Annotated in this window: 45 protein-coding genes and 1 tRNA gene (1 of these 46 running past the window's edge); 26 read left to right on the top strand and 20 right to left on the bottom strand. The window is 63.7% G+C overall.

Features of this window, described 5'->3' with window-relative positions:
- The 3 genes from IG122_RS18200 to IG122_RS18190 all read left to right on the top strand — a co-directional run.
- A protein-coding gene (locus IG122_RS18200; protein ID WP_193187048.1) for a sll1863 family stress response protein crosses the window boundary here: on the top strand, positions 1 to 54 show its 3' portion. Its footprint begins 234 nt before the window's first position; 54 of the gene's 288 nt are visible here — the last part of the coding sequence; its start codon lies beyond the left edge, outside the window; its stop codon occupies positions 52 to 54.
- Between the two features lie 39 nt (positions 55 to 93).
- Positions 94 to 552: a sll1863 family stress response protein gene (locus IG122_RS18195; protein ID WP_193187045.1), complete on the top strand. Its 459-nt coding sequence runs from the start codon at positions 94 to 96 to the stop codon at positions 550 to 552.
- Positions 553 to 767: 215 nt separating this feature from the next.
- Positions 768 to 1,367: a PAS domain-containing protein gene (locus IG122_RS18190; RefSeq protein ID WP_193187042.1), complete on the top strand. Its 600-nt coding sequence runs from the start codon at positions 768 to 770 to the stop codon at positions 1,365 to 1,367.
- A gap of 26 nt (positions 1,368 to 1,393) precedes the next feature.
- Here the strand turns inward: IG122_RS18190 and IG122_RS18185 are convergent, their stop codons facing one another.
- A complete protein-coding gene (locus IG122_RS18185; protein WP_193187038.1) occupies positions 1,394 to 2,344 on the bottom strand; it encodes a quinone oxidoreductase family protein in 951 nt (316 codons plus the stop codon).
- Positions 2,345 to 2,470: 126 nt separating this feature from the next.
- Between IG122_RS18185 and IG122_RS18180 the strand changes: the two genes are divergently transcribed.
- On the top strand, positions 2,471 to 3,397 hold the full coding sequence (locus tag IG122_RS18180; protein ID WP_193187035.1) for an AraC family transcriptional regulator: 927 nt from the start codon (positions 2,471 to 2,473) through the stop codon (positions 3,395 to 3,397).
- A gap of 11 nt (positions 3,398 to 3,408) precedes the next feature.
- Here IG122_RS18180 and IG122_RS18175 read toward each other — a convergent pair whose 3' ends face one another.
- Positions 3,409 to 3,897 carry a MarR family winged helix-turn-helix transcriptional regulator gene (locus IG122_RS18175; RefSeq protein WP_226893729.1) on the bottom strand — a complete coding sequence of 163 codons (489 nt, stop codon included), beginning with the start codon at positions 3,895 to 3,897 and terminating at the stop codon, positions 3,409 to 3,411.
- Positions 3,898 to 4,007: 110 nt separating this feature from the next.
- Between IG122_RS18175 and hmgA the strand changes: the two genes are divergently transcribed.
- From hmgA to IG122_RS18130, 9 genes are all read left to right on the top strand, one after another.
- Positions 4,008 to 5,366, top strand: a complete 1,359-nt coding sequence (gene hmgA / locus IG122_RS18170) for a homogentisate 1,2-dioxygenase (RefSeq protein ID WP_193187032.1) — start codon at positions 4,008 to 4,010, stop codon at positions 5,364 to 5,366.
- Between the two features lie 19 nt (positions 5,367 to 5,385).
- A complete protein-coding gene (gene fahA, locus IG122_RS18165; protein ID WP_193187029.1) occupies positions 5,386 to 6,633 on the top strand; it encodes a fumarylacetoacetase in 1,248 nt (415 codons plus the stop codon).
- Between the two features lie 33 nt (positions 6,634 to 6,666).
- Complete coding sequence (locus tag IG122_RS18160; RefSeq protein WP_193187026.1) at positions 6,667 to 7,617, top strand: MBL fold metallo-hydrolase; 951 nt, start codon at positions 6,667 to 6,669, stop codon at positions 7,615 to 7,617.
- A gap of 12 nt (positions 7,618 to 7,629) precedes the next feature.
- Complete coding sequence (locus tag IG122_RS18155) at positions 7,630 to 9,246, top strand: FAD-dependent oxidoreductase (protein WP_193187023.1); 1,617 nt, start codon at positions 7,630 to 7,632, stop codon at positions 9,244 to 9,246.
- Positions 9,243 to 9,455 carry a DUF2783 domain-containing protein gene (locus IG122_RS18150; RefSeq protein WP_193187020.1) on the top strand — a complete coding sequence of 71 codons (213 nt, stop codon included), beginning with the start codon at positions 9,243 to 9,245 and terminating at the stop codon, positions 9,453 to 9,455. The genes IG122_RS18155 and IG122_RS18150 overlap by 4 nt, the downstream gene beginning before the upstream one ends.
- Entirely contained in the window at positions 9,452 to 10,222 is a 771-nt protein-coding gene (locus tag IG122_RS18145) for an alpha/beta fold hydrolase (protein ID WP_193187018.1), read from the top strand. The genes IG122_RS18150 and IG122_RS18145 overlap by 4 nt, the downstream gene beginning before the upstream one ends.
- A 252-nt stretch (positions 10,223 to 10,474) precedes the next feature.
- Positions 10,475 to 11,188: a phage tail protein gene (locus IG122_RS24135; protein WP_226893728.1), complete on the top strand. Its 714-nt coding sequence runs from the start codon at positions 10,475 to 10,477 to the stop codon at positions 11,186 to 11,188.
- Between the two features lie 40 nt (positions 11,189 to 11,228).
- Positions 11,229 to 11,942: a phage tail protein gene (locus tag IG122_RS18135; RefSeq protein ID WP_193187015.1), complete on the top strand. Its 714-nt coding sequence runs from the start codon at positions 11,229 to 11,231 to the stop codon at positions 11,940 to 11,942.
- A 426-nt stretch (positions 11,943 to 12,368) separates the two neighbouring features.
- Positions 12,369 to 18,929, top strand: a complete 6,561-nt coding sequence (locus IG122_RS18130) for a DUF4347 domain-containing protein (protein WP_226893727.1) — start codon at positions 12,369 to 12,371, stop codon at positions 18,927 to 18,929.
- Between the two features lie 62 nt (positions 18,930 to 18,991).
- Here IG122_RS18130 and IG122_RS18125 read toward each other — a convergent pair whose 3' ends face one another.
- The 5 genes from IG122_RS18125 to IG122_RS18105 form a co-directional block, all read right to left on the bottom strand.
- The gene (locus IG122_RS18125) at positions 18,992 to 19,789 is read right to left on the bottom strand and encodes a phosphodiesterase (protein ID WP_193187009.1); all 798 of its coding nucleotides are present in this window, start codon (positions 19,787 to 19,789) and stop codon (positions 18,992 to 18,994) included.
- Positions 19,790 to 19,886: 97 nt separating this feature from the next.
- Entirely contained in the window at positions 19,887 to 21,125 is a 1,239-nt protein-coding gene (locus IG122_RS18120) for an ABC transporter substrate-binding protein (protein ID WP_193187006.1), read from the bottom strand.
- 133 nt (positions 21,126 to 21,258) lie between these two features.
- On the bottom strand, positions 21,259 to 22,155 hold the full coding sequence (locus tag IG122_RS18115) for a carbohydrate ABC transporter permease (protein WP_193187003.1): 897 nt from the start codon (positions 22,153 to 22,155) through the stop codon (positions 21,259 to 21,261).
- Positions 22,152 to 23,135, bottom strand: coding sequence for a carbohydrate ABC transporter permease (locus IG122_RS18110; protein WP_193187000.1), 984 nt, complete (start codon positions 23,133 to 23,135; stop codon positions 22,152 to 22,154). The genes IG122_RS18115 and IG122_RS18110 overlap by 4 nt, the downstream gene beginning before the upstream one ends.
- A gap of 1 nt (position 23,136) precedes the next feature.
- Entirely contained in the window at positions 23,137 to 24,273 is a 1,137-nt protein-coding gene (locus IG122_RS18105; protein WP_193186997.1) for an ABC transporter ATP-binding protein, read from the bottom strand.
- A gap of 295 nt (positions 24,274 to 24,568) precedes the next feature.
- On the opposite strand from IG122_RS18105, the gene IG122_RS18100 reads away from it, so the two are divergent.
- Positions 24,569 to 25,510, top strand: a complete 942-nt coding sequence (locus IG122_RS18100) for a LysR family transcriptional regulator (RefSeq protein WP_193186994.1) — start codon at positions 24,569 to 24,571, stop codon at positions 25,508 to 25,510.
- 101 nt (positions 25,511 to 25,611) lie between these two features.
- Here the strand turns inward: IG122_RS18100 and IG122_RS18095 are convergent, their stop codons facing one another.
- On the bottom strand, positions 25,612 to 27,039 hold the full coding sequence (locus IG122_RS18095) for a uracil-xanthine permease family protein (protein ID WP_193186991.1): 1,428 nt from the start codon (positions 27,037 to 27,039) through the stop codon (positions 25,612 to 25,614).
- Positions 27,040 to 27,487: 448 nt separating this feature from the next.
- Between IG122_RS18095 and IG122_RS18090 the strand changes: the two genes are divergently transcribed.
- From IG122_RS18090 to IG122_RS18080, 3 genes are all read left to right on the top strand, one after another.
- Positions 27,488 to 29,641, top strand: a complete 2,154-nt coding sequence (locus IG122_RS18090) for a methyl-accepting chemotaxis protein (protein ID WP_193186988.1) — start codon at positions 27,488 to 27,490, stop codon at positions 29,639 to 29,641.
- A 220-nt stretch (positions 29,642 to 29,861) separates the two neighbouring features.
- The gene (locus IG122_RS18085) at positions 29,862 to 30,023 is read left to right on the top strand and encodes a YqaE/Pmp3 family membrane protein (RefSeq protein ID WP_193186984.1); all 162 of its coding nucleotides are present in this window, start codon (positions 29,862 to 29,864) and stop codon (positions 30,021 to 30,023) included.
- Complete coding sequence (locus IG122_RS18080; protein ID WP_319024924.1) at positions 30,020 to 31,417, top strand: mechanosensitive ion channel family protein; 1,398 nt, start codon at positions 30,020 to 30,022, stop codon at positions 31,415 to 31,417. Before IG122_RS18085 ends, IG122_RS18080 begins: the two co-directional genes overlap by 4 nt.
- A 30-nt stretch (positions 31,418 to 31,447) precedes the next feature.
- Here the strand turns inward: IG122_RS18080 and IG122_RS18075 are convergent, their stop codons facing one another.
- Positions 31,448 to 34,483 (bottom strand): DUF4347 domain-containing protein, encoded by a 3,036-nt coding sequence (locus tag IG122_RS18075; protein ID WP_319024932.1) that lies wholly within the window; start codon positions 34,481 to 34,483, stop codon positions 31,448 to 31,450.
- A gap of 155 nt (positions 34,484 to 34,638) precedes the next feature.
- Complete coding sequence (locus IG122_RS18070) at positions 34,639 to 34,881, bottom strand: hypothetical protein (protein WP_193186978.1); 243 nt, start codon at positions 34,879 to 34,881, stop codon at positions 34,639 to 34,641.
- Positions 34,882 to 34,904: 23 nt separating this feature from the next.
- Here IG122_RS18070 and gss point away from each other — a divergent pair, with 23 nt between their 5' ends.
- Positions 34,905 to 36,794: a bifunctional glutathionylspermidine amidase/synthase gene (gss, locus tag IG122_RS18065; protein ID WP_193186975.1), complete on the top strand. Its 1,890-nt coding sequence runs from the start codon at positions 34,905 to 34,907 to the stop codon at positions 36,792 to 36,794.
- 17 nt (positions 36,795 to 36,811) lie between these two features.
- On the opposite strand, the gene IG122_RS18060 is transcribed toward gss, so the two are convergent.
- On the bottom strand, positions 36,812 to 37,204 hold the full coding sequence (locus tag IG122_RS18060) for a GFA family protein (protein WP_193186972.1): 393 nt from the start codon (positions 37,202 to 37,204) through the stop codon (positions 36,812 to 36,814).
- A 280-nt stretch (positions 37,205 to 37,484) separates the two neighbouring features.
- Here IG122_RS18060 and IG122_RS18055 point away from each other — a divergent pair, with 280 nt between their 5' ends.
- Positions 37,485 to 38,483, top strand: a complete 999-nt coding sequence (locus IG122_RS18055; protein ID WP_193186969.1) for a TAXI family TRAP transporter solute-binding subunit — start codon at positions 37,485 to 37,487, stop codon at positions 38,481 to 38,483.
- A gap of 74 nt (positions 38,484 to 38,557) precedes the next feature.
- Positions 38,558 to 40,744, top strand: a complete 2,187-nt coding sequence (locus IG122_RS18050; RefSeq protein ID WP_319024923.1) for a TRAP transporter permease — start codon at positions 38,558 to 38,560, stop codon at positions 40,742 to 40,744.
- A gap of 120 nt (positions 40,745 to 40,864) precedes the next feature.
- Here IG122_RS18050 and IG122_RS18045 read toward each other — a convergent pair whose 3' ends face one another.
- Complete coding sequence (locus IG122_RS18045) at positions 40,865 to 42,904, bottom strand: methyl-accepting chemotaxis protein (protein WP_193186966.1); 2,040 nt, start codon at positions 42,902 to 42,904, stop codon at positions 40,865 to 40,867.
- A gap of 312 nt (positions 42,905 to 43,216) precedes the next feature.
- Positions 43,217 to 43,291: transfer RNA gene (locus IG122_RS18040), tRNA-Val, on the bottom strand.
- Positions 43,292 to 43,509: 218 nt separating this feature from the next.
- Here IG122_RS18040 and IG122_RS18035 point away from each other — a divergent pair.
- From IG122_RS18035 to IG122_RS18010, 6 genes are all read left to right on the top strand, one after another.
- Positions 43,510 to 44,502 (top strand): N-formylglutamate amidohydrolase, encoded by a 993-nt coding sequence (locus tag IG122_RS18035; RefSeq protein ID WP_226893726.1) that lies wholly within the window; start codon positions 43,510 to 43,512, stop codon positions 44,500 to 44,502.
- Between the two features lie 63 nt (positions 44,503 to 44,565).
- Entirely contained in the window at positions 44,566 to 45,399 is an 834-nt protein-coding gene (locus tag IG122_RS18030) for a transglycosylase SLT domain-containing protein (RefSeq protein WP_193186963.1), read from the top strand.
- Between the two features lie 98 nt (positions 45,400 to 45,497).
- On the top strand, positions 45,498 to 46,220 hold the full coding sequence (locus tag IG122_RS18025; RefSeq protein ID WP_193186960.1) for an HAD family hydrolase: 723 nt from the start codon (positions 45,498 to 45,500) through the stop codon (positions 46,218 to 46,220).
- 254 nt (positions 46,221 to 46,474) lie between these two features.
- Positions 46,475 to 47,530, top strand: a complete 1,056-nt coding sequence (locus IG122_RS18020) for a TRAP transporter substrate-binding protein (protein ID WP_193186957.1) — start codon at positions 46,475 to 46,477, stop codon at positions 47,528 to 47,530.
- A 159-nt stretch (positions 47,531 to 47,689) separates the two neighbouring features.
- A complete protein-coding gene (locus IG122_RS18015; protein ID WP_193186954.1) occupies positions 47,690 to 48,304 on the top strand; it encodes a TRAP transporter small permease subunit in 615 nt (204 codons plus the stop codon).
- A 51-nt stretch (positions 48,305 to 48,355) separates the two neighbouring features.
- Positions 48,356 to 49,960, top strand: a complete 1,605-nt coding sequence (locus tag IG122_RS18010) for a TRAP transporter large permease (protein WP_193186951.1) — start codon at positions 48,356 to 48,358, stop codon at positions 49,958 to 49,960.
- Between the two features lie 78 nt (positions 49,961 to 50,038).
- Here IG122_RS18010 and IG122_RS18005 read toward each other — a convergent pair whose 3' ends face one another.
- The 7 genes from IG122_RS18005 to IG122_RS17975 all read right to left on the bottom strand — a co-directional run bounded on the left by IG122_RS18005 (position 50,039) and on the right by IG122_RS17975 (position 57,561).
- Positions 50,039 to 51,163 carry a CaiB/BaiF CoA transferase family protein gene (locus tag IG122_RS18005; RefSeq protein WP_193186948.1) on the bottom strand — a complete coding sequence of 375 codons (1,125 nt, stop codon included), beginning with the start codon at positions 51,161 to 51,163 and terminating at the stop codon, positions 50,039 to 50,041.
- 12 nt (positions 51,164 to 51,175) lie between these two features.
- The gene (locus IG122_RS18000) at positions 51,176 to 52,339 is read right to left on the bottom strand and encodes an acyl-CoA dehydrogenase family protein (RefSeq protein WP_193186945.1); all 1,164 of its coding nucleotides are present in this window, start codon (positions 52,337 to 52,339) and stop codon (positions 51,176 to 51,178) included.
- Positions 52,340 to 52,376: 37 nt separating this feature from the next.
- Complete coding sequence (locus tag IG122_RS17995) at positions 52,377 to 53,225, bottom strand: class I SAM-dependent methyltransferase (RefSeq protein ID WP_193186942.1); 849 nt, start codon at positions 53,223 to 53,225, stop codon at positions 52,377 to 52,379.
- 4 nt (positions 53,226 to 53,229) lie between these two features.
- On the bottom strand, positions 53,230 to 54,216 hold the full coding sequence (gene dgcA, locus IG122_RS17990; protein WP_193186939.1) for an N-acetyl-D-Glu racemase DgcA: 987 nt from the start codon (positions 54,214 to 54,216) through the stop codon (positions 53,230 to 53,232).
- 33 nt (positions 54,217 to 54,249) lie between these two features.
- Positions 54,250 to 55,251 (bottom strand): N-acetyltransferase DgcN, encoded by a 1,002-nt coding sequence (gene dgcN / locus IG122_RS17985; RefSeq protein ID WP_193186936.1) that lies wholly within the window; start codon positions 55,249 to 55,251, stop codon positions 54,250 to 54,252.
- Between the two features lie 125 nt (positions 55,252 to 55,376).
- Positions 55,377 to 57,065 (bottom strand): tripartite tricarboxylate transporter permease, encoded by a 1,689-nt coding sequence (locus tag IG122_RS17980; RefSeq protein ID WP_193186933.1) that lies wholly within the window; start codon positions 57,063 to 57,065, stop codon positions 55,377 to 55,379.
- Positions 57,066 to 57,075: 10 nt separating this feature from the next.
- Positions 57,076 to 57,561, bottom strand: coding sequence for a tripartite tricarboxylate transporter TctB family protein (locus IG122_RS17975; protein ID WP_193186930.1), 486 nt, complete (start codon positions 57,559 to 57,561; stop codon positions 57,076 to 57,078).
- Positions 57,562 to 57,671: the final 110 nt, after the last annotated feature.

The following is a 57,671-nucleotide window of genomic DNA, read 5'->3' as shown; positions in this document are numbered from 1 at the left end:
GCCTGGGACGACATCGCCTCAGCCTTCGACAGCGCCCGGACCCGGTACCAGTAACCCGTAATCAGTCCCCGTTAACAACCGAGGAGACCGAAGATGAATATCCGCAACACCCTTTGCATGACCGCCCTCGCCGCCGCGCTGACCGCCGGCGCGGCCCCGGCCATGGCGTCGGAGACGGCTCCCTTCGTCACCGCCAAGGAGGTCCGCACGGAGATCTCCGAGTCGATGGATGCGATCGCCAAATATACCGCGCAGGAGCGCAAGCAGGCGGTCGCCGAGGCCGAGGAAGCGATGAATAAGCTCGACGCCGAGATTGACCGCTACGGCAAGGCCATGCGCGAGAACTGGTCGGAGATGAGCGAGGACGCGCGCGCTTCGGCCGAGAAAGGCCTCGCAAAGCTGCAGGCGGCGCGAGCGGAACTCGGTGACCGCTACGAGGCGCTGAAGGACAGCACCGCCGATGCCTGGGATGAGTTGAAGGCCGATTTCGCGGCTGCCTGGGACTCCTTCTCGGAGACTTGGGATTCCGCCGACAAAAACATCACGCAGTAAATATTTCGGGAATGCGCCGCTCACTGTTCTGAGCGGCGCATTTTCCTGTCTTCGACATACAAGATCGAGACGAAAATATTTGCGCCTCGTCAAATTCACGCTTTTTTAGTAGATATATTTAGACCGTATCCGGTTGCCGAACCCTCTCCGATCTCTCCGGAAGATGGTTCGCGGCATCGGTTCGATGAAAAGGTATTGCCGCGGGAAGACCTTTATTGAGTTCCTGTTTCCAGATCGCCGCCGAGATGAAATCCGCCCTGCTCGAGGACCGCATCGCCGATCTGAGCATGGTTTTTCTTCGCAACGGTGCCTATCCGCCGGATCTCGCCTGGGACCCTGCACCTGGGCATTTCGAGGACGGACGGCTGGGGCAACTCTGCGACTACTGGCAGACCAAGGCCAACGGCGCTCCTGCCGCGTTCTGGAAAGCGATCGACCCGACCGAATTGCGCTTCATCCTCGGCTACGTGATGCTGCTCGACGTGCTCGACGGCGGCGCGGACTTTCGCTACCGGCTCTATGGCAGCCTGATCGCGGAACGCTTCGGGCGCGACGTCACCGGCAAGACAGTCCGCGATTTCGGCGACGCCGAGTATATCGTCAATTTCTTCCTCGCGACCTATCAAGCCGTGACCGAAGCACGCCGGCCGCTGCTCTCCACCCACTATCCCCGGCCCGAATCGCAGACCGCGAGCTGGAGCCGTCTGATCCTGCCGCTTGTCGACGAGACAGGAGCGATCTCGCGGCTTCTCGTCGGCCAGATCCCCGGCGAATGGCGCCCGCGCGCGCCCGGCACCAATCCGCCGGCGTTCTAGTTCGGATCCGCGGGCGCCGCCCCTCTTTACGAGTGATTTGGCCGGATGATGTACCGGACGCTTGGGTCGCCGTTCCAGGCGTCCGCGACCCGATCGATCGGCATGCCGGTGAAGGGCGGATTGAAGCCGGCAGCGGGCGATGCCGACAACAGCTCGCCCGCCCCCTCCAGAAGCTCCGCCACGGATACGCTGCCGATCCCGCTACCGATCAGTTCCAGCCCCGAGCTGCGCAGCCAGTCGCCGCGCAGCGGGATCTCCGCACCGGCTGCCGTTCCGAGCTGGACATAGCGCAATCGCGGTTCGCCTGCGGCCGAGCCGCGATTGCCCGCGGCGGCCGCCAGAACGCGGCTCGCGGGATCGCCCCAGACAAAATCGAGCACGATGTCGACACCGCGGTCGAAGACCGTGCGCAGGGCCTCGCCCGCATCCCCGTCGAGGGCAATCGTCTCGTCCGCATCGAGCCCGGCCAGCTTGCCGGAGGTACGCACAAGTCCGATGGTCCGTGCGGCACCCAGATGCCGTGCGACCTGCAAAGCCATGCGCCCGGCAGCGCCGTTCGCTCCCGTCACGAGAACGGTCTCGCCCGGACGCAATTTCGCGCGCCGCGTCAGCGCGATCCAGGACGCCAGCCCGGCGGTAGCGATGGCCGCCGCGCGATCGTCCGGGATCTCCTCGGGCACCGGCACCGTCATCCGGCTCGGGACGACCGTCCTTTCAGCCATCGAGCCGAAAGGCGCCTTCGGAAAGAGAAAATACACTCGCCGGCCGTCCGGATCCGTGCCGACCCCGTCGACCCCCGGCACAAAGCCCGCCGTCTGGCCGCCCGCATAATGTTTTCCTGCGGCCAGCGCTTTCACGATCGGGCTGAGCGGCGCGGCCCCGACCGTCACCATGATCTCGCCCTCGCCGGGTTCCGGGCTGCGAAAGTCGCCGCATTCCGGCGTCTCGCCGAACGACTTCACGATTACTGCTTTCATCTTCCTGCTCCGCATGTTGACCGGGTCCCGGTCCGGGACCGTCGCGGCACAAGACATAGCCATCGAACCTCGGATGATCTATGTGTAGAAATCCGTAATTTATTCGCAATAGTCCGGAATCGGATCATGGACCCTCTTTCGGAAGTGCTTTCGCTCCTGAAGCCGCGCAGCTACATCACCGCCGGTTTCGATGCCGGTGGAACCTGGGCCCTGGCGCTCGACGATCTCGCCGGGCGCATCAAGTGCTATGCGGTCGTAAAGGGAAGTTGCTGGCTGTCGCTGAAGGACAACGGCGTACCGATCCGATTGACCGCGGGCGACTGCTTTGTGCTGCCGAGCGGCCGCACGGTGGTTATCGGCAGCGGTCCGGATGTGCCTGCAATGCGGGCCAGCGACATCCTCGACCCGAACCGGAGCGGCGAGGTCGTCACCTGCAACGAGGGTGGCGACACCTATCTGGTCGGCAGCCGGTTCGAGGTGAACAGCCGTCATGCCGAAGTGCTGCTGCGCACCCTTCCGCCGCTCATCCGGGTCGAGACGTCGCACGATCAGGCGAAGCTCCGCTGGTCCATCGAACTGATGATGGAGGAGCTGCGCGATGCCCGGCCGGGATCCTCGCTGGTCGCCCAGCATCTGTCACACATGATGCTCGTGCAGGCGCTCCGCCTTTACCTGAAAGAAGGGGCAGAGAACGATATCGGCTGGTTCGCCGCCCTTGCCGATCCACAATTGAGCGCGGCGCTGGCCGCGATGCATGCGGAACCGGCCCATCCCTGGACCCTGCCGGGCCTTGCCCGGCACGCCGGCATGTCACGCTCCAGCTTCGCGGAGCGGTTCCGTGCAAGGGTCGGCGAAACCCCGATCGCCTATCTGACGCGTTGGCGCATGATGCTCGCCGGCGAACGGCTTTCCAACAGCCGTGACAGGATCGCGGATATTGCCACATCTCTCGGCTATATGTCGGAGCACGCCTTTAACACCGCCTTCAAGCGGACAATGGGCTGCTCCCCGCGGCGCTACGCCCGGGAGGCGGCAGGCATCGCGCCGCTTTGACCGCGAAGCTGTCAGCCTTCCGGCAAGCTCTCAGTGGCCACTCTTCGATCCAGTTGGCCATTGAGCTTGCCGAAGATCCGCTCCAGCGCCTCGTGGTCGGCATCGTCCAGCACACCCATTAGGTCGCGCTCGAAGCCGGTCGCGAGCGGGACGATCTGGCGGTAGACGGCCCAGCCCGCGTCGCTCAGCGATATCTCCAGCAGTCTCGCGTCTGCCGCATTGCTCGATTTCAGCAGCAGTCCCGCAGCCTCCAGCCGGCTGACCGCACGGCTGACCTTCACCTTGTCGAGATTGACCCTGGCATGAATGTCGCGGACAGAGATCCGCTCCGAGCGGGCGAGATGGGCGATCACCCGCCATTCCGGGATCGAGATCCCGAAGCGCTCGGCATAGAGCGTCGAGAGCGCCTTGCTGACACGGGCCGCGATCACCGCCAGCCGGTAGGGCAGAAAACGATCGAGATCGAGCATGTCGGTTTCGGCGTCAGTCTCTCGGGGCATCGGCAATTGACATTCGTTTCATTTGTAACGATCATGCCCATCCTACGGGACATGACGCCCGGAACCAATCAAAAATCCGGGCCTGAAACAGCGCCCTCCGGGAGGACGAAATGAACAAGGTTTCCGAATCCGCCGGGATGAGCAGCAACCCGCTGACCGGCACCTCGAACGGCTACATGCCGGGCTTCGGCAACGATTTCGAGACCGAGGCCCTGCCCGGCGCCCTGCCGCAGGGTCAGAACAGCCCGCAGAAATGCGCCTACGGGCTCTATGCCGAGCAGCTTTCCGGCAGCCCCTTCACCGCGCCGCGCGGCGAGAACGAACGCAGCTGGCTTTACCGCATCCGCCCCTCGGTGAAGCACACCGCGCGCTTCGCCCGCGTGTCCGTCGACGGCTGGAAGACCGCGCCGCACCAGCCGGACCACGGCCTGCCGCTCGGCCAGTACCGCTGGAACCCGGTGCCGGTGCCCGGCGCACCGACCGACTTCGTGCATGGCATCCGGACGATGACCACGGCCGGTGACGTCAATACCCAGGCCGGCATGGCGGTGCATGTCTATGCCTGCAACGCGGACATGAATGACGATTACATGATGAACGCGGATGCGGAGCTGATGGTCGTGCCGCAGCTCGGCCGCATCGAAATCTTCACCGAGCTCGGCCGCATGACCCTCGCGCCGCGCGAGATCGCCATCGTGCCGCGCGGCATGATCTTCAAGGTGACGCTGCTGGACAAGGAAGCGCGCGGCTATATCTGCGAGAATTACGGCGCCAAGTTCACCCTGCCCGGCCGCGGCCCGATCGGTGCCAACTGCCTCGCCAATCCGCGCGACTTCAAGACGCCGGTCGCGGCCTACGAGGAGAAGGAGACGCCCTGCCGCCTGATCGTGAAATGGTGCGGCAGCTTCAACGTCACCGAGATCCCGCACTCGCCGCTCGACGTGGTCGCCTGGCACGGCAATTACGCGCCCTTCAAGTACGACCTGACCACCTTCTCGCCGGTCGGCGCGATCCTCTTCGACCATCCGGACCCGTCGATCTTCACCGTGCTGACCGCGCCGTCCGAGACGCCGGGCACCGCGAACATCGATTTCGTGATCTTTCCGGAGCGCTGGATGGTCGCCGAGCACAGCTTCCGGCCGCCCTGGTACCACCGCAACATCATGTCGGAATTCATGGGCAACATTTACGGCGCCTACGACGCCAAGCCCGAGGGCTTCGTTCCGGGCGGGATGAGCCTGCACAATTGCATGCTGCCGCACGGGCCGGACACCCAGGCCTTCGAGGGCGCCTCGAATGCGGAACTGAAGCCGCACAAGCTGGCCGACACCATGGCCTTCATGTTCGAGACCCGCTTTCCGCAGCACCTGACGGAATATGCCGCCAAGGAGGCCCCGATCCAGGACGATTACATCGGCTGCTGGACCGGCCTCGAGAAGAAGTTCGACGGAACACCGGGCATCAAGTAGCGACTGGCATCAAGTGATCATGCGAAGCTGGCTTCCGTCCGCCAACGCGGCCGACACCGACTTTCCGGTCCAGAACCTGCCGTACGGCGTCTTCTCCCACGGTTCCGACGCGCCGCGCTGCGGCGTGGCGATCGGCGACCGGGTGCTCGACCTCGCGGCGCTCGAAGCCGACGGACTGCTGCCGACGGGCGCTGATCCGGTCTTCGCGGCGTCCGAACTGAACCCCTTCATGGAACGCGGTCCGGGGGTCTGGGCCGAGGTCCGCGCGCGCCTGACCGATCTCCTCCGCGAGGGCGGCGACGGCGCGGTCCGGCAGAAGGAGGGGCGCTACCTGCGTCCGCTCTCGGCCGTGACCCTTTACCTCCCCTTCCGGGTCAGCGAGTACACCGATTTCTATGCCGGCAAGCAGCATGCCTTCAATGTCGGCACCATGTTCCGGGGCCCGGAGAACGCGCTGCCGCCGAACTGGCTGCATATCCCGATCGGCTATAACGGCCGCGCCTCCTCCGTTGTCGTCAGCGGTACGGACTTCCACCGTCCCGAGGGCCAGCTGAAGCGGTCGGATCAGGGTGAGCCGGAGTTCGGCCCGAGCAGGCGGCTCGATATCGAGCTTGAGATGGGCGCCGTCGTCGGCACCGGCAGCCGCTTCGGACAGCCGGTCAGCGTGGCGGAAGCCGACGAGATGATCTTCGGCTACGTGCTGCTGAACGACTGGTCGGCGCGCGACATCCAGGCCTGGGAGTACCAGCCGCTCGGCCCCTTCCAGGGCAAGGCCTTCTGCACCACGATCTCGCCCTGGGTGGTGACGAAAGCGGCTCTCGAACCGTTCCGCACCCCGACGCCGGAGCGCGAGCGCAAGCTCCTGCCCTATCTCGAGGAACCGGGGCCGCTGCTTTACAAGATCGAGCTTGAGGTTGCGCTGACGCCGGCGGGCTCCGACGAGGAAACGGTGATCAGCCGGACGAACTACGACACGATGTACTATTCCGCCGCCCAGCAACTGGCGCATCACAGCAGCAGCGGCTGCCCGATGCGGACCGGCGACCTGCTCGGCTCCGGCACGATCTCGGGCGAGACGCCGGACAGCTATGGCTCGCTGCTGGAAATGAGCTGGGGCGGCAAGACGCCGATCGATCTGCCGGGAGGTGTCACGCGCAGCTTCCTCGAGGATGGCGATCGCGTCACTCTCAGGGGACATGCCGAAGGCAAGGGCTACAGGATCGGTTTCGGAGACTGCACGGGCAAGGTATTGCCCGCGCGCACCTAAGAACAAGAAGAGAGCAAACGGGAGGACGGCCAGATGGCCAAGCAATTCGCGTCCATGGGCGACATGGCGGAAAAGAAGATCACCTTCAGCGAGATCGGCCGGGACATCTGGGCCTTCACCGCGGAGGGCGATCCGAATACCGGCGTCATCATCGGCGACGACAGCGTGATGATCGTCGACGCGCAGGCGACGCCGCGCCTCGCGCACAAGGTGGTGGAGAAGATCCGCTCCGTCACCGACAAGCCGATCAAGTATGTCGTGCTCTCGCACTATCACGCCGTCCGCGTGCTCGGCGCCTCGGCCTACGGCGCGGAGCAGATCCTCGCCTCCGAGAAATGCCGCGCTATGGTCGCCGAGCGCGGCCAGGAGGACTGGGACAGCGAGTTCGGCCGTTTCCCGCGCCTCTTCCAGGGCCATGAATCGATCCCCGGCCTGACCTGGCCGACCATGACCTTCAAAGAGAAGATGACGGTCTATCTCGGCAACCGCCGGGTCGACCTGATGCATCTCGGCCGCGCGCATACCGCCGGCGACATCGTCGCCTGGGTGCCGGACGCGCGGGTGATGCTGACCGGCGACATCGTCGAGTACAAGGCCGCCTGCTATTGCGGCGACGGCCATTTCAGCGACTGGGGCCAGACCCTCGACAATATCAAGAGCTACGACCCGCTCGCCATCGCACCGGGCCGAGGCGCCGCGCTGGTCGGTGTCGAGCAGGTCGATGCCGCGCTCGACTTCACCCGCGACTTCCTCCTGAACACCTACCGCCCGGCAGCCGCCGTCGCGGCGCGCGGCGGCTCGCTGAAGGAGGCCTGGGACGCGGTGCGCGCCGCCTGCGATCCGAAATTCAGCGACGTGCCGATCTACGAGCATTGCCTGCCCTTCAACGTGACCCGCGCCTATGACGAGGCGCTCGGCATGGACACGCCCCGGATCTGGACCGCCGAGCGCGACCGGCAGATGTGGGAACAGCTCCAGGGCTAGGAGGGCCGTGCCATGAGCCGGATCTTCGAGCAGCCGCTCTATCCCTACGAACGCGCGCCGGACCAGGATGCGAAAAGCCCGGTCCGGCACCCGGTCGTCGTGGTCGGCGCCGGGCCGGTCGGCCTCGCGCTCGCCGTCGACCTCGCGCTGAAGGACGTGCCGGTTCTCGTCCTCGACGACAACGACAAGGTCAGCCACGGCTCACGCGCGATCTGCTTCTCCAAGAGGACGCTGGAGATCCTCGACCGGCTCGGCTGCGGCCAGCCGCTGGTCGAGAAGGGCGTCACCTGGAACAAGGGCAAGGTGTTCTTCGACGAGCGGCAGGTCTACGAGTTCAACCTGTTGCCGGAGGCCGGCCACCGCCGTCCCGCCTTCATCAATCTCCAGCAGTACCATTTCGAGGTCGGATTGCTTGCGCGCCTGCGCGAGCTGGAGGATGCGGGCAAGCCGGTCGAGATCCGCGGCCGCAACCGGGTCACCCATGTCGAGAAGGACGCGAGTGGCGTCCGCCTGACGGTCGAGACGCCCGAAGGTCCCTACGATCTCGAGGCCGACTGGCTAATCGCCTGCGACGGCGCCAAATCCCCGGTCCGCTCCATGCTCGGGCTCGATTTCCACGGCCGCGTCTTCGAGGACAATTTCCTCATCGCCGACGTGATCATGGAAGCAGAGTTTCCGACCGAGCGCTGGTTCTGGTTCGACCCGCCCTTCAATCGCGGCCAGTCGGCTCTGCTCCACAAACAGCCGGACGGCGTCTGGCGCATCGACCTGCAGCTCGGCTGGGACATCGACCGCGAGAAGGAGATGCGCGAGGAGAACGTGATCCCGCGCCTGAAGGCCATGCTCGGCGAGGAGGCGAAATTCAGCCTCGAATGGGTCTCGATCTATACTTTCCAGTGCCGCCGCATGGAGCGCTTCGCCCATGGCCGCGTGCTCTTCGCCGGCGACAGCGCGCACCAGGTCTCGCCCTTCGGCGCGCGCGGCGCCAACAGCGGCATCCAGGACACGGACAATCTCGCCTGGAAGCTGAAGCTGGTGCTCGACGGCAAAGCGCCGGAGAGCCTGATCGAGAGCTACAATCGCGAACGGGTGCAGGCGGCAGACGAGAACATCCTGAACTCCACCCGCTCGACGGACTTCATCACCCCAAAATCCGAGATGTCCCGGATCTTCCGCGATGCCGTGCTCGATCTCGCCGAGAGCCACGCCTTCGCCCGGCCGCTGGTGAACTCCGGCCGGCTCAGCGTTCCCGCCATACATCACGCCTCGACCCTCAATACGGCCGATGCCCTGCCCGGCGGTCCCGCCCGCACGCGGCCGGGCGCGCCCGCGGCGGATGCGCCGGCAGGCAATGGCTGGCTGCTGGAGAAGGTCGGCGGCGGCTTCACATTGCTCGGCGTCGATGCGGTCGTTCCGGAGACCAGTGACATCAAGGGCGTGCCGCTGCGCGGGATCGCGCTCTCCGCGGACGACGATGCGTCCGGCGCTCTCAGGGAGCGCTATCTCGGCACGGCGACGCAGGCGGTCTATCTCCTCCGTCCGGACCAGCATGTCGCCGGGCGCTGGCCTTCCTACGATCCCCGCGCCGTCGCGGCGGCGGTCGGCACGGCGACCGGAGGCCGAGCATGAGCGAGTTGAAAACCGCACCCAATCTGCAGGACCCCGACGGATTCTATGCCGAACTGCTGGCCGCCCATGAAGGGCTGACCAAGGCCGAGAGCGACGCCCTCAACGCCCGCCTTATCCTGCTGCTGGCGAACCAGATCGGCGAGCGGGATAAACTGAGCGAGGCCCTCGCAGCGGCCCGCGACCTCGACCGGCGGCAGGCCGCGTCGTGAACGGCTCCGGGAGCGACAGCCTCCCCTGGCTGGTCATGGTGCACGGCATGTCGCAGGACCGGCGCATCTTCGACCGGCAGGCGGAAGCCTTTTCGAACACCCACCGGATCCTCGCGCTCGACCTGCTCGGCCATGGCGCCGCATCGGACGCGTCCGGCCCCTTCGGACATGTCGAGTTCTCGAACCATATCCTCGGGCAAATGCGCGCGCACGGCGTCGCGCATGCCCGGTTCTGGGGCACGCACACGGGTGCCGCCGTCGGCCTCTACCTTGCGGCGACGGAACCGCCCGGACTGATCGACGCGCTCGTGCTGGAAGCTCCGGTCATTCCGGGCCGCAATCCCGACGTGGCGAACGAGACGATCGCCCGGGTGCGGCGCATCGCGGCGGAGGCCGGCATGGAGGAGGCGCGCCGCGTCTGGTGGGAGGAGAGCTGCTGGTTCGAGACCATGCATGCCGATCCGGAACGCCGTCGCGCCGTAGAACAGCGTCGGATCGTCGAGGAGTTCAAGGGCCGCCCCTGGACGGACACGACAACTCCGATCGCGCTCGGGGATTTCGGCCCCGCGCTCGCCCGGATCGCAATTCCGGTTCTGATCTATAACGGCAGCCTCGACCACGAGGATTTCCTGAGCATGAGTGCCGAGATCGCCGGACTGGTCCCGGCCTGCGAGACCGCACGGATCGAGGGCGCGGGCGGATTTCCCGCCTGGGAAGATTCCGAAACGGTCAACCAGACAGTAACCGCGTTCCTGAAAAGCCTCTGACTGGGGAGCCTGCGTACGGCCGCGCGCCTTGCACGGCACATTACTAGTTCGGCCGGACCTTCAGCAGCCAGATGGGCGGCGCTCTTCCTGACGTCCGGGTGCCCGTGACTCTTGGGCCGCACAGGTTCTGTAACCGAACGCCCGCCAGGCACCGACGGTCTTTCGAAAAATCTCACCTTTTGGCCGAAATAGTTTCAAATTTTTCTGCTATGAGTCGCTACCCACCAAAACCAACCACAATGGGAGCGAATCATGTCCATTACTAAACTGACGCGCATTCTGTCCCGCGCGACGGTCGCCGCTGCGGCCGTCACCTTTGTCCTGGCTACACCGGACGCCGAGGCAGGCTGCGGGCCGGGGGACTCGGTCTATATCGGGTCGGTCTGCACCACAGCCGCCAATTTCTGCCCGCGCGGCTACTTCGAGGCGTCCGGCCAGCTCCTGCCGATCGAGCAACACCAGGCCCTCTTCTCCTTGCTGGGGTGCGAATGGGGCGGAGATTGCCGGACCACTTTCAAGCTCCCGGACATGCGCGGCCGCGCGGCAATCGGCACCGGTGCGGGGCCGGGCCTGACGCCGATAGAACTCGGCCAATGGCGCGGCGCGGAAACGCACACCATGACCTTGTCGCAACTCCCGACGCACAACCACGCTGCAGCCTTCACGCCCTCGGGCGGCACGCCGCCAACCGGCAAACTGGAAGCCTACAGCGCGCGGGCGGGTTCGGACACGCCAACAGTCGGGGATTTCCTCTCCGGCGGCGGAGGAACACCAATCTTCGGCACCGGAGGCCTCGGCGCCCAGCTCGTCGAGCTGGACGGCCTCACGATCTTCGGCGGGACCCCCGGCGGCGGTACCGTGGCGATCGGCAATGCCGGCCAGTCCCGGCCTTTCAATATTCAGGGACCGGTCATGGCGCTCACCTACTGCATCGCGTGGAGCGGCATCTATCCGCCGCGCGACTGACTTTCCCCCGTGAGCCACACAAGCAAAAGAGGAGCAACCCATGCCCGTCACATTCTTCCGGCGCGCCTCAGCGCGTCTGTTCATGGCGCTCGCCGCGGCCGCCTCCCTGCTGCCAGTCACCGGCGCCAAGGCCGATTGCGGGCCGCCGGATTCGGTCTATATCGGATCCGTCTGCACCACAGCCGCGAAATTCTGCCCGCGCGGTTATTTGCCGCTTTCCGGCCAGATGCTGGCAATTGCACAGAATGACGTCCTTTTCTCCCTGATCGGCTGCGCCTGGGGCGGCGACTGCCGCACCACCTTTAAGCTTCCCGACATGCGCGGCCGCTCGGTGGTCGGCGTGGGCGCCGGGCCGGGCCTGACGCCGATCGAGCGTGGCCAGTGGCGCGGCGCGGAGATCCACACCCTGACCCGTGCCGAGATGCCGACCCATAATCATGCCGCGATTTTCGAGGCGTCGGGCGGAACGCCGATTGCTGGCATTCTCGAAGCCTATAGCGCCCGCGCCGGCTCGGACACGCCGGAAGTCGGAGACTTTGTCTCGGGTGGCGGCGGGGCGCCACTGTTCGGAGCCGGCGGCCTCGGTGCCGAGCTTGTCGAGCTCAACGGCCTCACGATCACCGGCGGCACCCCGGGCGGCGGGGAGGTCACGGTCGGCAATGCCGGCCAGTCCCGCCCCTTTGCCATCGAAGGCCCGGTGATGGCGCTGACCTACTGCATGGTCAACGAGGGCATCTACCCCCCGCGGGAATGACGTCCGCGTATCCGGCACATGAACCGCGCGGGGCCGCCGCGTCCATCGACCGTTGGACCGCCGCCCCGCGCACACGACAAGGCACCCCGACCCATCCATAAACTTTTACGCGCATTTCGCACAACGTTCGCGTAGCTCTGAAATCTACTTAGAATTGTGTCGAGTTGTGACAGTAACTTTCCGAAGATCGCTTGTTAATTAGCCATAAGTTTCATGTTGGTAACTGTTTCTCCATAAACTCTTTCAAATGGAAAGGCCTTGGCACCACATCGAAAACGGCATGGCAGTTTTTGAAATTAAAAAAATTTGCCTATTTATCAATTTGCTGGCCAACTTTTAGATTGAGCAGTACATTGAGCAATACAAGTTCGCCTGAGAGTCATCCTCGCGGCAGCGAACAGACCGTCATCCGGGTTTAGTAAGACGATGCCATCACTGAATACAGTTGTATTCACTGACCATGACGTGTTTAACTCAGACATCTTGCTGTCAGGGTTGACCGGAACAACCCTTGCGCACACCCTCTCGAATTCCGGCACCCCACTCCTAGAAATTGCATCCCGCCTCCAGGGCCTGCGAGATATCGAACGGCTCGTCCTGCTCGCCCACGGCGAACCGGGTTCGATCATTCTGAGCGGCAAGCGGGTCGACACTGAAGCGCTGCTCCAGCACACCCGTACCCTGGACAAAATCAAGGCGGCGTTAGCGCCGGACGCAGAGATCGTTCTGGCGTCCTGTTCCACCGGCGCAGGCAGCGCGGGAGATGCGTTCGTCGAAACCCTTGAACGAGCACTTGGCGCATCCGTATCGGCGGCTGAAACCGACGTCGGCGGCGACGCAGGATGGGCCTCCCTTCCGATGCTTTCGGCACTGTTGGGGGACCGAGCGCTCCGAAGCTATCCGCATCGGCTTTCGAAATTCGATTTCGAGAGCAATATTTCCGGTAACAACTCGACCGCTCTGAAACAAACGGTGGACGGGGTCACGCTTACGATCACCAGGTCCGACGGCGGAACCTTCAAAACCAGTAGCACTGGCGGCGTATCCGGAGTTTTCGCCGACAGCGGAAGCGTGGTCAGTGGCACCGTAACCGTCTCGTTCACCTTCGAAGGCACCAATACGGCAGCGCCTCTGAACGTCACCGCTCTCTCCTATTGGGAAGCGGCAGCCCCTACGGCAACCGGCGGCAATTACGTCATCGACCCGAACACGGCGGCCACGAACGAAGTCATCGCCGAGACCTCTATTTCCGACTTCCATTCCGATCGCACGCCGTCGGGCTGGGATGCGATTTCGTCGTTCCAGATATCCTACTCCAATGGCGGTAACTACTTCGTCGGCCTGGACGAAATCACATTCACCCTGGTCAACTCCGCGACCACCACTGCCGCCGATTTCAGCACGGCGGGGGGGACCACCAATCTCACCCCATCGAGTGTCGTGTTCGGGGCCGGCAACCAGACCCTGACGATCGCCGAGGCAGCTCATGTCAACACTTCGACCGGGGCGACGGCGGATGGCGGCGCCGATACGGACACCCTGGTTCTGGCGCAAACCGGAACCAACTTGGCCACGTCAGGTTTCACACTCTCGAATTTCGAGATCCTGACGCTGAACGACGGCGTCAGCGCCACCATGACCGGGGCGCAGCACGATGCGTTCAGCTCCGGTATCAATGGCACCGGCACGAACACGATCACCCTCGCGTCGGCCGGCGGCGACAGCAACATCACCGGCGATACGGACATCGAGTCCTATGTCCTGAACGATGCCTTCACCTTCACGATCGGCACGGTCGCGCAGAATGTCACGGGTAACGATGGCGCCAGCCAGACGGTGCAGTCGACGAGTTCTGTCGACAATCTGACCGGGACACTGAACGGCGGCGCCGGGCAGACCGACGTGCTGATCCTCGACGACGGCGACAATATCGCCGGCGCCACGATCTCCAATTTCGAGACGCTCGAAGTCGGCGCCGGCTCGGTGACGATGAAGGAAAGCCAGCACGACGGCTTCACCACCATCAACGGCACCGGGACGAACACGATCACGCTCTCGGCTGCTGACAGCGGCGGCGTTGTCACCGGCGACGCGGATATCGAGACTTACAATCTGAACGGCGCCTTCACCTTCACCCTGAGCGCGGTCGGACAAAATGTCACCGGAAGCGCCGGCGACAACCAGAGCGTCGGCTCAAGCGGCTCGATCGACATCCTGACCGGCACGCTCAACGGCGGAACCGGCGGTTCCGATACGCTGGTCGCAGACACCGGCGACGATTTCACCGGCGCCGCACTCAGCAATTTCGAGGTCCTGTCGATCGCGGACGGCGCCACGATCAAAATGACCGCCACCCAACACGCCGGTTTCACCAGCGCGTCGGCCACCGGCACTCAGACGATAAACATCTCCGGCAACGGCGCCGTCACGACCAAGGCTAACATCGAGAACTATTCGATCGGCGACGACACGAACCTCGATGACCGCGGTGTCAACATCAACCATGCCGCCGTCAACATCACCACCACCAGCGCCAACGACATCAACCGATATACGCTCAACAACAATCTCAACTACACCGGCACGATCACCGACGGCGGCCTCGGCGGCCAGCTGACGATGAACGAGTATTCGAGCATCACCCAGGCGACGCTCAACAACATCGTCAAGGTGACGGTCGGCAGCGGCCCCGAAGTCCTGATGACCGCGGCGCAGCACAATGCCTTCGGCACCATCGACGGCGTTGCGGGCTCGAACATCAAGCTGGACTCGGGAAACATCGCGGTCACCGGCGACGCCGACATTACCGGCTACCTCGTCGGCACGAGCTACACCGGAACCTTCACCCTCGGCGCCGCCACGCAGAACTATACCGGCGGCACCGGCAACGACACGCTCAATGCCGGCTCGCTGACCGCGACGGGAACGCTGAACGGCGGAGACGGTACCGGCGACGTCCTGCAGCTCAGCAGCGGCGCGAACATATCCGGCGCCACGGTCTCCGGTTTCGAGAACCTGACGCTCTCCGGCGGCGCATCGGTGACCATGAAGGAGACGCAGCACGACGCGTTCTCCTCGGTCACCGCGCCGGGCGCCGACATCATCACGATTTCGGACGCCACAAACGGCTTCCAGACGGCGGCAGCGGTCGAGAAATACATTCTCGGGGTGGCCAACGCGACCACGATCACCGGCGGCGCGCAGGAAATCACCGGCTCGACCGGAAACGACACCTTCACCTTCCAGGGCCTGACCTATACCGGGACGCTCTCGGGTGGCGCCGGCACCGACGTGATCCAGATGACGACCGGGAGCAACATCTCCGGCGCCAACATCTCCGGGGTCGAGAACCTGACCCTGGCGGGCAACGCCTCGGTCACGATGACCGTGTCGCAGCTGAACACCTTCGCCGGCGGCACGATCAATGCGGGCGGGACCGAGACCGTCACGCTCTCCGGCGACGGCAATGTCTCCACCGTCAGCGCGATCGAGAACTATGTCGTCGGCGACAGCACGGGCAGTTCCCGGACCGTTACCATTACAAATGCCGGGCACAGCGTCAGCGCGACCTCCGACAGCGATGCCGTCACATTCGACGCCGGGGGACTGACCCTCACGGGCACGCTGACCGGCGAAGGCACCGTCAACGACATCCTGTCGATCAGCAACGGCGCGAACATCTCCGGCGCCACGATCTCAGCGATCGAGGATCTGACGCTGGCGAATAACGGCTCCGCGACGATGACAGTAGCGCAGCTGAACGGCTTCACCGGCACGATCACCGCCGCCGGCACCAACACGATCACGCTGACCACCACCGGGACGATCTCGAACAGCAATCTCGCGAATATCGAGGCCATTGCGACGGCCAGCGGTGGCTCCGAGACCATCACGCTTGCAGCCTCGACCGCCTCCGGCAAGACTCTGACTGCGACCGATACCGGCAACGACAAGTTCGTGGTGACCGGTTCCGCCGGCGCGCAAACCGTCACCGGCAGCGCCGGGGCCGATACCATCGACGGCGGCGCCGGGGCGGACACGCTCGGTGGCGGCGCGGGGGTCGACAGCCTCACCGGCGGGGCGGACACCGACCAGTTCACCGGCAGTGCCTCCGATCTGAACGGCGACACAATTACCGACCTCGCCGCTGGCGAGACCATCTTGCTGACCGGCGTGACCGGACTTAGCACCGCGAACGTCCGTTTCAACGGATCGACGCTTGAGATCGATACCGACGCGACGACCTTTGCCGCGCCGGAGGTCACGATCAATACCAGCACGGATCTGAGCAGCACGCTGATCGCCTCCACTGTCGGCGATTCCGGCGGGAACACTCTGATCACCCTTGGCAGCAGCTCCGTTTCCGTCACCAGCACGGCGGCTGGCTTCAACACGACGACCGGAACCAACACCACGCCGGCCTCAGCCCTCGGGTCGACCAGCGACACGCTGACAATCGCGTCCGCGACCCATACGACCGGCTCCACGGCGGACGGCGGGACCGGCACCGATACGCTGGTCCTGTCAGCCGACGGAACCGATCTCACCCAGCTGACGACGCTGACAGGCTTCGAGACCCTGACGCTCGGCAACAATGTCGGCGCGACAATGTCGGAGAGCCAGCATGACGCCTTCACGACGATAAACGGCGGCACAGGCACCGAGACGATCACGCTGAGTTCCGCCAACGGCGACGGCAACGTTACCGGCGATGCGGACATCGAGACCTACAACCTCAACGGTGCCTTCACCTTCACGCTCGGCGCGGCCGGCCAGAACGTTACCGGCGACGCCGCCTCCAGCCAGACGGTGAAATCCTCGGCCTCGATCGACACGCTGACCGGAACGCTGAACGGCGGCACGGGTCAATCGGACACGCTGGTTCTCGATACGGGCGACAATATTTCCGGTGCGACGGTCAGCGGATTCGAGAACCTGACCCTCGATTCGGGCGCTTCGGTCACGATGACGGCGGCGCAGCTGAACGGCTTCACCGGCACCGTGACCGCGGCAGGAACGGAGACCGTCACCCTGACGAGCGGCGGGTCCGTCACCGGCGCGAACCTCTCCGCCATCGAGACACTGGCGACGGCAAGCGGCGGGTCCGAGACCATCACGATGACCGCCGCGCAAGCTGCAGGCACCACGCTGACCGCCACCGATGCGGCCAGCGACCATTTCGTGGTGACCGGCTCGGCGGGCGCGCAGAACATTACAGGCAGCGCCGGCGCCGATACCATCGATGGCGGCGACGGCGCCGACACGATATCCGGCGGCCTCGGCTCCGATCTGATCTCCGGCGGCGCCGGCGGGGACAGCCTGCTCGGGCAGGACGGCGTCGACAGCCTCTTCGGGTTTTCCGGGGACGACTATATCGACGGCGGCGCCGGTTCCGACCATCTTGCCGGTGGCGACGGCGGCGACACGCTCAGCGGCGGAGACGGCGCCGATACGATCAGCGGCGACGCGGGCAACGACAGCATCGTCGGCGGCGCGGGGCAGGACGTGCTGATCGGCGGAACCGGCGACGACACCTTCAGCGGCAGCGCGAGCGAGTTCAACGCCGATACCATCAGCGGGATCGCGGCCGGCGACCAGATCGTCATCTCCAACGCGGATCTGAGCACGCTCAGCGGCACGACGCTTGGCACAAGCATCGAACTCGGCGGCGGCAGCATCCTCAATATCGCGGACTCGCCGTCGAACCTCACCATCACGGCGACCGTCACCGGCGGGAACTCAACCCTTACTTTCGCCGCCCCGGCATCGAATAACGGCGGCGGCGGCGGCAACGGGTCCTCCGGTCCTGTGGTTGTAACCGACAATCCCTCGGACACCTCGACGGGCGGAGCGCGCACGATCACGAACAACGGCTCGACCTCCGGCTCGGCCGCGATCGTGCAGAACACCGGCAATAACGGCAACGTGGTGACCGCCACGCTGCCTCCCTCGGTCTCTATTTCCTCCTCCGGGCCTTCGACTGCCCAGACGGCGGAGAGCGCCCAGACCACTCTGGTCAGCGCGATCCAGGCGCGGAACTCGACATCGGAGGCCCCGCTGACTGGCGGCGCACGAACCTTCCTGAACAATCTAGGTGCAACGACCACGCTCGACGTCAGGACCGTCATCCCGACCACGACGAGCAGCACAACGAGCGATCCCATTGTCATCACCGGCACCAGCAATGCCGGCCAATCGGAAGCCTTCGTCATCGATATGCGCTCAATGCCCTCCGGCTCGACCCTTCAACTCGACAATATCGAGTTCGCATCGGTGATGGGGCAAAGCACGATCACCGGCGGCGCGGGCCAGAACTATGTGACCGCCGACGACGCCAGCCAATTCATCTCGCTCGGTGCGGAAGACGACACGCTGGCAGGCGGCGGCGGCGCGGACACCGTCGGTTCCGGGTTCGGCGAGGACATCGTCTATGGCAACCAGGGCGCGGACTCGGTGTTCGGCGGCGGCGGCATGGACACGGTCTATGGCGGCCAGGACGGCGACACGGTGCTCGGCGACAACGACAATGACTGGGTCTACGGCAACAAGGGCGACGACACGCTCCTCGGCGGCAACGGCGACGACCGGCTGTTCGGCGGGCAGGACAACGACATCGTCTACGGCAATACCGGAAACGACAGCATCTCCGGCAATCTCGGTAACGACACGCTCTATGGCGGCCAGGGCAACGACCTGGTCTCCGGCGGAGCGGGAGCGGACATCATTGTCGGCAACAAGGGCGACGATACGCTTTCCGGCGGCGAGGGTGCCGATACCTTCATATTCGAGTTCGGCGGCGGGAACGACCAGGTCGCCGACTTCCAGGCGGGCACCGACACGCTCGCGCTGCAGAACGGGCTCGGTATCACGGGCGGGGTCGAGACGAACGGCAGTACCACCGTCACTTTCTCCGACGGCGGCACAGTGACGGTCATCGGCGTCAGCAAGACCGATCTCGCCGCGGCGACCGGCTGGGATCTCGGATAGCGACATCCCCGCGCACAACAGGCGTCACCCCGGCACAGGCCGGGGCGACGTTGGACGATGGTTCAGTCTTCCATGTGCGGATAGGGCTCTCCCTCGCCGCCGACGGAACGGGTGAAGATCTGGATGCCGTCTTCGCTCGTCCGGACGATGCCGATATCCGGGTTCTCGTCGACGAAGTCCACCTCTTCCCGGGCTTCGAAGCTCAGATAGACCTGATGGTTGAAGGCCCGCTGCAGGTAGAACGGGATGCCGCGCCAATGCCCCGCGATCGGGCGGTGCACATGGCCGAACAGCATCTGGTCCGGCCGGCGCTTCTGCAGGACCTCGAACAGCGCTTCTCCGTCACGCAGCTTGATCCGGTCCATCGGCGGAATGCCGAGATCGAACGGCGGGTGATGCACGGCGACAATCACCTGCTTGTCCGAAGGCACGGCGCCGAGCTCGCGGTCGAGCCAGGAGAGCCTGACGTCACAGAGTCGACCCTCGTGATCCCCCGGTTCGTCATTCAGGCTGTCGAGGCAGATCACCCGCGCGCCCTCTACGTCAAAGGAGAACTGGATGAATCCGCCCTCGATTTCGGGCGCGTCGGGGAACACCTTGCGGAAAGGCGCCCGGCTGTCGTGATTGCCCATCATCAGCAGGACCGGCATCTCCAGCGGAGCCAACGCCTCCTTGAGCGTCTCGTAGGCCGCCTCCTCGCCGTGATGGGCGAGGTCGCCGGTCAGGAGCACGGCTTCCGCGTCGGTGTGAAAGCGGCGGATCAGCTCGATTCCGGCGCCGAGCCGCTTCTTCGGGCTGGTCCCGTAGAGCAGGCGGTCGCCCGGGACGAAATGTGTGTCGGTGATCTGGATGAAACTCATGGGACGCTCGGTCCTCCCCTGACCCAATGGCACTCAAAGCATGTCGCGAAAACGGGGCCGGGCCAACGGACGAATGCCGCTGGCCCGACCGGGAAAGTTACTCCGGCAGCATGTCGCCGACTTCGGCGACCAGATCGCTCTGCAGCGCCGCCATATCGTCGTTCTCGCCGGTGACGATCGACTCGATGCCGTCATAGATCACCTGGGTGACCGCAAGGCCCTTGTCGCCCGGATAGGCGAGCCAGTCGCGCAGCAGCGGGAGCTGGCGCACGGCGGTCTCCTTGTTCGGGTTCCGCTTGTAGAAGTCCGCGAGGATGATCTCGTTCGCGGCCTTGTTCGGCGGCATGTAGCCCGTGGTCTCGGCCACCGCGGCGGCGCCGAGGCCCGAGGTGATATATTTCAGGAAGGTCCAGGCCGCCTGCAGGCGCTCCGGGTCCTCCGATTGGGAGACCAGAAGGGCGGCGTTGCCACCGGCCGGGAGACCCTGCGGCTTGCCGTTGATGCCCGGGAACTCGTTGGTCTTCAGCTCGAAGTCGCCTTTCGCGCGCTCGACGGCGCCGAGGGCGGAAGTGGACCAGAACATCATGCCGATCTCACCCGCGGAGAAGGAGGCCAGCGCATCTTTCCAGGACAGGTTCTGCATCTCGCAGCCCCGGAAAATCTTCTTCATGGTCTCGAGCGCGGTCAGGCCGGCCTCGCCGTCGAAATTGACCTTGTTGCCTTTGACGATCGGCTCGCCCTGATCCCACATCAGCGCCTGCACGAACCAGTTGCCGGTGATGTTCCAACCCCAGAAGACCGGGTTCTTCACGCCGTTGGCGCGCATGGTCTGGCAAAGCTCGACGACCTCGTCCCAGGTCTGCGGCAGCTTGTCGGAGCCGGACTTGCGGACGAGATCCATGTTGTAATAGCCGACCGGCAGCGAGACCGAGAACGGCAGGCCATAGACCTGGTTATCGAAGGTCGAGAGGCTCAGCATCGCCTTGTGATAGCCGTCCTTCTCGAAGTCGGCTTCCTTGGCGATGAACGGCTCGAGCGATTTCGCGATGCCCTTCTCGACCAGGACGGCCTGGCGGTTCAGTCCCTGCATGGTGACGTCCGGAAGATCGCCGGAGACGGCCTCGCGCAGGATCGTGTTGGTGCCGTCCTCGTAGCTCTCGTAAGTGGCGCGGAACTTCACCTGGATCTCTGGGTGCTCCTTCTTGAAGCTCTCCATGATCTTCTCGTAGGTGACGTCGAACAGGTGGCTGTAGGGATAGCCCACCTCGATCTCGACGGCGCCGGCCGGCGCCGCGTAGAATGCCGCGGCGGCGGCCATTGCAAACAGACGTTTCATGCCGTAACTCCTCAATGTTGATGCGCGCGGCCAAGTGCTTCCAGATGCCTTCGTCCGCTTCGCACGGCGTCCCCGTTGCAGGGACGAATGGGCGGCTCCCATTGCCGTGGGAGCCGCCGACCTCACCCTCCCGTCACTTCATTCCCGTGAGCGTGATTCCCTCGATGAAGCGTTTCTGAGCCATCAGGAACGCAACGATGAGCGGTGTGACGATGATGGTCGCGGTCGCCATCATCGGTCCCCAGTAGGAGCCGTCGCCGTCCCCCTTGAACTCGCGCAGGCCGAGCGGCGGCGTGTAGAGGTCGCGGTTGCCGGTGATCACCACCCGCGGCCAGAAATAATCGTTCCAGTGCGCAACGACGGAGAAGATCGCGAAGGCCAGGAGCGCCGGGATCGCGGTCGGCAGCATCACCTTCCAGACGATGGAGAACTCGTTCATGCCGTCCATGCGCGCGGCATCGATCAGGTCGTCCGGTACCGTCTTGAAGAACTGCCGCATCAGGAAGATGCCGAAGACCGAGATCGTCCAGGGAACCACGAGCGCCGCGTAGGTGTTCGTCATCCCCGCCTTCGCCAGCATGATGTAGAGCGGCAGGGCGATGGCATGGACCGGGATCAGCAGGCAGAACAGCACCATGCCGAAGACGACGTCGCGGCCCCAGAACTTGAGCTTAGAGAGCGCGTAGGCGCAGGGCAGTGCGACCAGCACCTGGATGAAGAAGATCGACGCGGTGACGATCACGCCGTTCAGCAGGTAGCGGAGCAGCGGCGCCTTCTTGAAGGCCTGCGTGTAGTTGTAGATAACCGGCGTTTCGACACAGTCCTCCCGCGCGTTACCGAGCTTGACGCAGTACTCGTCGACCATCTGCTCCTGGGCGCCGAAGAAGCCCCCGGTATTGGTCTCGATCTCGCGCGGCGATTTCAGCGAATAGCTGACCATCACGTAGAAGGGCAGGATGACGATCAGGGCGCCGAGGATGAGCACGGCGTGCTTCAGCGCCTCCGAAAAGGGCGAGGATTGGCCGATCATGAGTAATGCACCCTTCTCTCGACCAGCCAGCGCTGTGCCAGGGTCAGCAGGAGAACGAAGACAAGGAAGACGACGGTGATCGCGGCGCCGATGCCGATCAGGTTGTGCTTGATCGCCTTTTCGTAGATCGCGAACATCATCACGTAGGTGGTCTTGGACGGACCGCCCTGGGTGATGGCCTCGACGGTGTCGAACACCTGGAAGGACCGGATGGTGGCGATGGTCACCACGAAGACCGTGGTCGGCCCGAGCATCGGCCAGGTGACGAGACGGAACCGGTCCCAGGCGCTGTCGGCCCCGTCCATGGCCGCCGCGTGATAGAGCTCGCGGGGAACAGAGGTCAGGCCGGCAAGGTAGAGCACCATATTGAAGCCGAAACCCTGCCAGATGCCGATGAAGCAGACGGTCCAGATGGCATAGTCGCGGTCGCCGAACCAGAGCGGGAAGTTGCGGGCGCAGCCCGCCGCATACCAGTCCGAAATCTCCTCCAGGAAACCGCCGCAGCCGGACGCGAGGACCTTGTTGACGATCCCGATGGTCGGGTGGAGGGAGAATTCCCAGACGATCGCCATGGCGAGCAGTGCGGCCATGACCGGCAGGAAGTAGATCGTCTTGTAGATATCGCCGAAGCGTTTCAGCGAGTTGATCAGCAACGCCGCGCCGAGGCCGAGGCCGATGGAGACCGGGACGACGACGAGCACGTAGATCGCCGAGGCGGTCAGCATCTTCGTGTAGGTCGAGCGCGAGAACATCTTCTCGTAATTCTCGGTACCCACCCATTCGAAGCCCGGATTGCCGAGGCTGTAATCGGTGAAAGACAGCGTTGCCGCGATCAGGACGGGGGCGATGAGGATCACCAGCATCAAGACGATCGCCGGCGCCACGAAGAGGTAACCGGCGAGGCTTTCTGCGGTCAGCAGTTTGCGGCGGACCGGGGCTGGCCGCTCCATGGCGGGGGCGGTTGCGACATCGACCGCCATCTCAGGTCTCCCGGAAACGCAAGCGCAGGTGATCCGCGCCGAAGGCCATGGCGGTGCCGGATTTCGGGCGGACGTGAATATCCGCACCGATGGAGAGCGCGGCGGCCAGTTCCGGCGCCGCACGGGCGATCACCCGCTGTCCCCCGCCATTGACATGGCCATGCAGGAAATAGTCGGAGCCGAGATTTTCCTTGTGACTGACACGGAACGGCCAAGCGTCCACCGCGCCACCCCCGACAAGCACATCCAGATGCTCCGGCCGGACGCCTATGGAGAGTTCTTTGTGCGCCCCACCGAGACGGCGTTTGAGAGGGATCCCGTGCGCCACCACGCGGCCGTCCGCGTCGGCCTCACCGTCGAGCATGTTGATCCTCGGGCTGCCGATGAACTCCGCCACCCGGCGGTCGGCGGGGTCGCGATAGATCTCGTCCGGCGCGCCGAGCTGGAGGATATCCCCGTCCATCATCACCGCCATCCGGTCGGACATGGTCAGGGCCTCTGCCTGATCGTGGGTGACATAGATGAAGGTGGTCTTCAGCGCGTGATGGAGCTCCGCCAGTTCCGAACGCATATGGACGCGGAGCGCGGCATCGAGGTTGGACAAGGGCTCGTCCATCAGGAAGGCGACCGGCTTACGGACCATGGCGCGGCCGAGCGCGACGCGCTGGCGCTGCCCGCCGGAGAGTTGCCCCGGCTTGCGGTGCAGCAGGTGTTCGATCTTCAGGGTCTCTGCCGTCTCGCGCACGAGGCCGCGCAGAGCTCTTAGCTTCTCTCCGCGCCCCGGCAGCGCGGCCCCCAAGAGCGGCATGCGCTCCCAATGGGTCATGTCCCGGAGGCGCAGCGGCGTCTCCATGTTCTGCTGCACCGTCAGATGCGGATAGAGCGCATAGGACTGGAACACCATGGCGAGGTCGCGCCGGCTCGGGCGGACGTGATTGACGACGCGTCCGCCGATACTCACGTCGCCGGATGTCTGGCTTTCCAGCCCCGCGATGATGCGGAGCAGGGTGGATTTTCCGCAGCCGGAGGGTCCGACAAGGGTGAGGAACTCGCCATCCGCGATGTCGATGTCGAGCCCGTTCAGGACCCGCGTCGTGCCGTAATTCTTCTCGATGCCCGAAAGCGTGATGCGCGCCATGTGGCCTGCCCCGGTTAATGCGATCCGGAGCCAGCACTAGCAAACATCGTTTACGCGGAAATGACGTCATATTAGCGCTGCTAATATCTCGAACAGAATAGCGGCCGCCTGGAGAGCCCGGCCCGCGGGACCCGCAGTCGCTGAGACCGGCTATCGCCCTGCCCGGAAAAGGAAATGTGCGAATACCCGGGCGTCCAGACCGTCACACAAAGTTCAAGCCGGGCGCGTGGACTCCACAAGCCTGACCGCCCCCGGCAGCGCAGCTTCAAATTTCCGTAATGGGATTTCTGGTCAAATGGCCTCCACCGCGCGCCGCCTGAAACGGATCGCGGACCAGTTTCAGGGCGATTACCCTATGCATCGAGATCTCAAGCCGAGCCCATACCAGATTGCCGCCTTTACCCAGGCCGCACGGGATCGCAGTTTTTCCAAGGCGGCGAAGAACACCGGCGTCACCCAGTCCTCGATCACGCAGCATGTCGCCAAACTGGAACGGGCGATGGGCGTGCAACTGTTCCAGCGCAAGCGCGAGGGCCTGGAGCTGACCCGGGCGGGGCGCGAACTGTTCGAGATCTCGGACCGTCTGCGCTCGCTGGAACAGCAGGTGGAAGAGAAGCTGCAGGATTATGGCGGGCTCGCCACCGGCCATCTCCGGATCATCGCCAACGCCCCGAGGCCGGTCATGCCGGTTATCGCGCGCTACGGCGCCCAATATCCGAAGGTCGAGATCGAGTTCAGCCTCTGCAGCCGGACCGAAGCGCTTCGCCTGCTGAACGAACGCGAGGTCGATATCGCCGTGATCGTCACCGAACCGGAGGAGGACGGGCTCAGCGTCGAGAAGATCGGCACCACGCGGTACAAGGCCTTCGTGCGCCGGGATCACCCGCTCGCCGGCCGCGGCACGGTCTCGCTTCGGGAACTGGCGGGCGAGACCATCATCCTTCCGGAAGAAGGCTCGCTCACGAAGAGTTTGGTGATGGAGCGCGCTTCGCTACACGGGATCGAACTGACCTCGACCGTCCGCACTCATTCCTTTCCGATGGTGAAGGAAGCGGTGCTTCACGGGATCGGCGTCGGGTTCCTGCTGGAAGAAGCCCAGTATCCCTCCGCCAACCTGACCTCTCTCGAGGTCGCGGAAATTCCGGACATTTTCAGCGTCTGCCTGATAACGCCGGCGGAAAAGCGCAATCTCCGCCTGATCTCGAGCTTCTGCGATACGTTGCTCGATGCGGTCTGATCGCGTTGGCGCGGCAGGACCGGGCGGTCAACGCGGGAGAGAACGCAGCCGGACATCGCCGGCTGCGTGTTTGCGGGAGGCTTTTGGCGTGATCCGCGGCCTCACTCGCCCGGCATCGATCCGTTGCCGTGCCCGGACATGCCTCCCGAGACTTCCTCGGTCGACTCCTCGGCCAGCTCCTCCGGCAGCACCAGGTTCAGCACGATGGCGATGAAGGCCGCCGGCAGCAGCCCGGAGGTCATCAGGATGCGGAGCGTGTCCGGGAGATACTGCACCGCCTTCGGCTCGAGCTGCAGGCCGAGGCCGACGGAAAGCGCAATGGCGAAGATCACCATGTTGCGCCGGTTCCAGTGCACGTCGCTCAGCATCGAGATGCCGGCCGCGACCACCATGCCGAACATGACGATCACGCCGCCGCCCAGCACCTCGATCGGGATGGTGCGGATGATCGCGCCCACTTTCGGCACCAGCCCGCAGACGATCAGGAAAATCGCGCCGTAGGTCACCACGTGCCGGCTCATCACGCCGGTCATCGCCACGAGGCCCACATTCTGGCTGAAGGAGGTGTTCGGCAGGGCGCCGAAGAAGCCGGCCACCGCGGTTCCGATACCGTCGGCATAGGTCGCGCCCTGGATCTCCTTGTCCGTCGCTTCGCGTCCGGCGCCGCCCTTGGTGATGCCGGACACGTCACCGACCGTCTCCACCGCGGAGACGAAGGCCATCAGGCAGAAGCCGATGATCGCGGCGGCGGAGAACTCGACGCCGTATTTGAACGGCTGCGGCAGGGCGAAGAAGGCCGCACGCTCCCAGGATCCGCCGATCGCCGACAACGGCAGCATGCCGATGGCGATGGCATAGACATAGCCAACCAGGAGACCGATCAGGACAGCGGAGATCGAGAGCATCCCACGGGCGAAGAACTTGAGGCCGAGGGTCACCAGGATGACGATGACCGCGGCGGACCAGTTCATGAGCGAGCCGTATTCCGGCTTGTCCATCGCGGGGACCCCGCCGGCGGCGTACTGGATGCCGACCTTGACCAGGGCGAGGCCGATCAGCGTGACGACGAGGCCGGTCACCAGCGGCGGCAAAGCAAAGCGGATGCGCCCGATCACCGTGCCGAGCAGGGCATGGAAGATGCCGCCGACGATGACGCCGGTGAAGAGCGCGGCGAGCCCGTCGACGCCCTTGCCCGCGACCAGCGGGATCATGATCGGCAGGAAGGCGAAAGAGGTGCCCTGCACCACCGGAAGCTTCGCGCCCACCGGTCCGAGCGAGATGGTCTGCAGCAGGGTCGCGATGCCGGCGAAGACCATCGACATCTGGATCATGTAGAGCAGTTCCGGGAAGTCCGGCGAATTGGAGCCGAAGCCGAAGCCGGCGGCGCCGGCGACGATGATCGCGGGCGTCACGTTCGAGACGAACATTGCCAACACATGCTGGATCCCGAGTGGGACGGCCTTGGCGGGCGGCGGTGTATAGTCCGGATCACGAAGCTGATCGGGCGTGCCGATCGAAGAACTGGTCATAGGCAGGTCCCCCGTTCATTAGAGTGAACTTCCCCCCGGCCGCGTCTCTTACCGCCCAACTCACCTTCTCCGAGCATGGGCGGCCCGCGCGATCACCTAAAAATTTCCGTAACACAGTTTCCGGGGAAAGAGAATTCACCGCGTGAGGTGTTACCTGCCGATTAACGGGGCAGTGAAGACCTGCCCGAACTTGGCCGCAAAACGCCCGCGATCACTTTGACCGTCATTCGGCCGCACTCCAGGAATTCGCCTATGTCGCGTAGGGGCCCTTGCGGGCATTTCTCAAGCTCGCTTGGCCGTTTCGGTCCGAAGCGGTTCAGATCCGTCATAAAGAAGCATGCCGCCCGGATCGCCTTCTGATAGAATATTATAGTGTGCTATTTGCTTTTCTTTAACTCAAATGCCCGACATTCCGCGTCGCATCTTCATTGGAATTGTGGACCGTAGAATGAGTCTTGCACGTCAGATCCTGCTCCTTGCCCTGATTCCTGCATTGTTTGCCCTCGTGATTGTTGGTGGCCTGTCCGTCTACGAGTCGAGCAACACATTGCGGCACGAGGCGGAGGAACGCTTGGGCGCTATCGATGAAATCCGCCGACAGCAGCTCTCCGATTATCTGCAGAACATTCGCGATGACCTGCAACTCTATGCAGGCAGTCCCCTCACCGCCCAGGCGGCAAAGGATTTTGCCGCCGCCTGGCAGGATCTCGGCGGTGATCAGCGCGCGACACTTCAGAAGCTGTACATCACGGATAATCCCAATCCGACCGGGCAGAAGGAGAAGCTGGACGATGCCGGCGACGGCTCCGTCTATTCGTCCCTGCACCGCACGTATCATCCGGTCTTCCGCGAGCTTCTGCAGAAGCGCGGATATTATGACGTCTTCATTTTCGATATGTCCGGGGATCTGGTTTACAGCGTCTACAAGGAGCTCGACTACGCCACGAACATGAACACCGGCCAGTGGAAGGAGACCGATCTCGCCAATGCTTTCCGAGCAGGAGCGAAAAAAATCGACACGGCCGATCACAGTTTCTTCGATTTCCGTCCGTATGCACCGAGTTACGACGCGCCGGCGAGCTTCATTTCGGCCCCCATCGTGGAGAACGGAAAGACGATCGGGGTCCTGTCCTTCCAGATGCCGGTCGACCGGCTGAACGAGCTGCTTTCGAATCAGGAAGGGCTCGGCGAAACCGGAGAAATCATGGTTATCGGCCAGGATTTTCTCGTCCGCAACGACACCACGCTCAACAAAGACGCGATCCTCAAACGCAAGGTCGAGAACGACGCCATCCGCGCCGCTTTTGCCGGAGAATCAGGAATTCATGAAATCGAGACCGGGAACGGCAAGTATATGGCTCATTCCGCCCCGCTTGACTTCCTGGGTACGAGATACGCGTTTCTGGCGATCGAATCGAAGGACGAGATCTTCGCCCCGATCCAGGAAATGCTGCTCACTATTCTGATCGAGATGGCAGTGATCGGCGCCGGCATCTCGGTCGCCGGCTTCTATTTTGGCAACCGTCTTGCCCGACCGATCTCGGAACTCACGCAGGTCCAGGTCGATCTCGCCGGAGGCAATCTCGATGCCTGGGTTCCGGACTACAAATCCCCCAAGGAAGTGGCCGAACTCAGCCAGGCGCTCTACAAACTGAAGCAGGAAAGCCGTGCAGCCGAGAAATATCGCGAGGAGCAGGAGCACTTCCGCATCGAAACGCGTCAGAAGCAGCGCGCCACTATCATGGGGCTCGCCGACAATTTCGAGAGCGCGGTCGGCAGCGTCATTGATGCCCTCTCCTCCTCGGCGACCGAGCTATCGGCCACATCCACCGAGGTCAGCAACACGGCGAACCGGACCGCGTCGCGCTCTGCCTCTGTCCGCGATTCCGCCAATGAGGCCGGGCACGACATCGAATCCGTGACCAACTCCGTCGACGAGGTCAATCAGGCGGTGAACGAAGTCGCGACCAAGGTCGCCGAAACCTCTGCCCTGACGAGCCGGGCCGCCGAACAGGCCGCCGATGCCGCGGAAAAGGTGAACGCCCTGAACGCGGCCAGCGCGAAGATCAACGACATCGTATCGCTGATCGCCGATATCGCCGAGCAGACCAACCTTCTGGCGCTGAACGCGACGATCGAGGCGGCCCGCGCCGGCGATGCGGGCAAGGGCTTCGCGGTGGTTGCTTCCGAAGTGAAGAACCTCGCCTCGCAAACCCAGAACGCGACCGAAGAGATTCGCCAGCAGGTGTCCGGCATGCTCTCCGAGATCGAATCCTCGACCAAAGCCGTCTCCGTCATTACCGAGGCGGCGACGGAGACCAACATGACGATGTCGGCAATTTCAGCAGCGGTCGAGCAGCAGGCCGCGACCACCAGTTCCGTCGCGCATTCGGCCCGCAACGCGCTCGACAAGATCCGCTCCGTGGTCGAGGAGATCAACGCCGTAGCCGACGATGCCATGGGGACCGGCGCGGCGACGGAAGAGCTCCAGGCCTCGGCGGACGAGCTCTCCCGCAATTGCAACCTGCTGACGGGCGAGACCAACAAGTTCATCTCGCATATCCGCGAAGACAGGGAAGAGGAACCCGCCGAAGCCGCCTGACGGACGGCATTGTCGGTCAGGACCGGTTCGCGCCGTCGCCCGACTAACGAAGGATGGGCCCCGCAGTAACGGGGCCTTTTCTTTGAATGGGGGATGAACGCGTTCAGACGGTACCGGACAAAAGGCGCGACCGCAGCAGAGAATTGGCACCCCATAGGGAACCAAAAGGCGCATCAGGTGTTATAATTGGATCATCCCGTCACCCTGAAGGGACCGCGCCATGACCATTCTCCGATTGATCCTGACCATTCTGCTCCCGCCGCTCGGGGTCTTCCTGACGGTCGGGATCGGCGGACATTTCTGGCTGAACATCCTGCTCACGCTCCTCGGCTACATACCCGGTATCGTCCACGGAGTGTGGGTGATCGCGAAACGCTCGTGAACGCCGCCCGGAATCTCTCGGCGGTCTTTCTCACCCTCGGCCTGCTCGCATTCTGTCTTTCCGGAACGGCCGCGGCACAGGAGAAGCCCACCGCCGACGGCGAGATTTCCCCCTCGCCCCAATCGGTCGCGGTCTCTCCCGTGGCCCGCGACGACCAGATCGCCGGCAGGATCGAGAATATTCTCGACGCTACGGGCTGGTACCGCGGTATAGGGGTCAGCGCATCCGACGGCGTGGTCTTTCTCGACGGCGACACGAGCACGGACGAGCGCCGGGCCTGGGCACGCGAGCTAGCATCTAAGACCGAGGATGTGGTCGCGGTGGTCAACCGGATTACCGTCACCCCGGACGTCGACTGGAGCTTCCAGCCCGCTCTCAGGGAGATCGAGTCCCTTTTGCGAAGGGGCTTTGCGAGCCTGCCGCTGATCGCGCTCGCGATCGTCATCCTGCCTCTCGCCTTCTATGCGGCAAAGCTTGTCGCCACCTTGGTCGAGCGCCTGCTGGGCCGGCAGGTCGAATCCCTGTTCCTGCGCGGGATCGTCGCGCGTGTCGCTGCGATCCCGGTCTTCCTGATCGGGCTTTATATCGTTCTCCAGGTCGCGGGCCTGACCCAACTCGCGCTCTCGATCCTCGGCGGCGCCGGGGTCGCCGGCATCATCATCGGCTTCGCCTTCCGGGACATCGCGGAAAACTTCCTCGCCAGCCTGCTGCTCAGCATTCGCCAGCCCTTCCGTCGCGGCGACTATATCTCCGTCGGCGACCAGCAAGGTACGGTGCAGAGCATGAACACCCGCAGCACCCTCCTGCTCTCGATGGAAGGCAATCACATCCAGATCCCGAACGCGGTAATCTTCAAAAGCACGATCGTCAATTACAGCGCGGCCGCGGCCCGCCAGGAATATCTCCAGGTCGGTATCGGCTACGACGTCTCGGTCGCGCATGCCCAGGAGATCATCCGTAAGGTCCTCGTGGAGCATGAAGCCGTGCTCTCGGAGCCCGAGGAGCCGCTCGTGCTGGTCGACTCGCTTGGCGCCGCGACGGTCAATCTCCGCGCCTATTTCTGGTTCGACGGCCACGCCTACTCGGTGTTCAAGGTCCGCTCGGCCCTGCTGCGCCTCGTGAAGAAGGCCCTGATCGAGGCGGATATCTCGATGCCGGACGAGGCCCGCGAAGTGGTGTTCCCGCAAGGCGTCCCGGTGATCGGAATGAGCAGCGCCCCGTCGGGAGCGCCTGCGCCCGTTCAGGTGGTCCCGGCAGAGGAGTCCGGTGCAGCGGTCACGGAGTCCGAGGGCGAGTTGGAAAACGAGACCGAAACCCTCGAGCGCCACGCCGCCACCGCCGACATCCCGGAAGCCGGCGAGGATCTGTTGTCGGAAGAGAAGCGCACGCCATAGCGGCGCGCGTTCCGGCTGGAATCCGGCTTGTCAGACGATGAGGAAACTCTCGGTCCCGAGCTGGGAGGGCGCGACCCCGATCAGCGTGACGGAGTTGCCGGCGCCGAGATCGACGACAGCATTGCCCGCGCCGTCAGAGGTGATGCGGGTCAGCAAGTCGGCCGCGCCGGAGACGCCGGACCCGTTGATCCCCGTCCTCACGCCGAAGATGTCCGCGCCGACGACAAAGTCGACGATCACGTCGATACCATCCCCGTCGCCGAAGCGGAACAGGTCATTACCGTCTCCACCCACAAGCGTGTCGGCCCCGGAGCCGCCGGAGAGCGTGTCCGCCCCGAGATTGCCGCAAAGGGAATCGTCGCCGGCTCCGCCATCGAGCACATCGCGGCCCTGCCCGCCCCAGAGCGTGTCGGCGCCGTCATTGGCCAAGAGGGAATCCGCGCCGAGATTGCCGTAGAGGAGGTCGTTGCCGGCGCCGCCATAGAGCCGGTCGTCGCCGAGATTTCCGCAGAGCGTGTCCGCGTCCATGTTGCCATAGACCAGGTCCGCATCCTGGCCGGAATAGATCCAGTCCGCGTCCTGCCCGCCATAGATCGTATCCTGGCCGGTATTGCCGTAGATGACGTCCAGGCCCTGATTGCCGTAGATCAGGTCGGCACCCTCCTGTCCTCGCAGAAGATCGTTGCCCGCACCACCGGAGATCGTGTCGTCTCCCGCATGACCGGAAACCGTGTCGTTGCCGCCGAACACCTTGATCGTGTCCGCAGTCGACCCTCCATGGATGAGATCGTTCCCCGCCGAGCCGGAAAGTATCCCATCGCCGCCCGACGCCGGAGTGGCAGGCAGCGTCAGAACCACGTCGTTACCGGTCCCGCCGGCATAGCTGATCGTGTAGGTGGCGCCGCCGGCAGTGAGCGATGCGCCTTCCGCCAGGCCGGAGAACGTGCCGGTGACCGCGTCGGCATCGTCATTGTCGATCAGCACGTAGGTCGCGCCGGCGGCCGGGATGTCCGCGACGGTCAGGGTCAGGGTGGCGCCCGAGATGTTGACCGTCCCGGTGACCGCGATCTGGTCGTAAAGCGTGCCCGCCGTCGTGCCGTTGATCTCCATGCTGGCGGTCGAGCCCGCGGCGAGGGTCAGGTTACCGGTCGAGATCCTGCCCGGACTGTCGCCCGGCGCGATCGTGCCGCCGTTCTGAACCGTGACCGCGGTCGAGAAGGTGCTGGTTCCGCCGAGGGTGGCGCCGGAGGCGACCGTATAGGTCCCGCCTCCGGCGATCGTGCCGGTGCCGCTGATCGTGCCGGAGAAGTTGGTCGATGCGGAGTCCGTGAGGGTGAGCGTCCCGCTGCCGATATTGAGCGTGCCGCTGCCGGTCAGGCTGCCGATGGTCTCGCTCGTCCCATTCAGATCGAGTGTCGCGCCGGACGACACGGTGACGGCGCCCGCATCCGCCAGCGCGTTGCCGCCGGAGACCTGCAGGGTGCCGCCGTTGACCGTGGTCCCGCCCGAATAGGTGTTCGTCCCGCTCAGGACGACAGTGCCGGTCCCGCTCTTCGTCAGGCTCCCGGTGCCGGTGATCGCGTTGTCGATGGTGGTCGCGCCGGTCACCGTCAGGCCGCCGCCATTCAGAGCCACGTTGCCTGTACCGAGATTGCCGTCGGCCGAGACGGAGAGCGTGCCGCCGCTGACCGTCGTGGTGCCCGAATAGGTGTTCGTCCCGCTCAGGGTCAGCGTGCTGGCGCCCGTCTTGGTCAGGTTCCCGGCGCCGGACACCACGCCGCTCATGGTGACGTCGGCGCCGACATTGATAGTCCCGTTCGACGCCCCGAGCGCGATCGCATTGTTGATCGTCGTCGCGCCGGTCACCGCGAGCGTCCCACCGTTGAGCGTCACCGTGCCGGCGCTCAGATTACCGTCCGCCGCAACCGACAGCGTGCCCTGGCTGACGGTCATGGAGCCCGAAGCGGTGTTGTTTCCGGAAAGCGTCAGAGTGCCGGTGCCGGTCTTGGCCAGCACGTTCGTCCCGTCGTCCGTCACAGTCCCGCTGACGGTGACGTTGTTGGCCCCGGTATCGATCGTGGCCGTATTCTCAATCTCTATGTTCGAGGTGTAGGAAGCGCTGGTCGTGAACTTGAGGGTCGAGTTGCCCTCAATATCGATCAGGGGCGCCGAGGTCGTCGTCCCGATCTCGGTGGTCGTGCCGCCGAGGATCCATACCCTGCTCGTCCCGCTGATCGAGCCGTTCAGAGTGGCGGTTCCGCCGCCTGCCGTCTGAAGGATGAATGAGCCGCTGGAGAAAGAAACCCCGGAATTGAGCGTCAGCGTCTGTCCGGCGCTAATATCGAAGTAGAGGTGCGAGTCCGAGACCAGATCCGAGCCGCCGATCGTCAGCGAACTTGTCGTTCCGGTAAAACTGAAGCTCGTGGCGGCGCCGTTCGTGAAGGTCGGCGAGGCCGCGAGGGTGATCGTGCCGCCCGCCCCGAGATTGCTGAAACGCACGATTTGATCGACAGCCGCCGCCGCCGCCCGGAGCGTTCCTGCACTCGCGTCACCAAGCGTACTCGTGACGTTCACGATGAGCAGGCCTGGCCAGCGCTCGGCCCGTTCCGGGTCGAGGATAGGCGGCAGATCGCCCGGCGACATGCCCGCCGACACGTCCAGCGTCCAGTTACCGCCGCGTGCGGCGGCGCCAGTCGGCGTGCTCGACGCAACCACCGGCGCGTCCAGCGCAAGGGATAGCGCAGCGACGAACCGCTGACCGATGTCGCCCTGTCCGACGGAACAGCCGTAGAGAACCAGTGGGCGACCGGCGAGCGCCCGCTTCAGGCCGTCGGTCCCCCGTCTGTCGCGCGCCAGCGTCTCCAGGCCGAGCTTTCCCGCGGCGAGCTCCAGCATGCCAGGCTGGCCATGGCAGAACAGATGAACAGAAGAGACCCGCTCCCCGAAGCTGCGAACTGACCGCTCTAGCGCCCGGAGCGCGCCGCCCTCCCGGTCAAGCCGCACGACCGCCGGCCTTCCGGTCAGAGCGTCGGTCAGAAGCGCGGGCGCAGGGAGCCCGGCATCGATAAGGACCAGAGCCGTGTCACGGCAATCGGAATCACCCCCGCAGCGATCCGGGCGCCGAACGTAACTTGAGGGTGCCGAACCGCAAACTTCTTTGTGATCTGAAATGAAAATCCTAAATGCGCCTTAAAATAGGGCCAGTTTGTTCGCGCCAGACATTAATCGAATAATCTCAAAAACGCTGTTGGAATGATTGGAAATTCCAAAAAGGACAATTTGGAAATTGGAAGCCCGAAAATCGCCGGGCGAGGCTCTTTAACCGCCGCCCTGCAGTGCCAAAATTTCGATGTGGGAAGCATCCAATTATTCTTCTTCGCCGTACCGATTTCGCCGAAGATGGCAAGATTGGCAGGCTCCGCCAATCCGCCCGTCAGTCCGCTGCGGGACAGGCCGAAAGACATCGAATCTTTGAAAAGACGAAAGAATGCACAACAAGCATCTGCCCGAGTCCGAACCTTTCGGTGCCGTGATCGGGATCGCGCCCGGCGGAGTGGACGCCTATTCCTCGGATTACGAGACGGTGGACAATGCGGAGCTGCCGACACGGCAGCACTACAGAAGCGTGATGGACGGCACCTATCTCGGCCACAAATGGCAGTGCGTCGAGTTCGCCCGACGCTGGCTGTACCATAACAAGGGCTATGTCTTCGAGGACATCGCCATGGCTTACGACATCTTCCAGTTGCGGGAGGTCAAGGTCATTGCCGACGGCAGCAGGATGCCGCTCCGCTCCTTCCGGAACGGGTCGGTGCGCGCGCCGGAAGTCGGTGGCCTTATGATCTGGAAGGAAGGCGGCTTCTTCGACGTGACCGGCCATGTCGCCGTCATCACCGAGGTCCTGGCCGACCGGGTCCGGATCGCAGAGCAGAATGTCGATCACAAGGCCTGGCCGGCCGGGCAGGACTGGGCGCGGGAACTGCCGATGCGCGTCGATGCGGAGGGCGGCCACTGGGTCGACTGCACTTACGATGACGGCGAGGTGCTGGGCTGGGTTCTACAGACGGAAGACGCGACCGGCGCAGAGGCCTACCGGGAGGTTCCGCCGGAGGTTTTCCGCCCGGTCATGCGGGAACTCCGACAATCGGGCGCAGGAGAGGACGGCTGGCTCGACACCTCCGACCCGGCAGAGGCCGCCTATATCGAAATGATGGGCGGCTGCAAACTTGCGACCGACGAGGCCGACGGGCGGAAATATATCTGCATCAGCGAGACGGCGCATAACGAGATCCGCCGCGCGACGAACGAACTGCACCGCATGTTCCTGCACGCGACCAATCTGGTGCTGAACGACGAGAAGCTGCTGCGGAAATTCAACCTGCCGCCGGCGATCTGGCCGAGAATCCAGAAATCCTGGAGCAACCGGCGCAACGAGATGATCACCGGCCGCTTCGACTTCTCGCTCTCCGAGCGCGGCCTGAAGGTCTACGAATACAACGCGGATTCAGCCTCCTGCCACATGGAGACCGGTCTGGTTCAGGGCCGCTGGGCCGAGCATTTCGGCTGCACCGACGGCTGGTGCCCGGGCGAGGACCTGCTCGAGAACCTGAAGCAAGCCTGGGAAGAGGCCGAGGTCGGCGACATCCTCCACATCATGCAGGACCGCGATCTCGAGGAGACCTACCACGCGCTCTTCATACAGAAATCGATGGATGCGGCGGGCATCCGCAGCAAGATCATAAAGGGCACGTCCGGCATGACATGGGACGACGAGGGCTGGGTCTGCGACGCGGACGGCGTGCGCATCAAATGGGTCTGGAAATCCTGGGCCTGGGAGACCGCGCTCGACCAGATCCGCCACGATCTCGAGGACGATGCCGAGGATCTCGAGCTGCACCGGACGATCGACCGCAAGACCCAGAAACCACGTCTGGTCGACGTGCTTCTGCGCGAGGAGGTCATGGTGTTCGAGCCACTCTGGACCCTGATCCCGAGCAACAAGGCAATCCTGCCGGTCCTCTCCTCAATGTACCCGGAGAACCGCTACCTGCTCGACTCCAGCTTCGAACTCACCGACAGCATCGCCCGGAAAGGCTACGTGTTGAAGCCGATCGTCGGGCGCTGCGGCCACAACATCGCGATCTATGACCGCGACGAGAATCTGGTCTCCGCGACCGAGGGCAATTTCGAGGAGCAGGACCAGATCTACCAGGAACTCTTCCCGCTGCCGAAACTGGACGGGAAATATGTCCAGATCGGCACCTTCTCGGTCGGCGGGAGCTATGGCGGCGCCTGCGTGCGCGTCGATCCGTCGCCGATCCTGACGACGAACAGCGATATCCTGCCGCTGCGCGTGCTACCCGACGACGAGCTTTGACGGAGGCTGCGCGGGGCTCAGGGCTCCGTGCGCCCGCCTGACTCACGATCGCGCTCGTAATGCCGCGCCAGCGGGAACGGCGGCAGCCAGGCCTCGCGCCGGATGGTCCAGAGTTCGTAGGTCGGTGTGAATTGATCCGGCGCATCCAGGCTTCCGAGATTCACTTCGATCTCGTCGCCGCTCCGCCCGAAGACGGTCGAGCCGCAGTCCGGACAAAAATGCCGCCCCCGAAAGTCGCGTGTCTCGCCCTCCACCGACACCGCATCCGCGGGAAAGATCGCGGAGGCGTGAAACAGCGCTCCGTGATGTTTGCGGCAATCGAGGCAATGGCACATGCCGACCCTGTAGGGCTGTCCGGATGCTGCAATCCGGACCTTGCCGCAGAGGCACCCGCCGGTAACGCGATCCATGCTGTTCCTCCCTTGAACGCGAGTGGTCAGACTGGGTGAACCCGACAGCTTCGGGACACCGACAGACAGCGTAAGCCGGGATGCCGAGACGGCCGGTTCCACGTCGTGAAAATGAACCCTGCTCTTTAAACCTTGTCTTCGGCCCGGATCCCCAGATCCAGGCAAAAGAGAGAAAGGTCTCATTTGAGAAGAATTACGAATACCAGTTCACAAAGCTTCCGGATTCACTATCTACATCCTCTCTGATTGACCCAACAGGTTATCAACTGGGAGGCAACGAATGAAAATCCTCAAAACGCTCGCCCTGGGCGTCGCATTCACCATGGCTGCTGGCTTTGCTCATGCCGCCGAGAAGGACTACGTCCTCAATACCGCGTCGACCGGCGGCACCTATCACCCGGTCGGAACTGCGATTTCCACGCTCACCAAAGTCAAGCTGCTGCCGAAGGAAAAGTTCTCGCTGACCGCGGTCAATTCCGCCGGCTCCGGCGCGAATGTGCAGGCGCTCGGCGCCGGCACCGCCGATTTCGCGATCCTGCAGGGCCTGTTCGGCGCCTACGCGAAGACCGGCACCGGCCCGATCTCCGAGCCGCAGAAGAACATCCGTTCGATCAGCATGCTGTGGCAGAACATCGAGCACTTCGTCGTGCCGACCGATCTCGCGAAGACCGGCACGATGGACGACATCGTCGCCCTCAAGGGGCAGCCGGCCGGCATGGGCGGTCAGAGCTCCGGCACGATCGGCTCCAATCGGGTCCTGCTCGCCGGGCTCGGTCTCGACATGGATAAGGACTTCAACCTGATGTATGCGGGCTACGGCCCGACCGGCGCGGCCCTGGCCAACGGTCAGATCTCGGCCGCCGGCATCCCCGGCGGCACGCCCGTCGGTGCCATCACCCAGCTGATGGCCGCCAACGAAGGCAAGTTCACGATCCTCGACGTCACGCCGGAGCAGGCCGTCAAGATGGACGGCGACCGCAAGCTCTGGGTCCCGTACACCATCCCGGCCGGAACCTATCCGGGTCAGACCAAAGATATTCAGACCGTCGCGCAGCCGAACTTCCTCGCGGTCAACGACACGGTCGACGAGAACCATGTCTACATGCTGACCAAAACGATGTTCGAGAACCTGCCCTTCCTGCAGGCGATCCATCCGGCCACCAAGGCCATGGCGCTGGATAAGGCGCTTGCCGGTCTGCCGGTGCCCCTGCATCCGGGCGCCCAGCGCTTCTACGAAGAGGCCGGTCTGACCATTCCGGACCATCTCAAGGCCCAGTAAGCCGACAAGATCTTCGCAGCAGGAGCGCGTCCCCGGACGCGCTCCTGTTCTCTGATTCTCGGGAGGGGACCGTCGTGAGCGATAGCGAAACCGCCGGTGCGTCCATGCGCGCCGACCTACTTGACCCGTCCGCACCAGACAAGACGATGGCCTCACGACTGGCGATTCTCTTCGCGGCGGCTTTCGGCATCTGGCACATCGCGACGAACGTCTATCTGAACGAACCGGGGCTGTGGCAGAACGCGATCCATTTCGGCGGCTTCGCGTTCCTCGCGGCGATCACGTTTTCTCCTTTCGGACGCCGCGCAAATACCCCCTTTGCCTGGACCATCGATCTCGCCTACGCCACGGCCATCGCCGCTTCGGCGATGTGGGTCGCCGGTGCCGAGAACTACATCTACGAGCGCTCCCTCGCGGTCACGGGCCAGGGCTGGCAACTCAACTGGGTGGACTGGACCGCCGGCTTCATCCTGATCTTTGCCTGCATCGACCTTTCCCGGCGGGTCTCCGGATGGGTGATCCCGATCCTGGTGATTCTGTCGGCCTCCTACATCCTTTTCCTCGGCAGCTACATGCCGGGCGTGTTCCGCGCCGCGAGCCTGCCGCTGGACGACGTGCTGTTCCGCAGCCTGTTCAACGACGAGGGCATGTTCGGGGTCCTGGCGGGCATTTCGTCCACGAACATCGCGCTCTTCATGATTTTCGGCGGCTTTCTCGTGGTCTCCGGGGCCAGCCATTTCGTGATCGAGATCTCCAAATCCGTTGCCGGCCGGGTGAAGGGCGGCGCCGCCTTCGTCGCCGTGATTTCCTCGGCTTTGACCGGGACGATTTCCGGCTCCGCGGTCGCGAATACCGCGTCGACCGGCGTCATCACGATCCCGCTGATGAAGGCGAACGGCTTCCGCCCCAAATTCGCCGCGGGCGTCGAGGCCGCGGCCTCCACCGGAGGCCAGATCATGCCGCCGATCATGGGTGCCGGCGCCTTCGTCATGGCGAGCTATACCGGCATTCCCTACAGTACGATCGTCGCCGTCTCGATCGTTCCGGCGATCCTCTATTTCCTCTCGATCGCCTGTATCGTCCGGATCGAGGCGGTGAAGCGCAACGCCGGCGCCGAAATCGACATGACGATCGATCGCGGCAAGCTCGTCTCGGGTGGACTGGTCTTCGTCATCCCGCTCGGCACGATGGTCTGGCTGCTGCTGACCGGCGTCACGCCCGCCTATGCCGCCTGCTGGGCCATCGCGGCATTGATCGGAACCTCCTGGTTCACCAGCCTGATCGCCCGGTTCGTTCCGGGGGACAGTTTCGAACCCGTTGTCATGGGACCGAAAAAGATCATCGAGGCGCTGGTCACCGGCGTGAACGCCTCGGTCCTGACCGCGATCCTGCTGGTCACCATCGGCATCATGAACAACGCAATCGTCACAAGCGGCGTCGGCAACGGCTTCTCGCTCATGATCGTCCAGTGGTCCCAGGGCTCCCTGGTCATCGCCTTGGCACTGATCGCGGTCGCCTCTCTCGTTCTCGGGATGGGACTCCCGGTGACGGCCGCCTACATCATCATCGCGATCCTGACCGCTCCCGCGCTCGCCGGCATCATGGCCGACGGGATCGTCGTGGAACAGCTGATGCAGGGCATTGCCGACCCGGCGAAATCGGCACTGTTTTTCCTCGTCGATCATCCGAACGTCGCGAAAGTCGCCGGGGGAATGAGCAACGCGGAAGCCTGGGATCTGGTCAGGTCGATCCCGTTCGAGATCGCCGTGACCATCCGGCCGGTCCTGGTCGACCCGACCACGAGCCTCACCTTCCTGCTCATCGCGCACCTGATCATCTACTGGCTGAGCCAGGACTCCAACGTGACACCGCCTGTCTGCCTCGCCGCCTTCACCGCCGCGGGAATTGCCGGGTCGCGCCCGATGGAGACCGGCTTCGAGAGCTGGAAGATCGCGAAGGGCCTCTACATCGTCCCCCTGCTCTTCGCCTATACGCCGCTGATATCGGGCGATGTCATGGAAGTGATGCAGATCGGCGTCTTTTCGCTCTTCGGCATCTACGCGACGAACGCGCTCATCCAGATGTACAGCGAGGGGCCGATCGGGATCCTGGAAATCTGCCTCCTGATCGTCGGCGCGGCCCTGGCCTACTGGCCTTTGATGCTGCTCGCGAACATCGCCGGAGCGGCTCTCGTCGTTCTGGTGATGGTTTGGACGCGAATGAAAGCGGGACGGCAGGCGGGAAGGGCAGAAGCCGCCTGACCACCGGCGCAGGGGAAACCGCGGGAAACCAAAGGACGGCGACCGCCGTCTCGCAGTTTCCCGACAGTTCCGAACCGACGCGCACCTTCACGGGGTGCGCGTCACAATTCTCTCGGACGACTAAATTTCCTTAATTCGCTTGAGGAAGGCGTCGATCGCTTCGGTCACTTTCCTCTCGGCCGCGTCGACGCTTCGCATCTGCTGCATCACGTCTCTGGCCGCACCGGCCGCATCGGCCGACGCCGATTCCACGCCCCCGATGTTTTGATCAACGGCAGATACGCGTTGAGCGGTGTCCGACATACTGCCGGTAATCTCCGACGTCACCGCTCCCTGCTCTTCGGCAGCGGTCGACATGGTCATTGCCTGGTCATGGACGAGCGCGATGGCCTCCGTGATTCCGCGAATGGCGGAAACATTGTCCCGCACGGATTTCGTGACGTTGTCGACTTCCGTGCCGATTTCCTCGGTGGAACTGGTGGTCTGGGCCGCCAGTTTTCTGACCTCTTCCGCGACAACGGCAAAACCGCGCCCGGCATCTCCCGCCCGCGCCGCCTCGATAGAGGCGTTCAGGGCAAGCAGGTTCGTCTTGTTGGCAATGTCCTTGATCAGGTTCACCACACCATTGATACGTTGTGTTGCGGTTTCCAGTTGCTGAAGCGAAGTCGTCGCCACATTGGCTTTTTCGGACGCATCGTCGGTGAGACTGGAGGTCTTGGTCACACCTTCTACGATCTCCCGAATGGAGGACGCCATTTGACCGATCGCGGCCGCGACCTCGGAGACGTTTTCGGCTGCCGCGACCGAGTTTTCCTTGACGACGGAGCCTTGGCGACTCGTTTCCTCCGCCGTCGTCACCATCGATTCCGCCGCAACCTTCGATCGTTTGGAGGCCTCATGCAGGGCATTCATCGCACCGACGACGATTTCATGAAAATCCCGGCCGAGCGCCTGAACGGGACGCAGGAGGATGACGCCCAGCCCATAGCCGCACACCAGGATAAGCAGGCTGAACCCGCCAAGCGTGATTAGAGCACTGCGGACCGAAGCGTTTGCCTCCGCCATCGCCTCTTCGGCCGAGACGGAGAGGATGATTTTCCAGTCGAGACCGGGAAGGCTCACCTGCCCGAACCCGGCGATGACCGGAATGCCTTTGTGATCTTCCGCGGCGACAAGTCCTTCCATGCGTCCCAGCGCCGTCTTGACAACGTCGCTGGACAGAGAGGAGCCGATGGCGAGATTGCCCGCATTCTCCGGGACGGAACGGAGCTGTCCGTTCGAACCGATCAGGAAGGTCTCGGCCGTGTCGAAGCCGGCGATCTCCTTGTTCACGATGGCGTTGATCCGATCGACCGGCATCTGGAAGGCGATAATACCGATCAGCCGGTCCTTGTCCTTGAGGGGTGCGAGCAGGAAGGAGGCATCCTGATTGTAGGACGGCTCGTAGGGTTCGAAGTCGACAAAGACCAGGTCATCCGACTTGTCGCGAATGATCTGTTGGACAGCGCGTCCAAAAGCCGAGCTGCTGTAAGGGCCGTCGACAAAGGACGTGCCGTAATCGAGTTCCTTGAAGACGGAGTAGACGATCCGGCCGTTTTCGGGTTCGAAGAGGAAGATGTCGTAGAACGCAAACTCTTCCAGATAGGCCTTAAAATACGGGTGATAGAGCGCATGGAGACTTGAATAGCGGCTCGTATCGCCGGCCGACATCAGAAGGTGTTTTTCCCCGATCTTTTCGGGATTGTCCGAAATGTAGAGGTGTTGAAGCTTCTCCGAGACCGGGTCGATCTTCATCCAACGGTCCAGATCGGCCGGCGTCGCTCCTGTTGTGTTTTCCTGCTGATAGAGATAGCGCTCCCGCAGGCTTTGGCGGTCCACCGCAACCTCCTCGGAGGCCTCCAGCTCGCCAACGGCACCCGCAAAAGCCTGCGTCGCTTCGGTGACCACCGGATTGATCGCAAGCGTGCGTGCAATGCTGAGAAGGGTTCCGAAATAGGTTTCGACCATCTCTTCTTTCAGGTCGATGACCGAAGCGATTTCCGCCTGGGCCGCCTCTTCGGCCATGTCCTGCATACGCGAGATGTCGAACGCGGAACTTACGGTCATGGGCAGGATACCGGCAGCCAGCAACGCACCCATGATCTTGTGTTTGAATCTCATCGTAGATGAACCGCAGAACCGTTTTTCACCAAGCGTTCCGATCTAGCAGATTTTTCAGGTGGCGTTCAGAGAATAAGTCGGTCACCGTGACGCCAAAGAAAGGTCGCATCGGCCCCTCTGGTACCGTGCTCATGTTCGCTGCCCGCAGAACGGCAGATCGACAGACCCGCCTGCGTCAGAGAGCGCTACGACAATCCGGAGGCCTTTCGGCCCGCACCGGCTCAACGCCTGAATGGATCTGAAACACGACTACGGACTGTCCGGCACAAATGAGCGGATATCGTCCTAGTCGTTGAAATATTCTCTTTGGAATGGTGGGCGCGGCTGGGATTGAACCAGCGACCCCTACGATGTCAACGTAGTGCTCTCCCGCTGAGCTACGCGCCCTATCTCTGCGGCATCGGGATTGTGTCGCCGCGAAGGAGGCGTGTGTATAGCCAGCGTCAGATCGATTTGCAAGACCTCTTTCGACGCTTTTCGCTCACTTTTTGACGTCCTGCATGGCACGGCGACGTGCGCCCTCCGGACCTGGGCGCGTGACGCTTGCCATCGCCGGAATCCATATTAGGTTGGGGGGGACATGGGCGGCGCAGGGAGGCTGCGGGTTGAAGAGCGAAATTGCGATGGACGAGAAGGTCGCCGCGATCATCGAGCCGGGCTTCCTGTCCTCCGGCGACGTGAGCGCGGATCCGGTGCCGCCGGTGCCGGACGAGATCGCCGAAGTCTACCGCATCGTGCGCCCCGCCACGCCGGCCAGTCCGCTCGTCGTCGCCTCGCCGCATAGCGGGCGCCTCTACCCGCGCGACCTGGTCGAGGCGTCGCGGCTCGGCCCGCTCGATCTCCGCTCTTCCGAGGACGGATTCATGGAGGAGGTGCTGGAAGGGGCGAGCCAGGCCGGCGCGCCGCTGCTGACCGCCCACTTCCCCAGGGTCTATGTCGACGTCAACCGCGAGCCCTACGAACTCGACCCGAGCATGTTCTCCGACCCGCTGCCGGACGGCGCGGTGACCGACAGCATCCGGATCTCCGCCGGCCTCGGCACGATCGCCCGGGTGGTGGCGAATTCCGAACCGGTCTACGGCCGCAAGCTCACCTTCGCAGAGGCCGAGGAGCGGATCCGGCGCTATTACATTCCCTATCACCGCGCGCTGCAGCGGCTGATCGCCGAGGCGCTGGAGCGGTTCGGCTTCTGCCTGCTGGTCGACGGCCATTCCATGCCCTCCAGCGCGGTCCGCCACGTGCGCAGCGAGCGCCGGCCGATCGACATCGTGCTCGGCGACAGCCACGGGGTCACCGCCGCGCCGATCTTCATCGAGCGCGCCGAGAGCTTCTTCCGGGCCCGGCATTATACGGTGCGCCGCAACAGCCCCTATGCAGGCGGATTCGTGACACGCCATTACGGCCGTCCGGCGATCGGCATCCATGTTCTGCAGATCGAGATCAACCGGGCGCTCTACATGGACGAGCGGCGGATCGAACCGCGCGCCGGCCTCGCGCCGCTGAAGCAGGATATGGCGGCGCTCCTCGGCGAGCTCTCGGAAGCAGCGCTGCACGCCGCCGCCGGCGGGCCGGGAACGGTCCGGGCCGCGGCGGAATGACGGAACCGGCATAGCGAATTCGGCACGGTCTTTGCTTCTCCACTCCCGAAAAGGAGTGAGACCATGCGCTTTCTGTTCAAACTGGCCATTCTTGCCGCCCCGTTTCTGGTTTTTTCCGACCTTGCCGGTGCAAGCGAGACCTCGGACCGGATGTGTGCCAACGCGGCCCGTCACGCCGAGGACGAGCACCGCATTCCGCGCCATCTCCTGTTCGCGATCTCGCTGAAGGAGACCGGGCGCTGGCATGACGAACGACAGGAAAGCTACACATGGCCGTGGACGGTCACGTCCGGCGGTGAAGGCAAGCATTTCCCGAACAAGATCGCGGCCATGGCGGAGGTCCGCCGCCTGCTGGCGAAAGGCACCACGAACATCGATGTCGGCTGCATGCAGATCAATCTGCATTATCACGGCAAGGCCTTCGAAGACCTTGAAGAAGCCTTCGATCCCGACCGGAATACCGAATATGCAGCACTCTTCCTGACCGAACTGAAGAAGCGCCACGGCTCCTGGCGCGATGCGATCGAGCATTATCATTCCGGCAACGAGACGCGCGGCAGGAATTACCGGCACGCGGTCTCCCGCCTTCAGCAGCAGGCCTACAAAGGTGTTGCGGTCACCTCAGCGGATCCGTCCAGGGACGATATAGAACTCGCCGCCCGTTCCGCGGCGCGCGCCGATGCGCTCAGCGCGGATGCCGAGGCGCGGCGCGAACAGCACGAGCAGGAGGCTGCGATCCGCGAAGCCCGCGCCGCCCGTCAGCTCGAGATCGCATCCGAGACGGCACGCCAGCTCAAGCAGGAATTCGAGAACCGCCGGGCCAGCAAGCTCGCCGCCTGGCGGAAGCTGAAAGAGCAGCGGCAGGCCGCAGCGGGATTCGTGATCAACGTCAATTGACGTCAACCGGCGGAAGGCTCAGAGCGAGAGGGGCTTGCGAAAAGGCTTCCGGCGCGCGAGCCTGCTCTCGCACGATCGCGCAACATGGAGCTTTCCCGGTGCCCGGACCCGTCCGCGGCGTGGCGTTCGACAAGGACGGCACGCTGATCGATTTCGAGAAGACATGGCTTCCCGGTCTGCTGTCCGTGGCAGTGGAGCTTGTCGACCTGCATGCGCTCGACGTGGATGCCGCAGACCTGACGCGGGCCGCGGGCGGCGACCCGGAGGCCAGGACAATCGCGCCGGGAACGTTGCTCGCACAGGGCACCGCGCTCGAAGTCGCCTCGCTCTGGCGGAGCCTGGCACCAGGCCTCCCCTCTCCGGATATCCTCGCTGATTGGCTCGACGATTACTGGCTGGATCACGCCTCCCGGAACCTGACTCCGGTATGCGACCTCGGCGCCCTGTTCACGATACTGCGGAGCCAGGACATGCGAATCGCGGTTGTCACGAACGACGCCGAACGTGGCGCACGGGACATGATCGATCGACTCGGCCTCGGTGATCTCGTAGATTTCGTTGCCGGCTACGACAGCGTCCGCGCACCCAAACCGGCGCCCGACATGATCCACGCTTTTCTAACCGCATCCGGCCTCGAGGCTTCCGAGACGGTGATGGTCGGCGACAACCTGGCCGACATGGATGCCGGCCGTGCTGCCGGCTGTCAGGCCACGATCGGCGTACTCACTGGTGCCACGCCCGAGGCGGAATTGGCAAAAATTTCGGATTTTATCATCCCGGATGCAGGCCATTTACCGGCCCTTCTCCGACGGGCGCTTTGACGCAGAACTCTGCGGAATTCAAGACAAATAACGTATACATAGACGTATTTCCTCATACCGGGAAAACGCCGGACCCGGCCCGCCCCTTGGACTCGAAGGCTTTGACGGCGTGCGGAATCACGGCAATACTTCGGCCACCACGGGACCAAGCGGCCTCGGATCAGACACCGGACGCCGACTAAAACTGACTGTGGGGTTAAGCAACGAGGCCCGGAACACCGGGTCCGGCTATATTTGAATTAGGGAGGTAACTCATGAAATTGGGTTTGCTTAAGACGTTTGGAGCGATTGCGATCGCTTCGACGGTGGCGATTGGTCTTGGTTCCGGCGATGCCGAGGCCAAGAAAGTACGCTGGAAAATGCACGCTGCGTTCGGCCAGAACGTCAAGGTTCTGGGCCCGCCGCCGCACCGTATCGCCGACGGCATCAACAAGATGTCCGACGGCGATTTCGACATCAAGGTCTTCGAGCCGGGCGCACTGACCGGCGGCTATGCCTATTACGACCCGATCAGCCAGGGCGCGATCGACGCGGCCTTCGGTACCCCGGGCGCCAACCAGGGCAAGAACTCCGCCTACGCGTTCCTGTCGACCTGGCCGTTCGGCCCGGCGGCTCCGGAATTCGTCGCCTGGTTCAAGCATGGCGGCGGTGTCCAGATCGGCGAGGAACTCTATGCCCGCGACAACATCAAATATCTGCTCTGCGGCATGATCCCGCCGGAAACCTCCGGCTGGTTCCGCAAGAAGATCAATAGCCTCGACGAACTGAAGGGCCTGAAAATGCGCTTCTTCGGCGTCGGCGCGAAGGTGATGCAGAAGTTCGGTGTGTCCACTCAGCAGCTCGCTGGCGGCGACATCTACCCGGCCCTGGAGCGTGGCACGATCGACGCCACCGAATTCTCCATGCCGGCGATCGACCGGTCCTACGGTTTCTATCAGATCGCGAAGTTCAATTACTTCCCGGGCTGGCACCAGCAGTCCACGTCCAACGAAGTCCTGATCAACATGGACAAGTGGAACGCTCTGTCCGACGGTCAGAAGACGATGCTCGAGACCGCATGCGACAAGAACCTGATCGACATGATCGCCGACGGTGAAGCCTTCCAGTTCGAAGCGATGATCGCGAACCAGAAGGACGGCGTCGAGCTGGTTTCCTGGACGAACGACGAACTGGCCCAGTTCCGGGCCAAATGGGAAGAAGTGCTGGCGGAAGAGCTGGCGGCGAATCCCGACGTCAAGACGCTCTGGGACAGCTACACGAAGTTCCACGAGGGCTTCAAGGTCTGGGGTGACCGCGGTTACCTGAAATAAGAGACACTGACATGCGGGAGACCCTCGATGGGGGGTCTCCCGACTTTTCTGTTTGATGCCCCTTGAGAAACGGACCGGCTCGCCAAGGTCAGACCGCTTCCAGCAACCGAGCGGTTCAAGGGATCAGTCTCTCACTCTCATCCAAATGGGGTTTCATTTATGAAAGCCGCGCTTAACCTTGCGAGCGTTCTTGATCGATGGTCCCGAACGGTGGGCCACGCTGCGGCATGGCTGATCGTCCCGCTCGTGTTCATGATCGTCTTCGATGTCGTGACCCGGAAGGTGGATTTCATTCGCCTCTACTTCTCACAGTTCTCCATCGATTACGGCTATTCGGTCTCGACAATCCTTCAGGACATGCAGTGGCACCTCCACGGTGTGATCCTGCTGCTGACCTTCGGTTTCGGGTACCTCGCCAACGCCCATGTCCGCGTCGACGTTTTCCGCGAACATATCCGGCCGCGCAAACAGGCCTGGATGGAATTCATCGGGCTGTTGCTTCTCGCCATTCCGTTCCTGCTCGCGGTTTCCTGGGAATCATGGATTCTCGTCTCGATCTCCTACGAACAGGGTGAAGGCTCGGAATCCATGACCGGCATTCCGTGGCGCTACGTCATCAAAGGCTTCATGCTGATCGGCTGCATCGTTCTGGCGCTGGCGATCTTCGCCACCCTGTTCCGGCTCGCGGCCTATCTGTTCGGCACGCGCGAAGAGCATGAAGAAGCGAGAGACGCTTTGGAAATCTTCAACTACGAGCACCACAAGCCGGAATGAGCGGATTCATCATGAAAACCGGCGACAAATCCAGGGGCGGCGATATCCAAGATGTTTGAGGTTCTCTACGATCATTTCTACGAGTTCATCGGAGCGTACATGTTTCTCGCGCTCGCGTTGATGCTCTTCACGGGGCTTCCCGTGGCCTTCGCGCTCGGCGGCGTCGCGGTCTCGTTCGGTCTCCTTGGGATCTGGCTCGACGTGCTCGATTTCGCGGTCTTCTTCCAGGTCGTCCAGCGAATCTGGGGCGGCGACGGGGCCTCCGGAGCCATCCAGAACCCTATTCTGGTGGCGATCCCATGTTTCGTCTTCATGGGAACGATGCTGGAACGGTCCAAGGTCGCGGAAGACCTCCTGCACATCCTGCAGGTCCTGTTCCGGCGCGTTCCGGGTGCACTCGCTCTTGCCGTGACGGTCATGGGGACGATCATGGCCGCGACCACCGGCATCATCGGCGCCTCCGTCGTCATGATGACCCTGATGGCCCTGCCCACCATGATCTCGCAGAAATATGACCGTTCTCTCGCAACGGGCACTCTGGCGGCAAGCGCGACGCTCGGCATTCTGATCCCGCCGTCGATCATGCTGGTGCTGATGGGGAGCCTGCTGGCCGTCTCGGTCGGCAACCTCTTCGTCGGAGCCATCTTCCCGGGCCTCCTGCTGTCGGGCCTCTACGTGGTCTATATCGTGGTGATCGGTATCATCTCCCCTGAGAAGGCGCCGGCGATCGCCGAAGACGCGATTCAGATGGAACCCAGCAACAAGAAGAATATCGTGAAGTTCTTCGCATACAGCGTGGCGGCCATCGCATTCTGCTACATCATGGCCGAGTCCCATCTCGCAGATCTCTTCAACTGGGGCCTGATCGGCTTCCTGATGGTGTTCGCGATCTCGATGATCATCGGGCGCATGGAAGGCGACAGCTATCTCGGCGGCATCCTGAAAGGCTTCGTGCCGCCGATCTTCCTGATCACAATGGTGCTGGGCTCCATCTTCGCAGGATGGGCGACGCCCACGGAAGCCGCCGGCGTCGGCGCCTTCGGCTCGCTGATCCTGGCCCTGGCCAACGGGACGCTGAACAAGGAAGTGCTGCGCGACGTCGTGCACCGGACCGGTCTCACCACGGCGATGATCTTCCTGATCTTCGTCGGCGCGACGGCCTTCTCGACGATCTTCCGGAACGTCTATGGCGAAGACCTGATCATCGACTTCATCGAATGGCTGGAACTCGGCCCGTGGCCGCTGCTGTTCATGCTGATGTTCGTGGTCTTCATTCTCGGTTTCTTCTTTGACTGGCTCGAGATCACGCTGATCATCCTTCCGGTCTTCGCGCCGGTGATCCAGACCATGGCGCCGGAATTCGCGCCGCATCTCGGGCTTGAAGTGCCGACGAACAACGCGCAGATCGAGTTCGTGCAGCAGCAGGTGCTCTACTGGTTCGCGATCATCGTCGCGATCAACCTGCAGACCTCGTTCCTGACGCCTCCCTTCGGCTTCGCGCTCTTCTACATGAAGGGTGTGGCCAAGGAGATGGTCTCGATGCAGCAGATCTATCGCGGGATCATCCCGTTCGTGATCCTGCAGCTGATCGGCCTCGGGATCGTGGTCGCAATCCCGGAAATCACGCTCTGGCTGCCAAGCGTGCTGCTGAACTAGCAGGACAGACACAAGAAAAGGAAACGCCCGGCCTCGTGCCGGGCGTTTTCGTTCGGGGAAGAGGTACGGCTCAAGCGGCTAGAGTCCGAACTCCGCCCGGATCGCGTCGCCATGCTCGCCGAGGCGCGGCACAGGGCGGAACGTGTTGTCCATTCCGGTGAAGCTCGCCGGCGGCGCGACGGTCTCGATCATGCCGACAGGCGTCTCCACCGGCACACGACGCAGCGCGGGATGGGCCAGCACGTCCGCGACGCTGTTGATCGCCCCGAAAGCGATCCCGGCCGCCTTCAGCTTCTCCTTCACCTGCTCGCGGGTCAGTTTTCCGAAGACACGGTCGATCACGGCGTTCACACCCTCGCGGTTGGCGACGCGGTCGGTGTTGGTCCGGAACCGTTCGTGGTCCGCGAGACTCTCGTCGCCGAGCACGGATGCACAAAGCTTGCGCCACTCGCGGTCGTTCTGCACCGCGATGAGGATCATGTCCCCGCCGGCGCAGGCATAGGCGCCGTAAGGGACGATGGCCGGATGGTTGAGGCCGATCCGCTGCTCCTTCAGCACCCCGTAGGCCTCATGCAGAAGCCAGGGGGACATCCATTCGGTCATGCCGCCGAAAAGCGAGACCTTGATCTGGCTCCCCTCGCCCGTGCGCGCGCGCAGCAGCAGTGCCTCCAGCACGGCAATGCGGGCGAACATGCCGCAGGCGATGTCGCAGATCGAGACACCGACCCGCCCCATCTCCTCTTTCGAACCGGTGACGGAAATCAGCCCGCTCTCCGCCTGGACGAGGAAATCGTAGGCCTTCATCTCGGCATAGGGCCCCTCGTCCCCGTAACCGCTGATATCGACCGTCGTCAGGCGCGGATAGCGTTTGCGGAGCTCGTCCGATCCAAGCCCCATACGGTCCGTCGCGCCGGGCGCGAGGTTCTGGATGAAGACATCCGCCCTGGCGAGAATCCGGTGCAGGAGCGCACGGTCGTCCGGGTTCTTCAGATCCGCGACGAGGCTCTCCTTGCCGCGGTTGAGCCAAAGGAAGAAGGCGCTTTCGCCATGCACCTCGTGATCGTAGCCCCGGGCGAAGTCACCTTCCGCCCGTTCCACCTTGATCACCCGCGCGCCCGCATCGGCGAGACGGGAGGCGCAATAGGGCGCGGCCACCGCCTGGTCGATGGAGAGCACCAGCATGCCGTCGAGAGGCTTCGTCATCGCTGCCTCCCTCTAGTAGGAGCGCGGCATGCCGAGGACATGCTCCGCGATATAGGCGAGGATCATGTTGGTCGAGATCGGCGCCGTACGGAACAGGCGTGCCTCGCGGAACTTGCGCTCGACATCGTATTCCTCGGCGAAACCGAAACCGCCATGGGTCTGCAGGCATGTATCCGCCGCCGCCCAGGCCGCTTCCGCCGCCAGCATCTTCGCCATGTTGGATTCCGCGCCGCAGGGCTCGCCCGCCTCGAACAGTTTCGCCGCCTTCTCCGCCATCAGGGCCGCCGCCTCGGTCTCGGCATAAGCTTTCGCGATCGGGAACTGGATCCCCTGGTTCTGCCCGATCGGCCGGCCGAAGACCTTGCGCTCGCTCGCGTACTTGGTCGCCTTCTCGATGAACCAGCGGGCATCGCCAAGGCTCTCGTGCGAGATCAGGATGCGCTCCGCGTTCATGCCGTCGAGGATGTAGCGGAACCCTTTGCCCTCCTCACCGATCAGGCTGTCGGCGGGTATCTCCAGATTGTCGAAGAAGACCTCGGTCGTGGAGTGGTTCACCATCGCGCGGATCGGCCGGATCTCGAGCCCGTTGCCCTTGGCCTCGCGCATGTCGACGATGAAGACCGAGAGGCCCTCGGTGCGCTTCTTCACCTCTTCCTTCGGCGTCGTGCGGGCGAGCAGCAGCATCAGGTCGGAATGCTCGGCGCGCGAGGTCCAGACCTTCTGGCCGTTCACGACATATTTCGTGTTGCCCTTCTTCACCGCCGTGGTGGAGAGCGAGAGTGTGTCGGTGCCGCTCGTCGGCTCGGTCACACCGAAGGCCTGCAGGCGGAGCTCGCCGCTGGCGATCTTGGGGAGGTACTTCCGCTTCTGCTCCTCGCTGCCGTGCCGGAGCAGCGTGCCCATGATGTACATCTGCGCGTGGCAGGCGCCGCCGCTGCAGCCGCTGCGATGGATGGTCTCCAGGATCGCCGCAGCGGCGCTGATGGAAAGACCGCTGCCGCCATATTCCTCGGGGATCAGGACCGCGAGATAACCGGACTCCGTCAGCGCCTCGACGAATTCTGTCGGATAGGCCCGCTCGCGGTCCTTCTCGCGCCAGTACTCGCCCTGAAAATCGGCGCAAAGGGCCGCGACGGCGCGCCTGATCTCGGCGATCACCTCGGCATCGGTCGACATGGGTCCTCCCTGTCGCGGCCTCTCCGGCCGCTTTCGATCACGCTTCTTGCAACCGGAAGATACCAAGGCGAACCGCGATCCGACCCTCCTTCAAATTGCGATAGATGTGTTTCTGTTTCCGGACAAAGGCCTCGCCCATGATGACAGGCGCACCCGAGGGCGGTTCCGGCTCTCCCTTCTCCGCCCGTTCCTGCCGGGCATCGCGCTGATCGTCCAGATAGGCCTCGACCAGGAGCGACTGATCCTCGAAGCGCTCTGTGACGAAGCCTGCGCCATGGACGGCTGCCTCTACCTCATCGGCAGACACCAGATGAGAATGATCGGGCAGCGTGGCCCAGGGGACCGGCAGATGCACCGGATCCCCCGATCCGGCGACGATGTCGTAGAGTCCGAAACGCCCGCCTGGCTTCAGCACCCGTGCAATCTCGCGGTAGAGCGCATGCTTGTCCGCAATGTTCATCGCAACGTGCAGGGTGAAGATCACATCGAAGCTGTCATCCGCAAACGGCATGGCGAGGGCGTCGCCCTGCTCGATGCGGATGCGCTCCAGCCCGACCAGCGCATTCAGCTGACGCGCCGCGTCGCAGAAATCGGCGGTCAGGTCGATCCCGGCAACCTCCGCCCCGTAGCGCGCTGCCGCCATACGGGAGGGCCCGCCGAGGCCGCAACCGACGTCGAGCACCTTGTCGCCCGCCTGGATCGCGAGCGCATCGAGAAACTCCTCGGCAGCGACGCGGCCGCGGAGATGCATCTGGTCGACGGAATGGAGATTGGCCTCGGTAATTTCGTCCCGGGCGACGCCGGACTTCTCGAGGATCGCGATCAGCCTCTCGGCCAGACCGCTTTCGGAGCTGTAATGCTCCGTGACGTCCGCCCGGTCACCCACCGGATCAGCCCCAGAGCCGGAAGTCCGGCGGCTGCACGATGCTGCCCTCGTAGACCAGGCCCGGCTCGCGGTCCTTGGCCAGCAGCAGCGGTCCGTCGAGATCGACCACCTTCGCGCCCTGCGCCACAACGATCCCCGGCGCCATCGCGAGCGAGGTGCCGACCATGCAGCCGACCATGACCTCGAAGCCCATCGAGAGCGCCCGGTCGCGCAGCTTGAGCGCCTCGGTAAGGCCGCCGGTCTTGTCGAGCTTGATATTGATCATGTCGTACTTGCCGACGAGGTCATCAAGCGTCTTGCTGTCGTGACAGCTTTCATCGGCACAGACCGGCACGACCCGGTCGAGGCCCTTCAGCCCATCGTCCTTTCCGGCAGGAAGCGGCTGCTCGATCATCGTCACGCCGAGCTTGGCGAATTGCGGCGCGTATTCCTCGTACTGGGCAACGCTCCAGCCTTCGTTGGCATCGACGACGAGTTTCGTATCCGGCGCGTTCTCGTGGATCAACGCGACACGCTCCAGGTCCTTGCCGTCGCCGGTCATCTTCAGCTTGAGGACGGGGCGGGAGGCATTGGCTTTCGCCTTCTGCCCCATCACCTCCGGCTCGTCGACGCCGAGTGTATAGACCGTGGTCACGGGCTTCGGAGCCGGCAGGCCGGCGAGTTCCCACGCCCGCTTGCCGGTCTTCTTCGCCTCGAAATCCCAGAGTGCGCAATCGATCGCATTGCGGGCCGCGCCCGGCGGCAGGGCCGAGAGAAGCCCCTCCCGATCCATGCCGTTGGCGATCTCGCCCGCGACGGACTCGATCTGCGCCGTCACGCTGTCCAGCGTCTCGCCGTAGCGGGCATAGGGGAAGCATTCGCCGAGGCCGTCGACATCGTCGCCGGCGATCTCGACCACGATCACTTCCGATTCCGTCCGCGCGCCGCGGGAAATCCGGAAGACGCCCTGCAAGGGCCACTTTTCTCGTCTGACCGAGACCGACCGGTACATCAAACTTCCCCTTATGCTTCGCCGATTGTCGGATCAGATGTCCATATTATCGACGATGGCGCCAACGCCGTTGCGGATCGGATCGACCGCCGGCAGGCCGGTTTCGTCGCTCGCCTGCTTCAGGAACTCCTCCGCAGCGGCATCGTCGAGGCTTGAGGTGTTGATGCAGACGCCGACGAATTTCGCATCCGGGTTGGTCAGGCGGGCCGCCTGCAGATAGTACGGGATGCACTCGCTCAGGCTCGGCACCGGATATTCCGGCAGGCCGCGCATGTGCGGACGGTTCGCCTCGTGGCAGAGCACCATCGCGTCCGGCTGGGCGCCGTGGATCAGGCCCATGGTCACGCCGGCATAGGAGGCGTGGAAGAGAGAGCCCTGACCTTCGACCAGATCCCAGTGATCGGCGTCATTGGCCGGGGCCAGGTCCTCGACGGCGCCCGAGATGAAGTCTGCGACCACCGCATCCACGGAAACGCCGGAGCCGGCGATGAAGATGCCGGTCTGCCCGGTCGCGCGGAACGTCGCCTTCACACCGCGATTGTGAAGTTCCTTCTCGATCGCGAGCGCGGTGAACATCTTGCCGACCGAACAGTCGGTGCCGACCGGCAGCAGCCGCTTGCCGGAGCGCTTCTTGCCGTTCGCGACGGAGAAATTGCCCTTCGGATGGCGCACGTCGTAGAGGCCGAGCCCCTTGGCCTTGGCCTTCTCCGCCAGCGCCGGGATCGTCGCGATCTTGGTGTGCAGGCCGCTCGCGATCTCCATGCCGAGGTCGAGGGCTTTCTCGAGCTCGACCATCCAGCTTTCGCCGATCACGCCGCCGCGGTTGGCGACGCCGAGGATCACGGTCTTCACGCCGGCAGCGGCGGCTTCCTCGATGGTCATGTCGGGAAGTTTCAGATCGGCCTTGCAGCCGGGCAGACGCAGCTGACCGAGGCACCATTCGGGGCGCCAGACCTTCACGCCATTCGCGGTCTTGGCTGCGAGCTGATCGGGCGCATCGCCCAGGAACATGAGATAAGGATGGCGGATTTCCACGACGTCACCTTGAGATAAATGTGGTTACGCATCGCCCCGGACGGGGCAGGACTAGAGCCGTGCGTGGCCTCTGCGGACGCAGGGCGGCCCGCTCCCGGACGGATCCGGATGCGAGCCGCTGCGGCTCAGGTTTCTTCGAGATGGACCTCATGGTCGCCTTCGGGCGCCACTTTCCATCCGGCTTTCGCACTTCTCCAGAGAAGATAGGCGGAAACCGCGAGCAACGCCACACCGATAATCGGACGGACGACACCCTCCATCATGAACATCGGGACCGCGACCCCGGCGAGGAGCGCCGGGACATAAGCCAGCGTCCAGGACTGCGTGCCGCGCAGCTTCTGGTACCACGGGAACGCGATCGAAAAGGCCGCGACCACGAGGAAGAAGAGCGACCAGGGGCGGCTGAGGAACAGCATCAGATCGCTGTCGATCGAGAGCGCCCGCGACAGGTTCAGCTCTGCCACATGCCCCAGCACGACACCGAGAATGATCGGCGCCAGCGGGAAGCCGAGCAGGCGCAGGATGTAGCCGGCCACACCGAAGAAGAACAGCACCCAGATGTCGTAGACGATGTTGTTGAGCGCGAAGACGCCGATCGCACAATAGGCGAGGATCACGGCTGCCAGCACATACATCGGGATCCGGGTCACCAGCAGGAACAGCTTCAGCGTCACCGACTGCATCGCAATCATGATGAAATGCGCGAGGAAGAAAGCGATGAAGATCGCGTAGGCAAGATCCGGATTGTCGCTGATGAAGGTCGGGCTCGGCTGCACGTTGTGGATCAGCAGGGCGCCGAGCATCACGGCGGTGACGATGTCTCCCGGAATGCCCAGCGCCATCATGGTGATCAGCGCGCCGCCGGCGGTGGCGTTATTGGAGGATTCCGGGGCGATGATGCCATCCGGGATGCCGGTGCCGAATTTCTCCGGGGTCTTCGATGCCTTCTTTGCCTGGTCATAGGCGAGAATATTGGAGATCGATCCGCCAGCGGCCGGCAGCACTCCAGTGAAGACGCCGATGAGGGAGGAGCGCACAAGGTTGGTCCATCGCGAGAAGATGGTGCGGATCGCCGCCAGATGCTCGACCCGGACCCGTCCGTCCGTACCGCTGAGATCCATCAGCGGCTCTCGGGCCTTCACCCGGTCCTGAATATCGGAGAGCAGCTGGCTGAAGGCGAAAAGGCCGATCAGGACCGGCAGGAAGGAAAAACCGGACTCGAGGTCGTCGATACCGAAGGTAAACCGCGCGACACCGTTGACCTCGTCCTCGCCGACCGTGCCGATGAAGAGGCCGAGCGCGCCCGCGATCATCCCTTTCATGAGATTCTCGCCGGAGAGGCTGGCGGTGATGGTCAGCGCGAAAAGCACGAGCGAGAAATAGTCCCAGGGTCCGAATTCCAGGCCGATGACGGCGAGGCTCGGGGCCAGGGTCACGAGAAGCACGGCACTGATCAGACCGCCAAAGAAGGAAGACCAGACACCCAGCCCCAGCGCGAAGCCCGGCTTTCCGCCGCGCGCGAGGGGGAAGCCGTCGAAGGTGGTCGCGATCGAAGACGGGGTTCCCGGAATACCGGTCAGCATGCCGGACATCAGACCGCCGGAGAGACCGCCGACGAAGACGCCGATCATGGTGGCGAGCCCTTCGACCGGGCTGAGGCCGAAGGTGAACGGGAGCGTCAGGACGATCGCCATGGCGATGGTGAAACCGGGAATGGCGCCGGCGATCAGGCCGGCGGTCACCCCGATCGTCATCAGGGCGAGGTTCCAGACCGCGAAGACGTCGGAGAAGGCGTAGAGAATATGGTCAAGCATCGCGCGCTCCTCAGTTCAGCTGCAGAAGTTCGCCGTCCGGCAGCAGCACGCCGAGACCGAAGGTGAAGATGCTCCACATGATGCCGACCATCGCCACCGCGATGAGAAGATGGAGCGGAACGCGCTTCAGGCTGGGCTCGCCGAGAAGGGTCAGCGCGAGGAAAACGAAGCCGATGCCGCCGAGCAGCATACCCAAAAGATCAAGGGACAGCAGGAACAGAAAGAACAGTGCATAGACGATGAGCGCGTTTCGGAACCGCCCGAGCCCGCCGGGCACGGCTTCCGCCGAAGCTTCGACAGTGCGCGGTTTCACAATGCTCTGACCGAGCAGTCCGAGACTGAAGACCGTCAGAACGACGAGCACGACCTGCGGCCAGACGCTCGACTGCATGGTCCCGTAATTCGTGACCTCGATCTCAAAACTGGCGGAGAACATGACCCCGCAGAAGACCAGGAGCACAAGCGCTATCAGCGTATCTCGGTTCAACCGGCCCACCGGCTATCCTCCACACTCGTCTCGGCGAAATAGAAACGGCGGGTCCCCAAAGCCGGGGCCGGCCCCCCCCAGGCTGGTTTATTAGCTGCCTTTGTAAAGTCCCACCCCCA

Source organism: Nisaea sediminum (genome assembly GCF_014904705.1).
GTDB classification, from domain to species: domain Bacteria; phylum Pseudomonadota; class Alphaproteobacteria; order Thalassobaculales; family Thalassobaculaceae; genus Nisaea; species Nisaea sediminum.
The sequence above is the reverse complement of the archived record's forward strand: the minus strand, read 5'-3'. Positions and strand labels throughout refer to the sequence as shown.

What these genes read in the sequence shown, in the direction of transcription:
- IG122_RS18095 (WP_193186991.1), bottom strand. Translation starts at nt 27,039, where the DNA reads ATGACCAGTTCTTCGATCGGCACGCCCGATCAGCTTCGTGATCCGGAC.
- IG122_RS18055 (WP_193186969.1), top strand. Translation starts at nt 37,485, where the DNA reads ATGAAAATCCTCAAAACGCTCGCCCTGGGCGTCGCATTCACCATGGCT.
- IG122_RS24135 (WP_226893728.1), top strand. Translation starts at nt 10,475, where the DNA reads ATGTCCATTACTAAACTGACGCGCATTCTGTCCCGCGCGACGGTCGCC.
- dgcA (WP_193186939.1), bottom strand. Translation starts at nt 54,216, where the DNA reads ATGTACCGGTCGGTCTCGGTCAGACGAGAAAAGTGGCCCTTGCAGGGC.
- IG122_RS18000 (WP_193186945.1), bottom strand. Translation starts at nt 52,339, where the DNA reads ATGTCGACCGATGCCGAGGTGATCGCCGAGATCAGGCGCGCCGTCGCG.
- hmgA (WP_193187032.1), top strand. Translation starts at nt 4,008, where the DNA reads ATGAACAAGGTTTCCGAATCCGCCGGGATGAGCAGCAACCCGCTGACC.
- IG122_RS18060 (WP_193186972.1), bottom strand. Translation starts at nt 37,204, where the DNA reads ATGGATCGCGTTACCGGCGGGTGCCTCTGCGGCAAGGTCCGGATTGCA.
- IG122_RS18155 (WP_193187023.1), top strand. Translation starts at nt 7,630, where the DNA reads ATGAGCCGGATCTTCGAGCAGCCGCTCTATCCCTACGAACGCGCGCCG.
- IG122_RS18005 (WP_193186948.1), bottom strand. Translation starts at nt 51,163, where the DNA reads ATGACGAAGCCTCTCGACGGCATGCTGGTGCTCTCCATCGACCAGGCG.
- IG122_RS18135 (WP_193187015.1), top strand. Translation starts at nt 11,229, where the DNA reads ATGCCCGTCACATTCTTCCGGCGCGCCTCAGCGCGTCTGTTCATGGCG.
- IG122_RS18015 (WP_193186954.1), top strand. Translation starts at nt 47,690, where the DNA reads ATGAAAGCCGCGCTTAACCTTGCGAGCGTTCTTGATCGATGGTCCCGA.
- IG122_RS18180 (WP_193187035.1), top strand. Translation starts at nt 2,471, where the DNA reads ATGGACCCTCTTTCGGAAGTGCTTTCGCTCCTGAAGCCGCGCAGCTAC.
- IG122_RS18085 (WP_193186984.1), top strand. Translation starts at nt 29,862, where the DNA reads ATGACCATTCTCCGATTGATCCTGACCATTCTGCTCCCGCCGCTCGGG.
- IG122_RS18020 (WP_193186957.1), top strand. Translation starts at nt 46,475, where the DNA reads ATGAAATTGGGTTTGCTTAAGACGTTTGGAGCGATTGCGATCGCTTCG.
- IG122_RS18125 (WP_193187009.1), bottom strand. Translation starts at nt 19,789, where the DNA reads ATGAGTTTCATCCAGATCACCGACACACATTTCGTCCCGGGCGACCGC.
- IG122_RS18110 (WP_193187000.1), bottom strand. Translation starts at nt 23,135, where the DNA reads ATGGCGGTCGATGTCGCAACCGCCCCCGCCATGGAGCGGCCAGCCCCG.
- IG122_RS18115 (WP_193187003.1), bottom strand. Translation starts at nt 22,155, where the DNA reads ATGATCGGCCAATCCTCGCCCTTTTCGGAGGCGCTGAAGCACGCCGTG.
- IG122_RS18130 (WP_226893727.1), top strand. Translation starts at nt 12,369, where the DNA reads ATGCCATCACTGAATACAGTTGTATTCACTGACCATGACGTGTTTAAC.
- IG122_RS18010 (WP_193186951.1), top strand. Translation starts at nt 48,356, where the DNA reads ATGTTTGAGGTTCTCTACGATCATTTCTACGAGTTCATCGGAGCGTAC.
- IG122_RS18160 (WP_193187026.1), top strand. Translation starts at nt 6,667, where the DNA reads ATGGCCAAGCAATTCGCGTCCATGGGCGACATGGCGGAAAAGAAGATC.
- IG122_RS18120 (WP_193187006.1), bottom strand. Translation starts at nt 21,125, where the DNA reads ATGAAACGTCTGTTTGCAATGGCCGCCGCCGCGGCATTCTACGCGGCG.
- IG122_RS18175 (WP_226893729.1), bottom strand. Translation starts at nt 3,897, where the DNA reads ATGCCCCGAGAGACTGACGCCGAAACCGACATGCTCGATCTCGATCGT.
- IG122_RS18030 (WP_193186963.1), top strand. Translation starts at nt 44,566, where the DNA reads ATGCGCTTTCTGTTCAAACTGGCCATTCTTGCCGCCCCGTTTCTGGTT.
- IG122_RS18105 (WP_193186997.1), bottom strand. Translation starts at nt 24,273, where the DNA reads ATGGCGCGCATCACGCTTTCGGGCATCGAGAAGAATTACGGCACGACG.
- IG122_RS18090 (WP_193186988.1), top strand. Translation starts at nt 27,488, where the DNA reads ATGAGTCTTGCACGTCAGATCCTGCTCCTTGCCCTGATTCCTGCATTG.
- IG122_RS17980 (WP_193186933.1), bottom strand. Translation starts at nt 57,065, where the DNA reads ATGCTTGACCATATTCTCTACGCCTTCTCCGACGTCTTCGCGGTCTGG.
- IG122_RS18100 (WP_193186994.1), top strand. Translation starts at nt 24,569, where the DNA reads ATGGCCTCCACCGCGCGCCGCCTGAAACGGATCGCGGACCAGTTTCAG.
- IG122_RS18195 (WP_193187045.1), top strand. Translation starts at nt 94, where the DNA reads ATGAATATCCGCAACACCCTTTGCATGACCGCCCTCGCCGCCGCGCTG.
- fahA (WP_193187029.1), top strand. Translation starts at nt 5,386, where the DNA reads ATGCGAAGCTGGCTTCCGTCCGCCAACGCGGCCGACACCGACTTTCCG.
- IG122_RS18070 (WP_193186978.1), bottom strand. Translation starts at nt 34,881, where the DNA reads ATGTCTTTCGGCCTGTCCCGCAGCGGACTGACGGGCGGATTGGCGGAG.
- IG122_RS18150 (WP_193187020.1), top strand. Translation starts at nt 9,243, where the DNA reads ATGAGCGAGTTGAAAACCGCACCCAATCTGCAGGACCCCGACGGATTC.
- IG122_RS18185 (WP_193187038.1), bottom strand. Translation starts at nt 2,344, where the DNA reads ATGAAAGCAGTAATCGTGAAGTCGTTCGGCGAGACGCCGGAATGCGGC.
- IG122_RS18045 (WP_193186966.1), bottom strand. Translation starts at nt 42,904, where the DNA reads ATGAGATTCAAACACAAGATCATGGGTGCGTTGCTGGCTGCCGGTATC.
- gss (WP_193186975.1), top strand. Translation starts at nt 34,905, where the DNA reads ATGCACAACAAGCATCTGCCCGAGTCCGAACCTTTCGGTGCCGTGATC.